The organism is Cryobacterium sp. TMT1-2-1 (assembly GCF_004403955.1).
GTDB classification, from domain to species: Bacteria; Actinomycetota; Actinomycetes; order Actinomycetales; family Microbacteriaceae; genus Cryobacterium; species Cryobacterium psychrotolerans.
Genome location: NZ_SOHC01000032.1, coordinates 1 through 45,563, shown reverse-complemented (window position 1 = coordinate 45,563; position 45,563 = coordinate 1). Strand labels below are relative to the sequence as shown.

Here is a 45,563-nt window from a genome sequence, read left to right as displayed (position 1 = left end):
GGCCGCAGACCAACGGGAAGATCGAGCGCTTCCACCGCACTCTCGCAGCCGAGTGGGCTTACGCCCGGCACTACAGCTCAGACCACGCCCGAGCCGACATCTACCAGGGCTGGATCCATAGCTACAATCACCACAGACCCCATACCGGCATCGGCGGCAAATCACCCATCGACCGCGTTCACAACGTCAGTGGGAACAACAGCTAGTGCAGTTGGATCGCCAGCGCCCCGTCGGGCCTGATCGTCACGCTCAGGGCCACCGTGAACGGCACGTCCTCATCCCGGGTGGTGAGTTCCCCATCGAAGAGGGATCGGACGTCGACGACGATGTGCGCCTGGCCGACGGTCGGCGGCATCTCGAACGTGTTCTGGCCGGCCGTCAGCGTGACCACCGGGAAGCTCGCGATCGACCACGCCGGCAGCCCCTGCACCTGGTCGTTGATTTCGATGCCGAACGGGCAGTTCGACGGCTGCAGCACCGTCTGCGTCGCGCACGCCTCGAGGAAATCGTTGAGTTCGGTCTGCACCTGTTTGATGAACCGCTTATTGGGCATCGCGTCGATCGTGACATCGGTTGCGCCGCCCGACGTGACGGGCAGCGCCTGCTTCGGGGCGGTGAGCAGGGTGGAATCGTGGGTGAAGCCGTACAGCGCCGGTGCGAACGCGAGGTAGGCGGCCTGGTTCGAGAACGTGACCGGCGCTTCCGGTGCCGCGTGGGCCCGCGTATCGAGGGTGAGCCCATTGACGGTGAACGTCGCCTCGTGGAGCACCGTCACCTGGAGTACGGCCAGTGGGCTGGTCGTGAAGCGCCAGCTGTCGAAGACCCCGGCGAAGGTGCCGGTGCGGGCCACCGCGAACTTCATCGTCGACTCGTTGCCGTCCAGCAGGAAGTCGTAGACCACGGTGTGGCGGCCGTTGGCGCCGCCGGTGTCGCTTCGCAGCTGGATGTCGCTGAGTTCACCCAGGACGGATCCGCGCAGCAGCGTCGAGGGGAGGTTCTGCGGCAGCCCGTCCTCTGTGAGCCTGGCGTTCGTGAGCTCCACGCCGGGCATGGCCAGCGCACCGGCCTGGTCGTGCCGGGCCAGGGCGTCGAGGTATTGGCGAACGAAGCCGCCGGCGCTGTAGACCTCCCGGTTCAGGGAACCGATGGCGGCAAACAGGGCACCGAGCAGCAGCGCTGCGATCACGCTCACGGCAATGATGGCGCGCCGTAGGCTTCGCCGGCTCTCGCCGTCCCCGATGGTCACGTCAACATCCTACGGGCGCAGGCTCGCCGCCCCCGAAACGGCCGGTGCCGCCACTGCCACGTGTCCTTGCCCCCAACCGCGTGAAGTCCCGGCGTTTGCCGGGTCGGGACGGTTACAGTGGAATGTTCCCCCCGCCCCCGCGCCCACCGAAAGTGCCCCCGTGTCCGAGATCCCGCTGTCCCGCGAGCAGGCCGAAGTCTTCGCCGCGATCGAAAGCACGCGCCAGAACGTTTTTGTCACCGGTCGCGCCGGCACGGGTAAGTCGACACTGCTGAACCACCTCTCCTGGCACACCAGCAAACAGATCGTCATTGCCGCGCCGACCGGAGTGGCCGCGCTGAACGTGGGCGGGCAGACCATCCACTCCCTGTTCCGGCTGCCGATCGGGGTGATCGCCGACCACGTGATCGACCAGTCCGACCAGGTGCGCAAGCTGCTCAACACCATCGACACGCTCGTCATCGACGAGGTCTCCATGGTCAACGCCGACCTGATGGATGCCATCGACCGCAGTCTGCGACAGGCGCGCCAGCGCCCACACGACACGTTCGGCGGCGTGCAGATCGTGCTCTTCGGCGACCCGTACCAGCTCGCACCGGTCCCGGGTGATTCCGACGAGCGCGCCTACTTCGCCGACACGTACCGGTCGATGTGGTTCTTCGACGCCAGGGTCTGGCAGCAAGCCGAACTGCGCATCTTCGAACTCACCGAGATCCACCGCCAGCACGACGCGGACTTCAAGCACATGCTCAACGCGGTGCGCCACGGCCAGGTCACCGCGGAGATCGGCGGCGCGCTGAACGCCGCCGGAGCCCGTCCGGCGCCCAGCGAAGGCGTCATCACGCTGGCAACCCGCAACGACGCGGTCAACCGCATCAACGCGGCCGCCCTGCAGCGACTCTCCGGCCGGCCGCTCACGGCCAAGGCCGAGATCACCGGCGACTTCGGCGGACGCACGTTCCCGGCCGACGAGGTGCTCGAGCTCAAGGTGGGCGCTCAGGTGATGTTCCTGCGCAACGACTCGAACCACCAGGACGGCGGGCAGCGCTGGGTGAACGGCAGCATCGGCACCGTCACGAAGGTCGACTCGACGGTGTACGTCGACATCGACGGCGACACCCACGAGGTCGAACCCACCGTGTGGGAGAAGTTCAAGTACAGCTACAACCCGCTCACGAAGAAGCTGAAGAAGGATGTCGTGGCCGAGTTCACGCAGTTCCCGCTGCGGCTGGCGTGGGCGGTCACGATCCACAAGTCGCAGGGGGCAACCTACGAGCGGGCCATCGTCGACCTCGGCTCGCGGGTCTTCAGCCCCGGCCAGACCTACGTGGCCCTCAGCCGGCTGACCAGTCTCGAGGGTCTCTACCTGGCCCGCCCGCTGCGTCCGAGCGACATCATCGTGGATGAGAACGTGCAGCGTTTCATGCAGGGCGAGCGGGCTGCCCTGGCCACCGAGGAGATCCCCCGGACTTAGTGGCCGGTGTCGTGGCCGGTGTGGCTTCCGCTGGGATTGTCGGTCCCCGGCGTCGAGTGCGAGCCATGCGGAACGGCGTACTCGCCGGCCCTCGTGGCGGCCAGGGCGCTCGTGGTCAGGCCCGAGAACAGCATGCCGCCAATCATCAGTGCGGCCAGGAAACTCCAGGCGGCCTGTGGCCGGGGTGGGGCGGCCGGGACGTCGGCCCGGGGCGAGGGGGCGGCATCCGTTGTCGCCCGCCGCGCGTTGCTGCGTCTGGACAGGGCGAGGGAGCAGGCGAGCGTGATGTCGAAGAGCGAGGCGACGGCCATCGGGTAGAAGGGTAGTCCCGTCGCGTCGGCCGTGACGCCCAGCCCGCTGCCGAGGATCGCCGTGGCGCCCCAGAGGAACACCGGGACGAGTGCGAGGGCGACGGTGGCATCCGGGGCCGTGACGCGGCCTCGGATGAGTGTCACGACACCCCAGCCGAGCTCGGCGAGGCCGAGCCCGACCAGGATGATTGCGAGCGGGAGAGGAGCGCCGGCTCCGACGGCGAGGTGTACCAGCGCTGCGCCGATGGCGGCGAAGGCAAGCCAGGTGCGGACGACGGGGTTCATGTTGTGCTCTTCTCCTGGGCGACGCTGTTCGGACGCGGTTACGCGGTGGCGGAGACGCGGGCGGACCGTTCGGCTCCGAGTCCGGCGCCGAGCAGCACGATGGCGCTGGCCAGGTGCAGGAAGTGGTCGGCCGTGTTCAGGGCCAGGATGTTCAGCGCCGAGCCGACGATGAAGAAGCCGACGATACCGAGGAGCAGGTAGACGGCTCCGACGGCCCCGTTCACGGCCTTGGCTGCGGACACGCTGGAGAGCGCGGCGATCAGCAGGGCGGCGCCGATCAGCAGGTGGGCCACGTTGTGCAGCGGGTTGACCGCGAAGATCCCGAGGAGCAGGCCGCCCTCGGTCGCGAGGAAGCCGATGCCGCCGGTGACGGCGAAGCCAAGCAAGCCGACGAGAATGTAGACCGCTCCGAAGACGGTGCCGAGCAGTCGGTTGGGGGATGTACGCATGTTGGTGCCTCTCTTAGGTGCCACGGTTATCCGGGCTCATCTGGTATTCGGAGATAGCCGTGAATCGGATTGGTGTTTGCTGCGAATGTGATCCGAGAACCCCTCGCCGCGGCGGCTTGGAATGGTGGAACGCCCGGGAACGACTCGGCCGACACCGGCGCGCGACCGAAGCGATCTGGGTACACTCCCCGGTACAAGGGCCATCAGTCAGCCTGGGGATGCCAATGGACAGTAGACCCGTTCCGAAACGCCGCTGGGCTGCGCTCGCGCTCGTTCTCGGAGCCGCCTTCGCCTTCTCCGGTTGCCTCAGCGAGGCTGGTCCGGCCCCCGACCTCACGGTTCCGGTGGGCTCTCGGTTGCCGGCCGGTGTGGCCGAGCGACTCGATGCCGCACTCGCAGACGGGCTCGCCCTGTCCGGAGCGTCCGGGGCGCTCGCCGGGGTCTGGGCGCCGTGGGCGGGAGACTGGGTGGCGACGCCCGGAACCACCACGATGGCCGGCGACAACCCGATGACCACCGACATGAAGTTCCGGATCGGAACCACCACCACCTCGATGACCTGCACGGTGCTCCTCCGGCTCGTGGAGGAAGGCCGGGTGAAGCTTGACGACCCCGTTTCACGCTACCTGAGCCGGAGCGCGGAGGTCGAGGGCATCACGCTCGGACAGCTCTGCCGAAACACCTCCGGCCTGGCGGACTATTACCCGGGGCTCGCGCCCCAGTTCGTGGACAACCCCACGCGGCAGTGGCCGCCCATGGAAATCCTCGCGAGCGGCCTGGCCGGCAAGCGCCTTGCGGCGCCGGGTGGCGCCTGGTCGTATTCCAGCACCGGCATCATCCTGCTCGGCATGGCGCTGCAGTCGGCGACCCACCAGGATTGGGGATCGCTCTACCGGCACTACATCTTCGACCCGCTGGGCCTCACCCAGACAACCTTTCCCGCCGGCGACGCCGTGCGGCTCCCCGACCCGCACCCGCACGGCTATGCGGCTGCGGTCGACGCAGCAGGGGTGCCGGCGTGCGACAAGGTGCGCGATGAAACCGAGCTGTCCAATTCCATGGGCTGGGTCGCCGCCGGGGTCGTGTCGACGCTCGCCGACCTGAGGACGTGGGCACGGGCCTTCGCCGAGGGCAGCGTGCTGTCCGAGGAATCGACGGAGGCGCTGTGGGCGACCGTGCCCCAGGGCGAAACGTCCCCGCAGTGGCAGCGTTACGGACTGGGAGGCCGCCAACTCGGCCCTCTGCGGGGGCAGGCCGGTGCGATCCCGGGTTTCCTCTCAGCGACCCTGGTCGACCCGGAGAGCGGCCTGACGATCGTCGTCATGCTGAACAACTCGACCGCGGGCCCCGGGTTCGTGCAGTCCCTCGCGCAACGCCTCGCCTCGATCGCGGCGAAGGCACCGCCGACGGATTCCGCCGAGGCTCCCGTGCTCAGGCTGCCGTGGTCCGAGGAACAGACGGCCGAGGCGATGCGCTCCGGCGCGGCCTGCCAGGCGGCGGACACAGCCGCTGGCTAGAATTCGGTCATGGCGATCACACCCGACACAAAAGACTGGACCTGGGTCCTCGAGCAGCCGTGCCCCGAGTGCGGCTTCGACGCCGCCGAGGTCGCCCTCGACGACATCCCGCGCCTGATTCGCGAGAACGCGGCCGGCTGGGGCCCCGTCCTCGCGCGCACCGACGCGGCCGTGCGCCCGAACGACCACACCTGGTCCCCCCTCGAATACGCCGCCCACGTGCGCGACGTTTTCCGCATCTTCTCGGTGCGGCTGGGGCTCATGCTCAGCGAAGACGACCCGCTGTTCGCGAATTGGGACCAGGATGCCACGGCGGTCGCCGAGCGGTACCACGAACAGGACCCGGCCGTGGTCGGCCGGGAGCTCGCCCTCGCCGCGGCATCCCTGGCCGATGCCTTCGCCGCCGTCCCGGTAACGGAGAGCACCCGCACCGGCCGCCGCAGCGACGGAGCCCGCTTCACCGTGACCACGCTCGCTCAATACGTGCTCCACGACCCCGTCCACCACCTGCACGACGTCCACCGCCCCCTCGCCGAACTGTGAGTTTGGCACCTTCCCGACCCCGGTGAAGGTGCCAAACTCACAGTTCGGCGAAGAGAGAGGGCGCGGTTAGCGCGGTCAGCGGGGGTGGGCGGGGTCGATGGACTCGAGGTGCTCCGGCACCCTCGCGTTCCAGTCGAGTTCGCGCTTGATTCGCACCCGCAGGGTGTCGGCGGAGGCCGGCTCCCCGTGCGTGAGGTAGGTCATCGCGGGCGGTCGCGGGGCGGCGCGCATCCACTCGATGACCCCGTCGGAGTCGGCGTGGGCCGACATGCTCCCCAGGGCGACGACCTCGGCCTTGATCGGCACGTCCCGGCCGTAGATCCGCAGGTGGTCCTCGCCGCGCAGGAGCGCGGCGCCGCGCGTTCCGCCGGCCTGGTAGCCGGTGAGGATGATGGCGTTGCGCCGGTCGGATCCATAGGCGATGACGTGGTGGAGGATGCGGCCGCCGGTGAGCATCCCGCTGGCGGAGATGATGATCATCGGCCCGCCGCGCAGGTTGAGCAGTTTCGATTCGTCGACGCTGTGCACGAGGGTGGCCAACCGGTACATGTCCCTGAATTCGTCCGGCGTCAGGCGGTGCTCTTCGGCGTGGCGCCGGTAGATCTCCGAGGCGTCGATGGCCATCGGGCTGTTGAGGTAGATCGGGATATCAGGGATCGAGCCTGCCGCACGCAGCCGAGAGAGGTGGAGGAGCACGGACTCCGAGCGCCCGACGGCGAACGCCGGGATCATCACGACTCCGCCGCGTTGGGCGACCCGCCGGATCACCGCGCCGAGCTCCTCCTCAGGGTCGGCCCCCGCGTGCTTCCGGTCCCCGTAGGTCGACTCGGCCACGAGCACGTCGACCGCCCCAAGTGCCCGTGGGGGCTTCATCAGAGGGTCGTCCGCCCGGCCGAGGTCGCCGGTGAAGTGCACCGCGCTCCCGGCCACGTCGAGCCGGACCTGGGCGGCGCCCAGGATGTGGCCCGCCGGGATGAAGGTTGCCCGGAGCGAGGGTCCGAGGTCCAGCTCCTGGTCGAAATCCCGCACCCGGAACGACTCGAGGGAGCGAACCGCATCCGCCGCCGTGTACAACGCCCGGGGATTCGCGTGCCGGGATGACCCGCGCTTCTTCGAGTAGGACGCTTCCTCCTCGAGCAGGTGACCGCTGTCGGGCAGGACCAGGCTGCACAATTCGGCGGTTCCGACCGTCGAGTAGATGGGGCCGGCGAAGCCGTCCCGCACGAGGGCTGGGAGGTATCCGCTGTGGTCGAGGTGCGCGTGGGTGAGGACGACGGCGTCGATGGATTCGGGCGGCACCGTAAAGGGGAGGCGGTTCCGGTCGCGCAGGAGCTTGTACCCCTGGAAGAGCCCGCATTCGATGAGCACCCGGCGGTCACCGGACTCGACGAGGTACCGCGACCCGGTGACGGTGTCGGCGGCTCCCAGGAAGCGAAGAGTCGAATCTGAGCCGTGCGCCACGGTGGCCTCCCCACGAAGTCGATGGAGTACCGGATGACCTGCACCGCGTCGCCGGTTCAGGCCCCAAGCTATTTTCGACTGACGGCTCCTGTCAAGGGCCTGCGCAAGCCGCCTTCTGGCTGAGATGCGGAGAAAGGACCTTCGATCTGAACGTGAAGGTTCCTTGTCCGCAACTCAACTGGAATGGGCGGCGGGGAGCGGCAGTATGGTCGGCGCATTCGGCCTGGGCACCCCTGTCCGTGACGGATGCGGGCCTCCGGGCTACCCTTGAAGCATGTGCCGGAACATCCACACGCTCCACAATTTTGAGCCCGCCGCCACTGACGACGAGGTACACGCAGCCGCGCTGCAGTACGTGCGCAAGATCAGCGGCGCGACCAGGCCGTCGAAGGCCAATGCCGAGGCGTTCGACCGGGCAGTCGCGGAAATCGCCCACATCTCGAGGCACTTGCTCGAGGACCTGGTCAGCGCCGCCCCGCCGAAGAACCGCGACATCGAGGCCGAAAAAGCGAAGGCGCGCTCGGCGAAGCGGTTCGCCGCGGCGTAGCCGCTACGCCCGGGCTTCGGCGCGGTAGCGGAGGTACACCATGCCGTTACCGAACCGGCGTTCATCGAGCAGGTCGAGCTTCAGGCGCACCCCGTCGGGGAGGAAGCGCGTGCCCCCCGCCCACCACGACGGGCGCCAGGAACATCCGGATCTCGTCGACCAGCCCGGCCGCGATCGCCTTGCCGGCCAGGTTGGCGCCGCCCACACCGATCTCACGCGCCGCCGTCGCCTTGAGACGGCGGACCGCTTCGGGGTCGAAGGACCGCTCGATTCGCGTGCGTGCAGTGGACGTCGTCTCCAGTGATGTCGAGAAGACGACCTTGTCGGCCGCCCGCCAGATCCCGGTGAAGTCCCGGATGACCGGCGGCGGGTCGGCGAGGGTGTGTGCGGTTTCCCAGAAGGTCATCACCTCGTACATCCGGCGCCCAAAGAGGTAAGTGCCGACCGGCCGCTCGAGGTCGTTGATGAACGCGTGCACCTCGTCATCCGGCACGGCCCAGTCGAAGTTGCCGTCGGCGTCGGCCAGGTAGCCGTCGAGGGACGTGATCCCGGTGTAGCTCAGTGTGGCCATGACGCGAACGGTACTACCACCGGCGTCCGGGGTGCGCTCAGCCCGCATGGCCCCACGCTTCGACGAGCCAGGCGAGGACTTGCTCGTCGATGTCCGCCACCGAGCGAAGTTCGAAATGATGGGTGAATCGCCCCGGTCTCGGTTCGACGACCTCTTTCCAACGCGGCGATTCGTCGCGGCGGTGCAGGTCGATCGTGAGGACGAGCGGGGCCACGTCGCCTCGCAGGTACTGGCCGGGCAGCCAGGTCCACGCGAACGCGACCCGACGCCGGAAGGCGACCTGGCTCCTCCTGACGCGCATCGTGGCCGGGCCGATCGACTCGATCGCCGAGCGAACACGGTCGAAGAGCTCGCGCGAGCGCAGGTCTCGGCCTGAAAAGTACTGTTCAAGCAGGATCCGTTCACCGCGGGCGCTCGTCATCCGTGCGCCGGGTCGGCGATCCTTTCCAGCGGAGCGCATTCCGTGGAGCGCAGTTCGAGTGTGACCAGGAGGGCCTGCACGAGGTGGATCCCGGCGGCGGCGGCCTCCCAGAGCTCCGGGGACAGGTGCACCGGCACACGGGCGTGTGCTCCCGGCTGCAGCGTCTCGGCCGGCTCGCTGCCCAGGTAGTGGAAGAACGTGCCGCGCGCGGCCGTGCCCGGCGGGTCTTCGGGCGACAAGAGGAACCCGGCGACGAAGAAGTCATCGGCCCCGGAAGGCGACCAGGGGGAATCCGACTCGTTCACAATGTCTATCCGCAGCGCGGAGGGCGACAGCGACGGGGTGTGACTGTCCGGCCAGCGCAAGGCGAGGCCCTTGCGACGCTGTGCCTTGACTGGCTGCGCCTCAAGGGCACGCGGCCGGTGGCGGTATGCCCAGTCGCCGTCCTGCACCCAGAGGTCGCTCGTCACCCACCGGCCGGTCAGGTCCGGGTGTGGTGCGGCGATCGTCAGCCGGGTCACTCCCTCGCTCTGAACGACCCGCCACCCTGTCTGCGGCCTCGTTTGAGACGGATCTGACTCGTCCCACTGCCCGGCACGAACGAGTCTCGTGAAGTCGGACAGCGGGCGGCCTTCGCCCGACAGGGATGATCGAGCCACCTCCATCGATCCCAGTTGGACGAGTGTCTCATCGTCATCCGCGCTTCTCATGCCGCGAGCATGGCACACGGCCGGGCCTGCCGCCCGTGCCCGATGCCGCACAATTGGGAGGTGGATGAGATCGGGCTGGACGGAGATGGTCCGAGGTGTCCGGCGTGCCGTGTCGAGATGACTGCCGATGGCGTGGACACCGCCGAGGGGCTCGAGTCCTGCCATCGGTGCCCGAGGTGCCGGTTGGTGCTCGTCGTTCCCGGCCTGTGGCCCGAGTGACCCTCGCCGCCTCCTGGCCTGGGGGCCGGTATGGCGGCGTCTTCCTGGCCGCTTCGTCGAGATCCTCTGCGGTCAGGAGCGGTTTCAGCTGCACGCTCACGGAGGCCCGTCGAAACGAAGAAGCCCCAGTCAGGCGGCTGGGGCTTCCTCGTTGCTACTTCGACGGAGTGTCCGTCAGCGACTTGTCAGAACCGGTTCCTCGAACTGGTTCATCGTGTTGTTCGTGCCACCGGCCTTCAGCGCGGCCTCGCCGGCGAAGTACTCCTTGTGGTTGTCACCGATGTCGGAGCCGGACATGTTCTGGTGCTTGACCGTGGCGATTCCCTCGCGGATCTCGCGCCGCTGCACGCCCTTCACGTAGGCGAGCATGCCCTGGTCGGCGAAGTAACCCTTGGCCAGATCGTCGGTGGACAGCGCGGCCGTGTGATAGGTCGGCAGGGTGATGAGGTGGTGGAAGATGCCGGCCTCGGCCGAGCCGTCGCGCTGGAAGGTGCGGATGCTCTCGTCGGCAATCCGGCCGAGCTCGGTCTCGTCATACGCGACGCTCATGAGCTTGGCACGGTCGTAGGCCGACACGTCCTTGCCCTCTGCGAGCAGGTTGTCGTACGCCTGCTGACGGAAGTTGAGCGTCCAGTTGAACGACGGGCTGTTGTTGTAGACCAGCTTGGCGTTCGGGATGACCTTGCGCACCTCGTTCATCATTCCGGCGATCTGGGCGACGTGCGGCTTCTCGGTCTCGATCCAGAGCAGGTCCGCGCCGTTCCGCAACGAGGTGATGCTGTCGAGCACGCAGCGGGCCTCGCCGGTTCCCGGACGGAACTGGAACAGGTTGCTGGCCAGGCGCTTCGGGCGCAGCAGCTTGCCATCGCGCTTGATCACGACATCCCCGTTGCCCAGCTCTGCCTCGGTGATCTCGTCGACGTCGAGGAAGGAGTTGTACTGGTCGCCCAGGTCTCCGGGCTGGTAGGTTACGGCGAGCTTCTGAGTCAGGCCGGCGCCGAGCGAGTCGGTGCGGGAGACGATGATGCCGTTGTCGATGCCGAGCTCGAGGAACGCGTAACGCACGGCGTTGATCTTCGCGATGAAGTCCTCGTGGGGCACGGTGACCTTGCCGTCCTGGTGGCCGCACTGCTTCTCGTCCGAGACCTGGTTCTCGATCTGGATGGCGCAGGCGCCGGCCTCGATCATCTTCTTGGCGAGGAGGTACGTCGCCTCGGGGTTGCCGAAACCGGCGTCGATGTCCGCGATGATCGGCACGACGTGGGTCTCGTAGTTGTCGATCTGGTCCTGGATCGCTGCGGCCTTGTCGTCGTTGCCGGCCGCGCGGGCCCCGTCCAGGGCGGTGAAGAGCAGGTCCAGCTCGCGGGCGTCGGCCTGGCGGAGGAAGGTGTAGAGCTCCTCGACCAGCGCGGGAACGGCCGTCTTCTCGTGCATGGACTGGTCAGGGAGCGGACCGAACTCGCTCCTGAGCGCGGCGACCATCCAGCCGGACAGGTACAGGTAGCGCTTGTTCGTCGTCTTCAGGTGCTTCTTGATTGAGATCATCTTCTGCTGGCCGATGAAGCCGTGCCAGACGCCCAGCGACTGGGTGTAGACGGAGGAGTCGGCGTCGTACTCCGCCATGTCCTTGCGCATGATGTCGGCGGTGTACTGGGCTATCTCCAGGCCGGTCTTGAAGCGGTTCTGGGCGCGCATACGGGCGACCGACTCCGGGTCGATCGCGTCCCAGCTGCTTCCGAACGCATGCTTCAGAGCTTCGATGGCCTCGGTATCGTCCTGATAGATGGTCATTTGCTTTCCTTCGACGTGGGAGTTGTGCTGTGCACTGGACGGCTGTTTCGGCGGCCCGGTATCGGCCGCTAAATGAAGACTGCGGCAAGAACAGCGGGTCTTCTTCAGGATTCCGGGCAGAACTTTTGCGATTCTTCTCCGGTTCAGAAGAAAGTCAGGGGCGCTGCGGGCTGGTTCCACGGGGTTGCCCTGGAACGTTGACCGAGTGAGGAGCGCCTGACACACTGACGCCATGCCGACGTCAGCGCCCTGGATCCCGTCCCGAGGGTGTCGTCGCGCTCGGGGCACTGCGGCCCTTCTGGTCATTGGCGCGATGTCGGCCCTGGTCGCCGGATGCGCGTCGGGCGGCGGCCCGGACGTAGTGCACGCGAAAGGACTCACTGCCGCGGTTTACGAGCCGGATGGATCCTCCTTCGACATTCTCGCCGAAGGTGTCATCGTCGATCTGGGAAGCGGATGCCTGGGCCTCGACAGGACCAGTGACCATCAGAAGCTCATCGTCGCTTTCCCTGTCGGGACCACCCTGTCCGGCCACGGAACGATTTCCGTCGAAGGTGGCGGCACTTTTGCGGTCGGCGACACGGTTCGGTAAACGGGCAGCGACGACAAACGCGACGCGCCGCCTCGTGTGCCTGTAGCGATTCCTGAGGGTTGCCCGAGCGACCTCGACATCTGGTACTTCCTGCCCCTCACGGAAAAGTAGGCCGGGAGACGGCTACGTCCGCCTCGGGGCTCGGCGCTTTCAGCGGATCCGGTTGAGGACTTTTTCCGGGCCATCAAAGACGCGCGCGCGGGCGACTTGCTCGGAGAGAACGGGGTCGCGCGCCAGTAGGGCCCGGACGAGTTCCTCATGACCCTCTATGGATACGCGCACCTCCTCGGACAGGAACCCTGCAATGCCTTCTAGGACTCCCTGGAGAGCTCTTCCAGCCGATGCATCAGGTCTGCGGTCGACGTGTACAGGTCGCGGTAGATGGCGTAGAGATCGTCGTAGTGGCCCGCATGCTCCGCCCTCGGCTCGACTACGTGCGAAATCGGATTCCACCCTTCGATCATGACCGACGTCGACGCGGAAGCCGCAAGGAACGCGGCGCCGAAGCTCGCGCCAATCGTCACGGAAGGAATTTCCTGGGCAATCCCGGTGATGTCACTCACGATTTGGGTCCACAGGCCGCCCTGAGTCCCCCCGCCCACCGCCACGGCGCGATCGATGCGGCCGCCTGCCATGCGCAGCGCCTCTATGTTGTGCCGTACGCCGAAGGCGGTCGCTTCGAGGGTCGCCCGATACAGGTCTCCTCTGGTGTGCTCCAGCGTGAGTCCAGCGATGATTCCCCGGGCGCGGGGGTCGGCAATCGGGGTTCGTTCGCCGGCGAAATAGGGGAGCATGAGCAACCCGCGGGCTCCGGCTCCCGCTGCGTCGGCTTCGGCGATCAATGTGGCGTAATCCGGCGAACCGACCAGTTCGCGCAACCACTGCGTGATCGCGCCCGACGTCGCCATCCCGCCGGCGAGGTTGCGCGTGCCGGGCAGCGCGCCGACTGTGCCCCACAGGGTGGCGGAACTGATCTGTTCCTCGACCGTATTGATCAGGAACATCGTGGTGCCGTACATCACCATCAAGTCGCCTGGATTTTGGGCTCCGACGCTGATCGCCTCAGACCAGGCATCAATGGTTCCTGCAATGACCGGCACCCCCTCGGGAATCGTCGTCACGGCGGAAGCCGCCGCTGACACGCGACCGACTACCTCCCCGGGCCAGACGAGTCGAGGAAGTTCGAGCCCGGGCGCTACGAGTCCAGCCCACGGTTCATACCAATCCTGGGCGACGGTGTCATACATCGGGGTGCACTGGCTCGCGGAGTGGTGGTCCAGTGTGTACGCGCCCGTGAGATGGAAGGCCAACCAGGAACTCGGCATGAACAGCAGCCTGGCCCGGTTGGTGACCGCCGGCTCATGCTCGGCGAGCCAAGCCAGTTTCGGGCCGACGGATTGCGTCGACAAGGCTGAACCGCAGCGATCCACGATGGCTGCCTGACCGAGTTGCATGGTGAGGCGCTCTATCTGCGCGACGGCCCGGGTGTCGACGCCGTAGAGAATTGCCGGGCGCACTGCATGTCCGTCGGCGTCGGCCAATGCAACGCACGGGCCCATCCCACTGACCCCGACACCGACGAGGGTAACGGGATGCCTTGCCAGCAGTTCCCGGGACAAGTCGGCGAATTCGCGCCACCAGAGATCGGCATCCATCTCCACCCGGCCAGGTCCCGGGCGGTCGACCTCATGCCCGCGGACAGCGATGCCGATAATGCTCCCGTCAAGTGAGACCAGGATCCCCTTGCTGCTCGACGTTCCGATATCGACGCCGAGAACGGCCGGCATCATGCGGAGGCGCTGAGATCGACGTCGCCGCAGAAGTGGACCTGCACACCCAGTGCGTCGAAGACCGCTGCCTTGGCAATCAGCGCCCGGTCCGCGGTTGCGGCATCGGGCGCGTAGGCGACCTGGGCGTGGTTGGCCTTGTGGCGCGCCATGAACTGGTTGCGGGAGATGCCGTGCAGGACGACGTGCATGATGGGCCATTCGGGGTTCGTCGCCTGCCAGCGGCGTTCGGTCTCCTCCGTGGGGAGCGCGATTGCCGACGCCCGGCCCATATCGACGTGCAGCCCGTCGGGGGCGACGTAGACGCGCGACCAGACAATCTCGCCGGGCTTCGACACGCCCTTGATGGTTCCGCCGCCAGCCGGAAAATAGACCGGGGACTGGCGCCAGCTGCTGGCGCCCGCGTAGCCACCCTCGAAATGGGAGGGAGGGACAGATCCCGAGATCTCGTACACCCACACGAATTCATCGCCGTAGTCTTCGCCCCAGCGCACGTCGTGCAGGGTTGTGGCCGGGTCAAGGTCCATTGCCGTCCACACCCGGTTGGTGATGAGCGCGTCGACCGCGACGCCTTCGTCGGCCTCATTGAAATGAGGAAGGGCTTCGCCGTCCCAGAGGATCCGGGAGCCATCCCGGCTGAGCACCGGCGGGCGATCCACATTGTTGAGCAGGCCCTCGGCGAGGTCGGAGGCGGGGGTGAGGTCCTTGAGGCCCTGTTGGTACTGGATACCAACGGCATCCAGCCCGAAATCGTCGCTGATGCGCAGGGCGGCGATATACATCTTGAACTGTTCGTGCAGTTGGGCGTCGGTGAGTTCGGTGGCATCGTCAGTGCCGGTTTTGAAGGTCATGCCCTTGGCGTCAAGCCACTCCCGAACCGCCCGTGCTTCCTCATCCGGAACCGTGAGCATCTCGGCGTAGAGAGCGCTCTGGGAGAGGCGCTCCTTGTAGATTCCGAGTTTGTTGAGTAGCTCGTCATCGATGATCGCGTTGTACATTCCCATGCAGCCCTCATCGAAAACACCAATGATGGCCTTGTCAGTCAGAAGCTGGTGCGCGATCGCTCCGCCGAGATCCCTCTCGGCACCGCCGGGGAGGTCGACGAGATCCTTGACGTGCGAGGCGTCATGGTCAATGCGGCCGGTCTCAATCCAGGACTTGATGCCCTCGACAAACCAATCGTCAGTGAAGTCTTCACTCCAGATCGTCGAGTAGGGCCTCCCCATCTTGGTCAGTCCCGCATTGAGCCCGAGCAGGCCGACAAGACCTGGCCAGTCGCCGGCGAAGTTAGCCAGGGTGAGAATGTCGCCACCATGGGTCCGAAGCCCGGCGAGAATGTGGTGGCTGTATTGCCAGACCGCCTCGGCCACAATGAGCGGCGCATCAGTGGGAATGTTCTTGAAAACCTCCAGGCCCATGCGCTGGCTGGAGATGAAACCGTGTCCGGTCTTCGGATCCACCGGATTGGCGCGCACGACAGTCCAGCCGAATCCCGTGAAAACGGCCGTCACTGCCTCCTCCAGGGCCGCCTGAGTCGGCCAGCCGGCGATGTTGGCCGAGTGGCGCAGGTCCCCGCTGGAGATGAGATAAGCGGTCTTGGCCTCGACGCGTCCGCGCGTGGTCGTGGTCGGCAGATGGTACTGGGTCATGGGGGACTCCTTCGTCGTCGCTCTACAAACAATTTCAGAAATCGATTACTCGGTCAAGTCTTGGCGCAAGAACGTTCGGTAATCGTTTCCCGATAGGATGCTGGAAATGGAAATCATCCAGCAGCGGACGACCGTGCCCGCGCGGACAGGGAGGTCAAATGCTCATCGGAGTGGATCCACTTCTGCGGGGTAGCCTCCTGGCCCGATTGGACGAGATGGGCCACGGCGACATGCTCGTCATTGCGGATGCCAATTTCCCTGCTCGCCGGCTCGGCCCCCCCGTCATCGACCTGCCAGGGGCAACCGCGATCGAGGCCATCAGGGCTATCGCTACGGTATTTCCCATCGATCCCGACGAGCCGATCAGCCTGATGTCGGCCCCGGCCGGCCCCCCGGACATTCACGCCGAGCTCGTCCGGGCCACCGGAAGAACAGGTGCCGTTCGTGCAGAGGCGATCACCCGCTTCGAGTTCTACGAGCGCGCGCAGGAATCCGTTCTCATTGTCGCGACTGGCGAACTGCGGCCGTATGGCAATGTGATTCTGCGAAAGGGCGTGGTGACTGATGGCGAAAATCAGTGATGTGGCACGCGAGGCAGGCGTTTCAGTCGCTACGGTTTCCCGAGCGCTCAACGACCATCCGAATGTGAACCCGGAGTACGCGGACAGGGTCCGAGCCGCCGCCGCGAAGCTGGGTTATCGTCCGAACGGTATCGCCAGAAGCTTGCGCCGTCAGTCCAGCGACGTGATTGCGCTGATCATCAGCGACGTGAGCAACCCGTTCTTCACCGCGATCACGCGGGGCGTTGAAGACGTGGCTCAACGCTCCGGTTACTCCGTGCTTCTCTGCAACGCTGATGAGGACTCGGCCAAGGAGGCAACCTACCTGCGCGTTGCCGAGCAGGAACAGGTCGCCGGCGTCATCCTGTCCCCGCACATGGCGGGCAGTGATGTGTCGCGCCTGCGCGGCGCCAACATCCCTCTGGTTGTCATCGACCGTCCCTTGAACGAACCGGTCGACTCCGTCATGGTGCACTCCAGGGAGGGAGCTGAGTCCGCGACCAACCACCTCCTCGACGCCGGGTGGACGCGGCCGGCCTGTATTACCGGACCAGAGGAGGCTGCGACGGCGCAGGAACGGCTGCAGGGCTACCTTGAGGCGGTGCGACAGCACGGCAACCTCGATGAGCTCTTCGTGCACGCACCGTTCCGGCAGCACGGCGGGGCTCGCGCCGCCAGTGAGCTGTTGGATGCGGAGGTCGCGCCGGACGCTTTGTTTGTCGCGAACGCCCAAATGACGCTGGGCGTCCTCGATGAGCTCAAACGACGCGGACTCCGCATCGGCCGTGACATCGGCATCATCACCTTCGACGACGCGCCGTGGGCCCCGTTCATCAGTCCGCCTATGTCTGTCGTCGCGCAACCTGCCTACGACATCGGGGCTCAGGCGGCACAGCTGCTCATGGAGCGGATCCGCGGTACGGCCCCGGCCGAAAGGCGCCAACTCACCCTCTCCACGACCCTTATCGTCCGGGAGAGTTCGCAACGGTCCTGGGGGATGCGATAGGTACGTCGGGCATGTCGCTTGACACCCACCGGTCCACCTATTAGGCTCCAGAAATCGATTACTTCAGTTCGTTGGAGTTTCCCGAGTAATCGATTACCAAGACCCGTCCACGACGCCCAGCGTCCGACAACTCGATGAGGAGTGGCTAAGAGCCCATGACGTCATACTCGCTCTGGATGCTGGAATACTCTCACTGCCTGGCCCAGCCCCTCGGTTGTGTCTTCTACGGTGAGTGGAACGCGGGCACCCGGCTCTTCGCCTACAGCTATGCCTACGTCGAGGGTGGCGGGCACCGGATTCTGATCGACATCGGGCACGATAACACCTCCGGCAACAAGGAGCTGAACGACTCAAACGACATCGTCGATTACCAGACGCCTGACGCTGTGCTGGCGAAGGTCGGGGTTCGTCCGGAAGACATTGACATCGTGATTCTGACTCACGCCCACTACGACCACGCCGGCGCCACGCGATGGTTTCCCAATGCCACTTTCTATATGCAGCGGCGCGAGTTGGAGACGTCCAGGGAAGCGCTCAACGCCTCGCCTCTGTATGACTCGATCATCGGCGCCCTCGACCCCGCCGACATCGATGTTCTTGAGGAACTGGCCAGGACCGGGAGGCTGAGGCTCCTGGACGGCGCGGTCGATGACTTCTTGCCCGGCCTCTCCATTCGTGCTGCCTGGGACACACACACCCAGGGTGGTCAGTATGTCGTCGTCACCGACCATGAGGGCCGCAACTGGGTCGTCACCGGTGACGCAATGTACAGCTACGAAAATGCCGAGGGCATCAACCAGTCCGGCGAGTACGTCAACATCGGCTTCGGCGGCGGCAGCGGCTGGGCCGGTTTGCGCCTGATTGACGAGATGGTGCGGCTCGCCGGTGATACCAACCGGCTCGTCATCGTGCACGAATCGGAGACGTTCAAGCGCCATCTGTCCCGTCGGTATGACGACAACCTCTCTGTGGCCGAACTCCTCCTTGCCCCAGGCGTCGAGTCCCGTATTCTCCCCCGCTCATAAACCCACGTCTTCTCCGAACTCACCACCGCTCCCCGCACCACCAAAACAACCCGTCACAGGACCTCTAGAAGGAGATCACAATGCGTAAGAACAAAGTCGTTTTTGCCGCGGCCATCGCCGCCGCCCTCATGGTCGGCACGGCTGCCTGCAGCACGCCGGCTGACGAGGCCACCCCTGCCGCATCCGGCGGCGACGTAAACAAGCTGCTCGGCATCGTCACCATTACCGCGAGCGACGCGAACAACGCCCGGGTCATCGCCGGTGCGACGGCTGCAGCCAAGGCCGCAGGATGGAAAGTGGAAGTCGTGGACGCGGCAGGCAACGCCGACACCGCCAACTCGGCCATCACGAACTTCGTCAGCAAAAAAGCTGGAATGATCTTCGACCTCGTCTTCCCGGTCACGTCACTCGGCGCTGGCATGAACGCCGCCAGGTCTGCAGGTATTCCGGTCGCCAGCTGGGGTGGCGGCCTCACCGATGGCGTCGTCATGACCACTGGAGACGGCGCGCCGTTTGCCAAGCCGGCCACCGAGCAGTTGCTGAGCGACATTGACAACGAAGGTGCGGTCCTCGCCCTCACCTACCGCACGGGTGAGGTCTGCCGGGCTCGAGAGACACTCTTCGATGAGATCGTCAGCAAGCAGCCAAACGTGACCGTTCAGAAAGAGGAAGTGACCATTCCCGGATTCCTTCAGGATGGAGCCCGTTACGCAACCGCCTGGCTGGCCGGTCACCCTGCGGGCGAAGGCAACCTGGCAATCTGGGGATGCTGGGAAGACCCGACGCTCGGTGCAATCTCCGCATTGAAGCAGGCCGGTCGTACCGATGTGCTGACCTACGGCATCAACGGATCGAGCACGGCCATTAAAGCGGTGCAGGATGGAAGTCTGACGGCGACGGTCTATGAAGACGGGGCTGGGGAAGGCAAGGCCATGTTCGATACCACCCTTGAGGCGATCGCGGCCGGCAAAAGCTGGAAGCAGAAGACGATCAATGTTGACGGCATTCTGGTCACGGCCGACAACGTTGACGCGTTCGTGAAGGACCACCCGGAAGCACTCAAGTAGCCCGACGCCTGCTTGGTGGCGGTCGCACAAGATAGAAGGAGTGAAAAGCCGATGGTGCTTGAGGACATCAGGCCACGCGGGCCGCAGGAGCTGCGGCCCCTGGTCAGAATCACCGATGTAAGCAAGTCCTTCGGCGGCGTCGCTGCGCTCAAGGAGGTGTCGTTCGACATCCGCGCGGGAGTCGTTCACGGTCTCATTGGTGCCAACGGCGCCGGCAAGTCGACCCTCATCAGGGCGCTGGCCGGAATCGGTCGGCCCGACAGCGGAACGATCGAAGTCGATGGACAGGCGGTGACGATCGCAACCCCTGACGATGCGGCATCGCTGGGTCTGGCTTTCATCCATCAGGAAATGAGTCTGATCCCCGGGTGGGATGTCCTGCGCAATATGGCGCTCGGCATCCCCCCCGCCACGAGGCTCGGCGTGATCGACTGGCGGCCCACCCGGACTCGAGCGAAACAGGTCGCTTCTCGACTGGGCATTCGATTCTCCCTCTCCACCAACGTCGACAGCCTCAGTACCGCGGACAAATGGTTGGTGCTCATCGGCAGGGCGCTCATGCGGGACGCGCGTCTGATCGCGATGGACGAGCCAACAGCGTCCCTCTCGGTCGAGGAGACGACGAGGCTCCACCAGATTGTGCGGGAATTGGTGTCGTCCGGCACCGCCGTCGTGTTCGTTTCCCATCGCCTCGACGAGGTGTCAGATCTGTGTGACGACATCACCGTTTTCAAGGACGGCGCCGTCACCAAGCGGGTGGTCGGAGACCGCACCACCAAAGCCGAACTGATTCGAGCGATCGTCGGCCGCGATCTGGTCATTCTTGAGCGCGGCCACGAGCCGCGAGACCACGGGCGCGCAATTCTTGAAGTTCGCGGAGTCTCCGACCCTGACCTGTTGCGAGACGTTTCGCTGACCGTGCACGCCGGAGAGATTCTGGGGCTGGGAGGCCTGGTCGGGTCCGGGCGCACCGAATTGGCCAAGATGATCTATGGGGCGCTTCCCAAGAGCGCGGGAGAGGTTGTTCTCGACGGCAAGAGAACCGCGTTCCGCCAACCCGCGGACGCGGTCGCAGCGGGCATCGGCCTGGTCCCGGAGGAGAGGCGCTCCGAGGCGCTCTTCCTGGAACGATCGATCGATTTCAACATCAACATCGCCAAACTGGATTCGCTGACGCCCTCCGCTCTCTTTCCGTTCCTCAGCCTCCGGCGCGCCCGTCAGCGGGCGCAAAAGGTCGCCGATCTCGTCACGGTGAAAGCCAGCGACGTCGAAGCGCTCGTCAGCTCTCTCTCCGGCGGCAACCAGCAGAAGGTCGTCATCGCACGGTGGCTGCTCGACAAACCCAGGCTCCTCATTCTCGACGAGCCGTCGCGAGGCGTCGACGTCGGGGCTCGCGCTGAAGTTCACCGGGTCATCCGGGAACTCGCGGACAGCGGGACAGCGATCCTGGCGATATCGAGCGACAACGAAGAGCTTGTGGCGCTGTGCGATCGCGTCGTCGTGCTGGCTGAAGGCAAGATCACCGGCGAACTGACCGGAACCGCAATCACGGAAGACCAAATAATTTCCCTGAGCTTTGCCAGGGATGAAGGAAAGGACTCGGCGGCGTGAGCACCGAAACTATCGCACTGAGGCCTGGGACCGGGCTACCCCGCCAAGGTAAGCCCCACGGAGGTCGCGGACGGCGTCTGGCGCTGACCATCGTCTCCAAATATGGCACCCTCATCGCCATGGCCGTGATGATTCTCATCTTCGGCCTCGGCGTCCCGAATGGCGCCTTCCTGAGCAGCAACAATCTTCTGGCCATCGTCAATCAGTCTGCCCTCACCGCAATCATCGCCAGCGGGTTAACCCTCGTCCTCGTGGTCGGCGAGATGGATCTGAGTATCGGCTACGCGGCGAGCCTGGCCGGGATCCTGGTCACCGGGCTCATGGCCAATCAGGGGCTTCCGTTGCCGATCGCCATTCTGGCCACCCTGTTGATCGGTGCACTCATCGGAACCGTCAACGGGCTGCTCGTCACCAAGGTAGGTGTCAATGCTGTCGTTGCGACACTCGGCGTCGGGACCGTGCTCATCGGCCTTGCCTACGGCTATACCGCCGGATCGCCGATCATCTCGGTGCCGACGGCCTTCACCAACATCACACTCGGCCGTTTCCTCACAATCCAGAACCCCATTTGGATCATGATCGCCATTCTGGCCGTGCTGTGGGTCATTCTGAACCGCACGCCGCCCGGCCAGCGCATGCAAGCGGTGGGCGCGAACAAGAACGCCGCCCACCTGGCTGGCCTGCGAACCGACCGCGCCAAGATCACGGCTTTCATTATCGCCGGTGTCTGCGCCGCCACAGCGGGAATACTCCTGGCCTCATTGCTGGGGAGCGGAACGGTGAGCGCCGGGGACGGTTACCTGTTGGACTCTTTCGCCGCAGTCTTCCTGGGCGCTGCCACGCTGCGTGACGGTGACTTTCACATCATCGGCACCCTCGTCGGCGTGCTGGTCGTCAACGTCGGATTCAACGGGCTGAGCCTGATGGGCACACCAACCTTTTGGCAGTTCGTCTTCAAGGGTGGAATTCTCGTTCTCGCCGTCGCCCTGTCGACCCTCGCCCGCAGATATTCGAAGGCTTGACCGAGGAGCGCAGTGAAGGCGGTGAAGATAGAGACGTAACCCCGAGCGCGACCGGGCTGGATGTGCGACATCACCCGGGGCGCGGCCCTTTCAGCGGATCCGGTTGAGGACTTTTTCCAGGCCATCAAAGACGCGCGCGCGGGCGACCTGCTCGGAGAGAACGGGGTCGCGCGCCAGTAGGGCCTGGACGAGTTCCTCATGACCCTCTATGGATACGCGCACCTCCTCGTCGGACAGGAACCCTGCGATGCGGTGGATGAAGTAGTACTGGCTATTGCGGTGAATCTGCTCGGCAAGCAACTGGTTGCATGCAGCGGCGATGATCGCTTCGTGGAAGGCGTCGTTGTGCTCCACCAAATGCCCACGACTTGAGCTTTGAATCGAGTCGATATAGCTCTGATGGATCGCCTCGATGGCTTTGAGTTCCGCATCAGTGGCCCTGTGGGCTGCCAGACCGGCGGCGAACCCTTCGAGTGCGGCGCGGATCTCGTAGACCTCTCGGATCTCCTCGGGAGAATGTTCGCGCACAACCCAACCGCGACGCTGGCTGACTATGAGGCCGTCGCCGGCAAGTCGCAGCATGGTCTCCCGCACCGGCGTGCGGCTCACCCCAAGCCTCTCGGCGAGGTCGCTCTCAATGAGGCGTTCGTTCGGCCTGATCGATCCCTCCACGATGGCCTGGCGCAGTTGCTCGTAGACCTCCGTGGTTCGATTGATGGGAGCCGGCGCCAAACGCTGGTCCGTTCGCCCAAGTGGGGGCATCGGGTCATCTCCTTCAGTATCGTCCCTCGTGAGGGCGACTTCCGTGGCACTGACTGTTGTCGGTGGCTTGCCGTGCAATTCAGCATGCGTGCATGCATACAAGATCCTATCCGCGCGTGCCCTGATCGGGCCGTTTGGCAATGACGACATTTTTGGCATCAAAAAGAGATAACAAATTGCTTGACCGGCACCACACCAGCATGCATACTTCGATGCATGCAAAGTTTCATACCGGATAATCTACCGGCCCACGGTCTCCTGATCGGTGAGCGATGGGAGGCCGGCAACGGCGAGCACATGCTGGAGGTGCGGGCTCCTTTCGGCGGCCACCTGCTGGCGACGCTCCGAGAATCCACGCCTGCCGAGGTTGATGCAGCGGTGGCGCAGGCGGCCGCGACGTTCGCCGCGCAGGAACTCAGCCCTTTCGAGCGGGCGACGATCCTTCGACGGGCCTCGGAGCTGATCGCGGAACGAGCCGAGGACTTTGCCCGGTCGATTGTCGCTGAGGCCGGGAAGTCTATTCGTGACTCCCGCGCCGAGGTTGCCCGTGCGGTACTGACCTTCGAGCTGTGCGCCCAGGAGGCTACGCGCCTCACCGGCGAGGTTGTTCCGGTCAACGCCACTCCCGGTTCGGAAAACCGCCGTGCGTTCACGATGAGTCGACCCGCCGGAGTCGTGTGTGCCATCACTCCGTTTAACGGCCCGGTGAATCAGCTGTCCCACAAGGTGCCGACCGCGATCGCGGCGGGGTGCACTGTCGTGGTCAAGCCCGCGGAGGTCACGCCCTTGTCGGCGATCATGTTGGTGCAAACGCTTCTTGACGCCGGGCTGCCGCCCGGCCACGTCACCATGGTCCAGGGCAGGGGAGAGACGGTCGGCCAGCAGCTCCTTGAGGATCCCCGGTTCGCTGTGTACACCTTCACCGGCAGCACTGCGGTGGGAACCCACATTCGGCGAACGGTCGGCCTGCGCAAGACCCTGTTGGAGCTCGGTAGCAATTCCGCCAATATCGTTCACACGGACGCAGACCTGGGCCTGGCTGCCAAGGCGCTGGCACGGTCATTGTCGATCTACGCGGGCCAGGTCTGCATCAGCGCACAGCGCATCCTTGTTCAGGAAAGCATCTTCGATCAATTCACTGCACAGCTCGCCGATCATGTCCAGGCCCTGGTCGTGGGTGACCCGTCGGAGGAATCGACCGACGTGGGTCCAATGATTTCCCTCGAGGCAGCGACGCGCGCCGAGGAGTGGATAGCGGAGGCTGTTGCCGACGGCGCCGAATTGGTGTGCGGTGGCACGCGTGACGGTCAGTTCCTGACCCCGGCCGTGCTGACGAGGCCGTCCCTGCAGTCGAGCCTGGCCTGTCGTGAAGCGTTTGCTCCCGTTGCGGTGCTGATTCCCTACGCCACCCTGGGCGAAGCGCTCCACATCGCGAACAACACCGAGTACGGCCTGCAGGCGGGCATCTTCACCGCCAGCCTGGATGTCGCGCTGGCCGCGGCCCAGAGGCTGGACGTTGGCGGGGTCATCGTCAACGACGCGTCGTCATATCGCGTGGACTCCATGCCTTATGGAGGCGTGAAGCAAAGCGGTACCGGCCGGGAGGGCGTGCGCTACGCCGTGGAGGAGATGACGGACTCCCGACTGGTCGTCCTGAATCTTCAGGAACCGCAGGGCGAAGGCCTGTAGTTCCACCCGCCTCACCCCTCCCACTTCGATTTCTCCCTGACGCACCGCAACCCTACAGAATGGAAGGCTCCACAATGATGAAATCCCCGTTCGCTCGCCCAGGGCGGCGCGCGCGCCGAGCTTTGGCACTTGCCCTGGCGGTCGCCACAGTGGCCTCCCTGGCCGCATGCGGAACCTCGAACAACTCGGCAAGTGGGGGTGAGGTTGAGTTGCGTTTCCTCTTTCCGGAGTACAGCGCGAAAACCACACCGCTGATGAAAACCATGGTTGATGACTTCAACACGGCCAACAAGGGCGAGATCAAGGTCAACCTCGAAACCGCGCCATGGGACAAGATGCACGACAAACTGGCCGTGAGCATGGGCTCTGACCAGGCGCCGGACGTCTTCGGCTACGCGACGCGATGGATCTCAGAGTTCGCAGGGCTGAAGCAGCTCGCGCCGCTGGACGATCTTCTGACGGCGGACTTCCGGGAGGGCTTCAACCAGAAAGTCCTCGACGCCGGCGTTTACGAGGACAAGACCTACGGCCTTCCGGTAGCGGTTTCGGCCCGGCTGCTCTTCTACCGCACCGACGTACTTGAGGACGCGGGCCTGTCCGCACCAGAGACGTGGGACGACCTGATGGAGGCGGCCACCAAGTCGGCCAATCCGCCGGAGCTCTACGGCCTGGGCGTGCCCGCCAGCGGGATCGAGGTGGACACCTTCTTCAACTACTTCTTGTACAACAACGGGGGCGACATCCTCGATGCAGACGGGAAGTCGATGCTGAGCGAGCCTGAGAGCGTCGAAGCGCTGGAGTTCCTGACCGATCTGGTCAAGAGCGGTGGCAGCCAGCCCGAGCCCAGCGGATTCACTCGGGAGCAGGTCATTGAGAACTTCAAGGCCGGCCAGTTGGCGATGTACCCGACCGGGCCGTGGCTGACAGCCATGATCAAGGCGGACAACCCGTCCATGAAATTTGCCGCAGTGCCGTTCCCGACGAACGATGGCAAGGAACAGCAGACGGTCTCGGTCACGGATTCCCTCGGGATGTCGGCAAATGGCGCGCATCAGGCGGAGGCCTGGAAATTCATCGAATTCATGTACCAGCCCAAGTACCGTCAGGTCTTTGACGAAACCGAAGGCATGCTGCCTGAGCTCAACGCCGTGGCGGAGTCGGCTTACTACCAGACCCCTGAGTACAAGCCTTTCATCGACGCACTGGCGACAGCCAAATTCCAGCCCCAGCACCCCAAGTTCGAGCAGATTCAGCAGATCGAAACTGTGGCCATCCAGAAGGCCTTGAGCGGGCTGGCCAGCCCGCAGGAAGCCCTGGACGAGGCAACCGCGAAGATCGACAAGCTGTGACCGTGGGCGGGTTACCGGTGATCCCCGCTGGTAACCCGCGGCACAACGAATGAGATACGCGGGTTGCCAGCGCCCGTCGCTGGTGACCCGCGTACCTCCAAATGAAGGACGGAATGGATATGGCTGTATTAGAGGCAGAAGGCGTGCGGACCGGCAGGCCAGCGCGAAGGCGGCTGCGCATGCCGCGCTCGGAGCCGCTGGTAGGGCTGCTCTTCATCCTGCCCACCGTCGTCCTCGTGGGCGTGATCGTCTTCTACCCCATTGTGGAGACGGCGCTCATGTCGTTCAGCAACGTCAACTCGCTGGCCCAGCGGGAGGGATTCGCTGGACTGGCGAATTACCAGGCGCTACTCTCCGACACGGTGTTCCTGCGCGTTCTTGCTCAGACCGTTTTTTGGACCGTAGCAGTCGTGGGAATCACGACGGTTGTGTCAATCCCGGTGGCGTTGGCCCTCAACCTCAACTTCCACGGTCGTCGATTGGCGAGGGCGTTACTGATCGTTCCCTGGGCGGCATCACTGATGATCAACGCGATCATCTGGCGCTGGATCCTGGACGGCCAGCACAGCATCATCAACGGCACGCTGATGAGGCTGCACCTCATCGACCAGCCGATCATCTGGCTGGGCTCCGAGGGAACAGCCTGGGCGGCAATCATCCTTGTCGGGATCCTGGTGTCCATCCCGTTCACCTCGTTTTCGTTGCTCGCGGGGCTGCAGTCGGTCCCGAGCGAACTCTACGAGGCGGCGATGGTCGATGGCGCGGGCTTCTGGGCCAGTTTCTGGCACATCACCCTGCCATTGATGCGGCCGGTTCTCATCGTGACCACGTTGCTCAACGTGATCTACGTTTTCAACTCCTTCCCCATTCCTTGGGTGCTTACTCAAGGTTCCCCGGCATACCGGACGGACATTCTGGTGACCTATATCTATAAGCGTGCCTTTGCTGAGGGTCAGTTCGGCCCGGCCGCAGCCATGGCGATGCTGATCTTCGTGCTGCTGCTGGCCTTCAGCCTCACTTTCTCTCACATCACGAAAGAGCGGGCCAAGGTGGGCATCAAATGAAGCGGCATGAGCGCGGGTTGTCCTGGTGGCTCCTGCTGGCTTTTCTCGCCGTGGTCGTGGCCGTATCGATCTTCCCTTTCGCATTTGCCCTGTCGACTTCGCTGCGTCCACGCGCGGAACTGTTCAGCTTCCCGCCGACCTGGTTCCCGAAGACGTGGGCTTGGGAGAACTTCGTCACTGTGTGGACGGCAGTGCCGTTATTGCGCTACGTGCTCAACAGCGTTGTCGTGTCTGTGCTGGCCACATTGCTGAACATGGCTTTCGCGATACCCGCGGGCTACGCCCTGGCGCGGCTGAACTTTCCGGGCAAGCGCCTGTTCCGCCAGGCCCTGCTGGTTACGCAGATGTTCTCGCCGGTTGTGCTCCTGATCGGCCTGTTCCGCTTCATGAACCAGGTCCACTTGCTGGACAACAACGCGTCACTGGTCATCACGTATGCCGCATTGAGCCTGGCCTTTTCGGTCTGGTTCCTCGCCGGATACTTCGAGTCGATTCCCATTGAGATCGAGGAAGCAGCCATGATGGATGGCTGCACCAGGGTGGGCGCGCTTGTCCGCGTCGTGCTGCCGATGTCCAAGCCCGCTCTTGTGGCTTCAGGGGTCTTTGCCTTCATCTGGGCGTGGAACGAGTTCATGATCGCGCTCACCTTCATCTCGACCCCCGACAACCGCACGCTTCCTCTGGGCATCTACTCCTTCCTGGGGCAGTACTCGGTCGAGTGGAACTACCTCATGGCAGCGGCACTGATCGCCATCGTGCCGGTTCTCATCCTGTTCCTGTTGATCGAGAAGAATCTGGTGAAGGGTCTGACGGCCGGTGCGGTCAAGTGAGCCGGGCAACCGACGCCATCGCTGACATCGACCTGCTCATTCGCGGCGGCCGCGTGGTGGACGGGACCGGTAACTCCTGGCGCTACGCGGATGTGCTTGTGCGGGGGGACCGCATCGTTGATGTGGTCGCGCCGGGCCAGTTCCTGGGAACGGCCGGCGAGGTCCTGGACGCTACAGGCCATGTCGTGGCGCCTGGTTTCGTCGACATGCACTCCCACTCGGATCTTGCACTGATAGCAGAGCCGGGCGCTCATCAGAAGCTGCGTCAGGGGGTTACGACCGAGATCGTGGGCAACTGCGGTATTTCCGTGGTCCCGATAACCGAACAGTTCAGAGCGGAATCCCGCCAGTACGCCACGCCAGTGCTTGGCTTCGGGGAGCTCGACTGGGACTGGTCCGATGTGGACGGCTACCTGGCCCGCGTTACTGCGGCCCGGCCGGCCGTGAACGTGGCCACTTTTGTCGGTCTCGGTTCCCTCCGCTCGGCCGTCAGCGGTTTCGACGCGGGAATCCCCTCGCCGCAACAGCGCCGCGCCATGGTGGACCTCGCCGCAGCGGCCTTGCGGCAGGGGGCTGTCGGCCTCAGCAGCGGTTTGGTTTATGCACCCGGGTCCTATTCCTCACACGAGGAGATCTGCGAGCTCGTTGGCGAGGCTGCCCGCGCCGGAGCACTGTATTCCAGCCACATGCGGGATCAGGGCGATGGTTTTCTGGACTCCGTTGCCGAGACCCTTGACGTCGGCCGACGCACCGGCGCGGCCGTGCAGATCGCCCATCACAAGGTCGTCGGCGGGCGGAACTGGGGGAAAGTCAGCCAGTCCCTGGCCATGCTTCGTCAGGCACGCGCCGAGGGGATCGACGCCGGATCGGATGTCTACCCCTATCTGGCGGGCAGCACGACGATGACCGCGCTCCTGCCGGACTGGGCCTTGGCCGGCGGGCTATCGGCGATGCTCCTGCGCCTCGCGGACCCGGCCGAGAGGGCAAGAATCAAGGCCGACTGGATCAACGGACGACCCCAATGGGACAACCGCGTTGCGAGCATCGGCTGGGAGAACATCTACATCAGCCATGTCTTGACGGTGGGCAACCAGGATCTCGTCGGTCTCAGCGTGGCTGCGGCATCCGCCTCCCGTTCCGAGTCGGCGGATCCCGGGGATTTCCTGCTGGATCTCCTGATTGCCGAGGATGGTGCCGTCAGTAACATTCAGGTGGCCTGCTCGGAAGAAGACCTGCGGCAGGTCATGCAGGAGCCAAGCACGTGCTTCGGCAGCGACGGCCTTCTTGCGGGGGGCCGACCGCATCCACGCCTGCACGGCACTTTCCCGCGGATCCTGGGTGAGTACGTCCGTGATACCGACATCCTCACCCTGGAGGACGCGGTGCGGAAGATGACTTCGCAGCCGGCCCGTCGACTCGGGTTGACCGGTATCGGTCTCGTTGAGCCCGGTTACCACGCGGACCTGGTCGTCTTCGATCCCGCAGAAGTGGCGGGCCCGGCAACCTATGACGATCCGACGCAAGACCCCGTGGGCATCCGCGACGTCCTGGTGTCCGGACGGTTCGCCGTCCGCGACGGCCAGCCCACCGGCATCCGTGCCGGCCGCACACTGCGACGACACCAGCCCAACCTCGATCAGCGCCCGACGGCGCTGGAAACCTGAACGAAGGAGCACCGTGAGCATCATTAACCCCCTGGAGCTGCGCCAACTCGGCAATACGCACATGAAGGTCACCGCAGTCAGCCTTGGCGGCGCGGGTTTGGGCGGAATTTTCGGGCCGGTCGGAGACGCGGACGGCGTCGCCGCAGTTGAAAAGGCCCTCGAACTTGGCATGAACTACCTGGACACGTCCCCCAAGTACGGCGAGGCCGAACGCCGGATGGGGCTGGCGCTTCGCGGGGTTCCCCGTGACAGCTACTACATCTCCAGCAAGGTCGGTACCCACCCGCAGAAGCCGGGTGACTACTCCGCAGAAGCGGCGCGATGGACCGTCGCCCGCAGCCTGGAGGTCCTCGGCGTGGACTATCTCGATCTTTGTCACATTCATGAGCCCGAGCCTGACCAGCTGGCTGCCGCGTTGGCGCCGGGGGGCGCGATGGAGGCGCTTGTGGCGCTCAAGGCGGAAGGCGTCATCCGCTCCATTGGCATTGGCGTGCAGGACCATGATCTGCACCGCCAGGCGGTGGACAGCGGCCATCTTGACGTCTGCATGATGGTCAATGACTACACTTTGCTGCGTCAGAATGCGGACGACATCTTCGCTCTGGCAGAGGCGCGTGGGCTGGGCCTGGTGAACGGTGCGGCCCTGGCCATGGGTCTTCTCTCCGGTCGCGACCCGGAAAGCGTCGGCACCGAGCGGTGGACCCCGCCGGCGGCGGAGGTTCAGGCGGCCAAACAGGTCCACGCGTGGTGTGACGAACGCGGCGTACCAGTCCTCGCCCTCGCCCTCCAATTCAGCCTGCAGCAGCCTCGCTTCGACTGCACGCTCGTTGGCGCGGCCACCGCATCGGAGGTCGTGGGCTGCTGGGAGGCGCTCAACTTCGAGATTCCCGACAAGGTCTGGGTGGAACTCCCTGCGCTCCTGGACGCCGTGCGCGTTCTCTAAGCAACCCGAATCCCATCCAAACCCGCACCAGCGCCGCAAACGCGGCAGCAGTGCCCCACTTAGGCAGACAACTATGACGACCACCACGCATCTCGCTCACCCAGAGGAACTGCTGGCGCTCGATCCGCAAGCGCAGCTGCCTCTCGACCTCGAGAGTGAATTGCTCGATACGCCCGCGCTCCTCGTCGACCTGCACGTGTTGGAAAGAAACATCGCGTCCATGGCTGACTTTGCGACACGTCGGGGCATGGCCTTGCGTCCCCACGCCAAAAGCCACAAGAGTACGTTCATCGCAGACCTGCAGCTGGCCGCCGGTGCGACGGGACTGTGCCTGGCGACGGTCGGCGAGGCAGAGGTCATGTGGCGGCATGGCGTCCGGGACCTGCTGCTGGCCTACCCGGTCTTCGGAGAGGCCAAGCTCCGCCGTCTCGCGCCGCTCGTGGACGCGGGGGCGCTGACGGTCGTTGCTGATTCGATCGATGTCGCGAGGGGATACAGCAGGATCGCCACTTCGGTCGGTCGTGAGCTTCCGGTGCTCATTGAAATCGACTCCGGTATGCATCGGGCCGGGGTCCTGCCCGAACTCGCTGGCGCCCTGGCCGCCGAAGTCGACAGGCTCCCGGGCCTGCGCGTGCGGGGCATCCTCACCCACGCCGGGCAAGCGCACCAGGCGGTGGACCAGCAGGGCATCGAGCAGGTGGCTCGTGATGAGGTACGTGCCATGCAGCGCGCCCGGGAAGGGCTCGAGGCCCACGGGCTCCAGGTTGATGTCGTCAGCGCGGGCTCCACCGTGACGACGCCGTATCTGTCCGCTGACGACGGAATCACCGAGGTTCGGCCCGGGACATACGTCTTCAATGACCTGCGCACGCTGGGACGGTACGCGTGCACGCCAGATCAGCTCGCACTCAGCATGCTGGCCACTGTGGTCAGCCGTGCTCCGGGGCGTGCCACCTTGAATGCCGGCAGCAAGAGCATTACGACGGCGCGCACGGACCAGCACGGACACGGGCACTTGGTGAACCGGCCGGGCAGCGGGTTTCGTCAGGTTTCAGAAGAACACGCCGTACTCGGTCTTGCCGCCGAGGATGAGGATCTGCGATTGGGGGAACGCGTCAGGATCCTGCCCATTCACAGCTGCGTGTGGATGGACCTGCAACGCGAGGTGTACGGCACCCGCAACGGCCAGATCGTGCAGCGGATCCGAGTTGATGCCATGCGGCGCAGCCTGTGATGTCCGCCGCGACCCACCCCCGCCCTGTGACACCTACCGACGCTAATTGGAGAACTATGTCCGGCACCGAACCCATCCTGATGCTTGATCGCGAGGAAGTCCGCAGCCTGCTGACCTGGCCTGAACTGATTGATGCGACGCAGCGCGCCCTGATCGATCTGGCCGAGGGCGACGTTCTCCCGAGCATCTCCAGTCAGCTGGTTGTGCCAGGGGCGTCCCTGCACCTCAAGTCCGGGGCCCTCACAGAACCGCCCATAATCTCGGTCAAAGCAAACCTTCGGCCCGAGGCTGGAAGCACCTCCGGGGCGATCCTGGTTTTCGACTACGAGAAACAGCGCCTGCAAGCCGTTATGGCCAGTGGTGACCTCACGGCTATGCGCACCGCGGCCATCGCGGCCGTCGCAGCCCGGGCCCTGGTGGGCCCGGGGCCGGTCCGAGTCGCGCTCGTTGGTGCGGGTCCCGTGGCGCAAAGAATAGACGAAGCGCTGGAGTACCTCGGCATCGCGGGTGACGTGCGCATCTGGAGCCGCACGCACGAGCATGCGATTGATCTGGCGGCCGCGTACCAGGGGCGGGTGGAGCACCGCGCCTGCCGAACCATTTCGGATACGGTGATCGGTGCTGACCTCGTCATCACGTGCACCCCCTCACAATCGCCGCTCGTCTCCGTGGAGGACCTGCTCCCGGACGCCGTGATACTGGCGATGGGAGCTGACAGCGCTGGGAAGCGCGAACTGGCACCCGGCGTCCTCGACTCCGCTGAGGTCTACGCGGACGTCCGCTCAGATGCGTTGGCGGTTGGTGAATGTGCTTACCTGGGCGAGGACTCTATGGTGCGGGTTTCAAGCATTGGGACCGTGCTCCAAGCAGGAATCGGGTCGCGGAGGAGTGGCCGCAGGATTGTCTTCGACTCCGTCGGCTCGTCTGCAGTGGACGCGGCCGTCGTCGGGCTCGTGATGCGCCAGGCGGCACAACGAAATCTCGGACGACGCTTCGACCTCGATGGCGGAGCCCCCGGCGAGCTCCTCAGATGATTTCGCCCGTCGTGCTCCAGCCTCCATCTGCCGGATGCCGGAAGCACGTCGGGAGCGATCCTGGTATTCGAAGTGAAGTGCAATAGCGACTACAACGTGGAGGCATGCGTGGACTGGACGTGGTGGGCGGGTCAGGCCCTGGGTTTCGTCGGCATCGCCGTCATCCTCTGGTCGCACTGGTCGAGGCAACGCCGCACCACCGTCGTCCGGAATGCGGTGGCCTCCGTCATCCTCACTGCCTCGTACTTGTTCCTGGGCATGCCCGGGACCGCCGCGATACCCGCGATCGCCGCTGTCCGCGGCTGGATCATTGCCCGCTCTGACGACCATGCGTGGGCGCGGAGCCTCTGGTGGACCCCGGCGTTCATCTCCGCTATCTGGATTGCCTACCTGGGGCTCAACGGAATACCGACCTGGTGGGCCGCGTGGCTACCGATTCTCGGTTCGGGGCTCGTCATCGCCGCGCTGTCGCTTCGCGACGTGCTGCACGTCAAAGCCGTGATGTTCTTCGGCGTGGCCACCTGGGTCACCTATGAGATCGCCTTCGGCCTGTGGGGCGTCCTCGGCGGAGAGGTCATCGGACTGGGCCTGATTGGAACTGCATTCGTGATGATCCTGCGACAGCGTCGAGCTTTCCCCGAAGCCGCGGGTCAATCCGGGGCCGTAGCAGTGACCTATGGATTGTCGGAAGCGAACACCCCGAGGACCTGATGACCGCCCGGACAGGCATGGGTGGAGCACTGTGGCCGGCAGACGCACCAGCCTTCGAAACCGACTAGCCGACGGATGAGATCGGCCCGGTCGGCGATCGCCTGACGCGGGTGTTCATCCCGCGTTTAGCTAGCATTTGCTGCCAGTCAGGGTGCGGACGCGAAGCTGGCGTGGGGGTGCGAAAGTCACTCAGCGCCCGCTTTGCACGTCGATGAAAGGCAGTCGCATGTCCAGCACAGGTTTTTCCCGGCGTCGGTTTCTGAGCACTGCGGCAGCCGCTGCGGCAGTCGGGACCGCGAGTTCTCTTCTCCCTCCCTCCGTGCAGGCGGCGATGGCGCAGCCGATTCGCCCCGGCGGGCTGAAGGCCATCAAGCACGTCATTGTGCTGATGCAGGAAAACAGGTCCTTCGACCACTACTTCGGGTCCCTGCGCGGAGTCCGCGGCTTCGCGGATCAGGCGGCGCTGCGCTTGCCCAGCGGCAAACCCGTTTTCGAACAAGCCTCGGCCAGCGGCGAGACCGTATTGCCGTTCTCGTTGCGGAAAGCTGCCGAACTGGCCGGTCGCCCGGCCTCTGATATCCAGTATCTGGGCGCGTTGGATCACTCCTGGGCCGGGACGACCGCGGCCTGGGGCAACGGGTGGTGCGACAAGTGGATCCCCTCCAAGAGCCCGTCGACCATGACGTACTACGAACGTGCGGACATCCCGTTGCAGTACGAGCTGGCGGATACCTTCACCATCTGCGATGCCTATCACTGCTCAATCAACGGATCCACGAACCCCAACCGCAACTATCTCTGGTCCGGAACGGTGGGTAATGAGCCGGGTTCCGCCTCCCGCGCCGTCACCAACGCCGCCTACAACTATGACCATGCCGGCTACGACTGGACCACGTACCCGGAACGGTTACAGGAGGCCGGGGTGTCCTGGCGGATTTACCAGGACTGGGACAACTTCACCGACAATGCTGTGGAGTACTTCCAGACCTTCAAGAAGATCGGCCACAAGATGCTGGCCGCCGTGGACGGTCACCTGCGCACCACAGAAGAGTTCTACGACAGCCTGGCCGCGCAGGCCCCCGCCGAGCAGCAGCGGCTGTTGGCCCAACTCAGCCAGGGCCGTGAGCTGCTCAGCGAGGCGGAGAAATCGCTCTTCGACAAGGCAATGTGGCGCGGCAATCCGGATACTCTGCTCGATCGGATGCGCACTGATATTGCCGCGAACGAGCTCCCCGAGGTCAGCTGGATCGTCCCTTCGGCCGCGGACTCGGAGCATCCCGGAGCCTCCACCCCGGTAGGCAGCGCGAACTTCGTCTACCGGCTGCTTGACACCATCGCGAGCGACCCGGAGACCTGGGCGACGACGGCCCTCTTCATGAACTTTGATGAAAACGACGGCTACTTCGACCACGTCCCCCCACCCGTTGCGCCACGACCGGAGTCTGGCAGCGGCGATGACTGGTTTGGCGGCTCGCCCATCGGCCTGGGCCCGCGGGTGCCGATGACCGTCGTCTCCCCGTGGACTATTGGCGGCTATGTCAGCTCAGAAGTCTTCGACCACACGTCCGTGATCCGCTTCCTGGAACGGTGGACGGGGGTTCGGGAACCGAATATTTCCGCGTGGCGGCGCACCGTCTGCGGCGATCTGACCAGTGTCTTTGACTTCACCAGGGCGGGCACGCAACCCGAGGTGGATCACCCCGGCCCGGTTCCCGCCGCCATCGCCCGCTGGCATCCCACCCCGCCGACGGCCCAGGCCTCACCAATCCAGGAATCCGGAACCCGTCCGGCTCGCCCGTTGCCCTACCGCCCGAAGGTTGCCGCCCAGGCGCACCCGGCCGGCAACGTGACGCTGGCGCTGATGAACACCGGTCCACGGTCCACGCACTTCGCGCTCTACGGCTATGCGGGCGAGTATGCCGTGCCGCAGCACTTCGACGTGCTGAAGAACCTCAGCGTGGACGTTCCAGTGAAGAACGGGAAGTACGACCTCGCCGTCTCGGGGCCGAACGGCTTCCAGTACGAGCTGGCGGGCACATCCGCAGGGGCCGCTGTGGGCGTGGATGCCAGCATTACGGAGAATCGGGAGGCAAGCGACGTGGAACTCGCAGTCAGCAACACCGGATCCGTTGCCGTCACGCTGACGTTCACGTCCCTGCAGTACGTCAGCCACGCCCACACGCAGGTCCTGCGGCCCGGACAGCGGAAGAAGCTCAGCTGGCCGGCACTCAACGGCTGGTACGACGTTGAAATCAGTACTACGGAGGACGCCAGCTTCCGCCGCCGCCTGACCGGTCGGGTCGAGGATGGTGGCGCCGGCATCAGGTGAGCGGATGACGGGAATCGAACCCGCGCTATCAGCTTGGGAAGCTGAAGTTCTACCATTGAACTACATCCGCGTATCGGCGTTGTCGCTGCCGGAACCGTGCCAGCTTATCAAGTACGCGCCGGTAGGCTGGCATCGTGCTTCTCTCGGACCGCGACATCAAGGCAGAACTCGGCGCTGGACGCATCCGTCTGGACCCCTACCAGCCGGAGATGATCCAGCCCTCGAGCATCGACGTGCGACTGGACCGGTACTTCCGGTTGTTCGACAACCATAAGTATCCGTACATCGACCCCGCCGAGGATCAGCCGGATCTGACCCGCCTGATCGAGACTCAGCCGGACGAACCTTTCATCCTGCACCCCGGTGAGTTCGTTCTCGGCTCCACCTACGAGCTCATCAGCCTGCCCGACGACGTGGCCGCCCGACTCGAGGGCAAGAGTTCGCTCGGCCGGCTGGGCTTGCTCACTCATTCCACGGCCGGCTTCATCGACCCCGGCTTCTCCGGCCACGTCACGCTCGAGCTGAGCAACGTCGCGACGCTCCCGATCAAGCTCTGGCCGGGAATGAAGATCGGCCAGCTGTGCTTCTTCCAGCTGAGCTCGCCCGCCGAGCGACCCTATGGATCGGGCGAGTACAGCTCCCGCTACCAGGGCCAGCGCGGGCCGACCGCCTCGCGTTCATTCCAGGGTTTCCACCGCACGGATGTGCGTGCGAGCGACGCCGGCAGCACCGGCGAGTAGCCGGCACCACAGCAAGAAACCGCAGACAAAAAACCCGCCGGCGCACCGAGAGTATCGGTGCGCCGGCGGTTTTTTGCGGGCCGTGCGGCCGGGGCGTTACGCCTTGCGGCGGTTGAAGACTGCGCTGTAGACCAGCAGCACGATGATCGAACCACCGATGGCCAGGAGCCAGGTGGAGATCGAGAAGAAGTCGTTCAGCGGCACGTTGAACAGGAGCGATCCGAGCCATCCGCCGAGGAACGCGCCGATGACGCCCAGGAGGAGCGTGATGAGCCATCCGCCGCCCTGGCGACCCGGCAGGATAGCCTTTGCGATCGCGCCGGCAATGAGTCCGAGGATGAGGAATGCGATGAAGCCCATGTGGGTGTCCTTTGTTCGATAGTGATGTGTGTTCGATAGTGATGTGATTGTGCGGGTCGCGGGGCCCGAATCCCCCAGGGAAACCCGGGCACCGCCGGAAGACGTCTACTTTTTGAAGGCGTCCTTGACGTTTTCGCCGGCCTTCTTCAGGTTGGCACCGGCCTGGTCGGCCTTGCCCTCGGCGACGGTTGCGTCGTCGTCGGTTGCCTTGCCGAAGCCCTCTTTGGCCTTGCCTTTGAGGTCATCGGCTTCGTTGTTGATCTTTTCTGATGCGCCCATGAGGGGCCTCTCTTTCTCTCGGGGTCGTGCACAGCCGACATGGCCGTGCCGTGGAAGTGGGCGGGGGCAGTTATTTGCGCGAGATGGCGCGGGCGAGAATGCCCGCGACGATGCCGACCGAGGCGAGGCCGACCGCAACGAGACCCACAAGGCGAACGGGATCCTCGCGGTAGCGCGAACGCACCCGGGTCAGGATGGTGCCGGCCAGCGCCGCCGCCTGGGGAGCGCTGCTCTGCCGCACAGTGACACGGCCGATGGTCGAACCGATGAGGTCGCCGGACTCCTGGCGGATCTGCTCCTGCACCCGATCGATCATTGTGGCGGCCGGGATGGGCGCGCTCACCGTGAGTTCGATCCGGCCGTCGGGCCGGGCGAGGGTGACACCGACCGTGTCCGGCGCCAGATTGAGATGCGAGGCGGCCACGGCGGCGGCGACGCGCGTGACTGCGCGCGCGCTGATCCGGGTGGTGCCCCGATCCGTTTCTTGCTCGATCACCTGTTTACGCTCCGACCTGTGTGTTCGCGCTGCCGGTGGTGTCGTCGTCGGAGACCAGGTGCACGTCTTTGACGGTCACGTTGACCTCGGTGACCTGCAGTTCGACGAGGGACTCGACGGCCGCGATGACCGCGGCGCGCACATCGGCGGCGACCTTGTGCAGCGGAACCGGGTACTCGGCGACCAGGGAGATGTCAACGGCGACCTGCGAGTCCGCGACAGTGATGCTCACGCCTTGGTCGAGGTCGGCGCCGCTGATGGCGTCGCGGATGGCGCCGAGGGGGCCCGCGCCGTTGGCCAGCGTGTGCACGCCGGATACCTCGCGCGCCGTGATGCCGACGATCTTGGCGATGACGCTGTCGGTGATGACCGTTGTGCCGGCAATCGCGCCGCTCGTTTCGAGTGTGGGTGCGGTGTCAACCATTGTGTTCAACTCCTTGCAAGAATAGGGACCAGTCAGTTCGGGCAACCGAATCGCATGGTCACTAGTAGGACGCAACTCGACGCGCATTCGTCACGGAAGCGCACGAAAAAGTTTGACAAGGGGGTTTCCGATGACGCAGTCACACAACAATCTGCGCCTGGTCGAGGCACCCGACGCTGTGCTCGCGGGCCGCGCCGTGGACGGGGACGTGCGCTCCTTCGAGGTGCTGGTTCGCCGCCACGGGCCGCTGATGCGGGCCTATGCGACCCGCGTGCTCGGGTCGACGAGTGAGAGCGACGACGTCGTCCAGGAGGCCTTCATCACCGCCTGGGACCAGCTGCCGACCCTGAAAGACCTGAGCGCGGTCAAGTCGTGGTTGATGCGGATCACGAGCCACAAGGCCATCGACCGGATTCGAGCGCGCCGCGATCACGCGCCGCTCGAGGATTGGGACGTGGAGGCGCCCGACTCCGACACTCCGCACCATCGCGTCGAGGCCGACTCGCAATGGGACAAGATCTCAGACGTCCTCGGTAGGCTCAGCGAGACGCAGCGTCAGTGCTGGCTGCTGCGCGAAATGGGTGGTTACAGTTACGACGACATTGCGGAAGAACTCAAGATTCCTCCCTCCACCGTGCGCGGACACCTGGCTCGGGCGCGACGGAAACTAGTGGAAGAAATGGAGGAATGGCGATGACAACACCGAACACTGAGGCGCATGACCAGTCGGAAGACATCATTGCCGACCTCAGCGAATACCTGGACCGGGGCGAAAGGCCCCCGCAGGAGCTGCTGGACCGTTCGCCCGCGCATCAGCTCGCGCTCGAATCGCTGCTCCGGTTCCGCGCCGTGGCCGGCGGCCTGCTCCAGGCCGACGCCGACGCCGAGCCGGCCAGGGACGACAGCTGGGTCTCGCGCATCCTGACCAATATCCACATCGAGGCGCGCGCCGGGAGATCCATTCCGCTCACGTCGCCGAGCCCGAACGCCGAGTTCAGCATCACGGAAGGGGCCGTGCGCGGGCTCATCCGTGCGGCCGGAGATTCCGTACCCGGCGCGCTGATCGGCCGCTGCCGGCTCGACGGCGATGTCACGGTGCCCGGCGCCCCGATCACCGTCGCGGTGGAGGCCGGCGTCTACTGGGGCGAACCCATTCCGGCGGCCGCGCAGCGCATCCGCGAGGACATCGCCGGTGCGCTCCGCCGGCACACGGAGCTGACCCTCGCCGCCATCGATGTGACCGTTACCGATGTCACCGTCGCCCGCGACGGGCAGGAGCCGGACCAATGACGACAACAGAGCTGCATGAGCAACTGACCGGACTGGTGAAGTCGATCGACGGGGTGGTGCAGGTCTACGACGCGCGCCCGACCGCCCTCGCCGCGGCCGCGGACCTCGTGGCGACGCTCATCGGGCAACCGTCCGGGGAACCGATCGCGGTCAGGAACTCCGGCGGCGGGATCAGCGTCGCGGTGAGCGTCGCAATCTCTGACGCGAGCCCGGCCGCCGAAGTGTGCGAGCGCATCCTCGAAGCCATTTCCGGTCACCTCGGCTCGGATGCCGACGGCCCGGCCGTCGACCGGGTGACGATCCAGGTCAGCCGGATCAGCTCGGGCGAGGACGGCGGCGAGCCCGGCGCGTAGCTTGTTCACACGGACGCAGCATGGGCCGGGCTAAAATCGGGGTATGACCTCCGCTTCCGTGCCCGACTTCGCCCATGCGCTCATCGCGCCGGGACCAACGCCGGAGTACCCCGGCCGGATGCGCCGGTTCGGCCAGCTCGTTGGCTCCTGGTCGACGAAGAGTTCCCGACTGGACGAGGAAAGCGGCCAGTGGAGTGAACGCGAGTTCACCTGGATTGTCCAGTTCATCCTGGACGGCCGCGCCGTGCAGGACGTCGAGGTCGTTGCCAGCGCCACGCATCCGTCCGGATTCGAAACCGTGGCCACTGCCGTCCGGGTGTACGACCCGAACGCCGGCGCGTGGAGGGTGAGCTTCTTCTCGCCGGTCCTGGGGGAGTACTGCCACCTCGTCGCTACTCCGCATCGCAACGGACTGCGCCAGGACGGCACCGGCACCGACGGGCGCCTGATCCGCTGGAACTTCACGTCGATCACGGCCGAGGCCTACACCTGGGAGGGCTGGGTCTCGAACGACGAGGGGGCCAGCTGGCTCCTGGTCGCGCGCAACCAGGCCACCCGCATCCACTGACCGTCGGGGAGCGAACCCGCGCCGCGTTCGCCCGGGAAGGGGCCTCGCGGGCTACTCGGGTCGGAGACGCAGGTTCTGCATGCCGCCGTCGACTTCGAGCGAGACGCCGGTCGTCGAGCCGGATCGCGGGCTGGCCAGGTAGGCAACCGCGTCGGCGACCTCATCCGCGGCGACCAGTCGCCCGTGCGGCTGGCGGGCGCTGAGTGCGGCACGTTCGGCGACGGGGTCGTCGGCCTTCTCGAGGAGACGGCCGATCCACGGAGTGTCCGCGGTGCCGGGGCTCACGCTGTTGACCCGGATGCCCTCGCCCAGGTGGTCGGCGGCCATCGCCCGGGTGAGCGCGAGCACGGCGCCCTTCGACGCGCTGTAGAGGGCGCGCGCGGGCAGGCCGGCCGTCGCCGCGATCGAGCCGGTGTTGACGATGGCGGCGGAGGGCGACTGGCGCAGCCACGGAAGCGCGGCGCGAGAGACCCGCGCGATCCCGACGACGTTGATGCTCAGAACGCGGGCCCATTCGTCGTCGTCGTTGTCGGCCACCGTGCCCTGCGCGCCGATTCCCGCGTTGTTTACCACGATGTCGATTCGCCCGAATTCGGCGGCCACGGCGGCGATGGCCGCACGCACCGACGCATCGTCGGCGACGTTGGCCCGCACGGCGAAGTGTGCGGCATCCGCGCCCTCCGGCTGGAGGTCGAGCACGGCGACGGACGCACCGCCCTCCCGCAGCCGACGGGCGATCGCGGCTCCGATGCCGGACGCACCCCCGGTGACGACGGCGACGAGGTTCTCGAACTCATTCATGGTGCTGCCTTTCGTTGGTGGCATCGATGAACTCCTGGCGCTGACGTCCGAGGCCCTCGATCTCGATCTCGCAGACGTCGCCGGCCGCGAGGTAGGGGAACCGACCGGACAGGGCAACTCCCTCCGGCGTACCGGTCAACACGAGGTCTCCGGGCTCGAGCGCCAGGTACTGGCTCAGGTGCCAGACCACGAAGTCCACCGGGAAGATCTGGTCGGCCGTGGTCGAATCCTGCCTGGCCTCGCCGTTGACCCAGCTCCGCAGAGCCAGGTTCTGATAGTCGACCTCATCGGGGGTCACGAGCCACGGTCCGGTGGGGTTGAAGCCAGGAGCGCACTTGCCCTTCGACCACTGGCCGCCGGAGACGGCCATCTGGAAGTCCCGTTCGGAGAGATCGTTTGCCGTGACGAATCCGGCGATGTGGTCGATGCTCTCCGCCGGCGACGCGAGGTAGGACGTGCGCTTGCCGATCACGATGCCCAGTTCCACCTCCCAGTCGGTCTTCGTGCTGTTCCGGGGGATCTCCACCGCGTCGTTGGGCCCGACCACGGTGTTGGGGGTCTTCAGGAAGATGATCGGCACATCGGGCGGGGTGGACCCTGACTCGGCCGCGTGCGCCGCGTAGTTCATGCCGATGCAGACGACGGCGCTCGGGCGGGCGATCGGCGCGCCGATGCGCAGCGATCCCGCTCCGGCGACCGGCGCCAGGGAGCCGGCCCGGAGCGCCTCACGCACGCGCTCCACCCCGCCGGACGAGAGGAAGTCTCCGTCGATGTCGCGCGCGATCGGCGAGAGGTCGAAGTACCGGCCGTCAACGAGCACGGCGGGCAACTCGCGGCCGATCGGGCCGAGGCGGGCGAATTTCATGAGTCAACTTTCCTTTGGCGACTGGTGTGATCGAACATCTGAACTCTCCGGCCGCGATTTCGGCAGGGACGGATGAACGTGGCCGCACATCGCCAATTGACATTCTATACATCCGATGTTTAGGCTCGGGGTGCCGATCAAGGAGAAACATCTGTGAGTACCGTTATCGCGCTGGAGACCAGCGACGTGCGCTTCCCGACCTCGACCTCGCTGGACGGGTCGGACGCCATGAATCCCGACCCCGACTACTCGGCCGCGTACCTGCGCATCGTCACCGACGCGGATGACGACCTGGAGGGCCACGGCTTCGTCTTCACGATCGGTCGCGGCAACGAGGTGCAGGTGGCCGGCATCCGTGCGCTCGCCGACCACCTCGTTGGCCGAAATGTCGAAGACCTTTTGGGCAACATGGGGGAAACCTGGCGCGGCTTCGTCTGGGATTCGCAGCTGCGTTGGCTCGGCCCGGAGAAGGGCGTCATGCACATGGCCATCGGCGCGGTCGTGAACGCGCTCTGGGACCTCAAAGCCAAACGCGCCGGCCTTCCGCTCTGGCAGCTCCTGTCCCGCATGACACCGGAGCAGCTCGTCGAGCTGATCGACTTCCGGTACCTCACCGATGCCCTCACCCCGGAGGACGCCCTCGGTATTCTCCGTGCGGCGGCGCCCGGCCGGGCGGCGCGGGAAACCGAGCTGCTGGCATCCGGTTATCCCGCATACACGACGACGCCCGGCTGGCTGGGCTACAGCGACGAGAAGCTGGCGCGGCTGGCCGGGGAAGCGGTCGCGGACGGTTTCTCGATGATCAAGCTCAAGGTGGGCGCCAACGTCGACGACGACATCCGCCGGATGCGCATCGCCCGGGAAACGGTCGGCCCGGACATCCGCATCGGCACCGACGCCAACCAGCGCTGGGGCGTCGACGAGGCGATCGAGTGGATGGCACGCCTGGCCGAATTCGACGTCGCCTGGATCGAGGAGCCCACCAGCCCCGACGACATCCTCGCCCACGCAGCGATCGCCCGCGGTGTCGCGCCCATTCCGGTCGCGACGGGGGAACACATGGCCAACCGGATCATGTTCAAACAGTTCCTTCAGGCCGACGCCCTCCAGGTGCTGCAGATCGACGCCACCCGGGTCGGCGGGGTGAACGAGAACATCGCCATCCTGCTGCTCGCGGCAAAATTCGGCGTTCCCGTCTGCCCGCACGCCGGCGGTGTCGGCCTGTGCGAGGCGGTGCAGCACCTCTCCATGTTCGATTTCGTTGCCGTCTCCGGCACGACCGAGCAACGAGTCATCGAATACGTCGACCACCTGCACGAACACTTCGTGACGCCCGCGATGGTGCGGCGGGGCGCCTACCGGGCGCCGGTGGCGCCCGGCGCCGGCACCGAGATGCACGCGTCCAGTCGCGCCGAGTACGCTTTCCCCGGACATGACTGATCTGGCACTCCCGCGCCTGGGCTACGGCGCCGCCAATGTGGGCAACCTCTACCGGGCGCTGACGGATGACGAGGCCTGGGCGGTTCTGCAGGCAGCCTGGGATGAGGGAATCCGGTATTTCGACACGGCCCCGCACTACGGGCTGGGCCTGTCGGAGCGCCGCCTCGGCGCTTTCCTGGCGAGCAAGCCGCGGGGCGAATACCTGGTGTCGACCAAGGTGGGGCGCCTGCTGCGGCCGAACCCGGAGGGGGCCGGCACGCTGGACCTGGCGCATGACTTCGCGGTGCCGGCCGACACCCGGCGGGTCTGGGACTTCTCGGCCGCCGGCATCCGGCAGAGCGTCGAGGAATCGCTGGCGCGCACGGGGCTCGACCGGTTCGATGTGCTGTTCCTGCACGACCCGGAGCGCCACAGCCTGCGGGAGGGGCTCGAGTCCGCCCTGCCGGCGCTGGCCGGGCTGCGCGAGCACGGGCTCGTCGACGCCATCGGGGTGGGGTCGATGGACACGAACGCACTACTGGCTTCGGTGGAGACCGATCTGCTCGACCTCCTCATGGTGGCCGGTCGCTTCACGCTCGCCGAACAGCCTGCGCTGGCCGAGGTGATCCCGGCCTGCCGGGCGCACGGCGTCGGCATTGTCAACGCCTCCGTTTTCAACTCCGGGATGCTCGCGACCGACAACCCCGGGGCGGGGGCGCGGTACGACTACGGGCAGGCGCCGGCCGAGGTGCTCGCCCGGGTGCAGGCGATCGCTGCCGTCTGCCGGGACTTCGGGGTCTCGCTCCCCGCTGCCGCACTGCAGTACACCCTGCGCGACGACACGGTACGCACCATCGTGGTCGGCGGGAGCCGCCCCGAGCAGCTGCATCAGAACGCCGAGCACATGCGGGTGAGTATCCCCGAGCAGCTGTGGCAGGCGCTCGCCCGGAAGAAACTCATCCCCGCATGAGCGCCGAGCCGCGCCGCATCGACGCCCACCTGCACCTCTGGGACCTGGCGGTGAGCGACTACGCCTGGCTCGGCCCGGAAATGGGCGTCCTGCACGCCAGCTGGTCGCCGGAAGAGGCGGCTGCCGAACTGGAGGCGGCCGGCATGGCGGGCGCCGTGCTCGTGCAGGCGGAAGATACCGAGGTCGACACCCAGTACCTGCTCGACGTCGCCTCCGCCCACCCGTGGGCGCTCGGCGTGGTGGGCTGGATCCGGCTCGACGATCCCCTCGCCGCCGGCCGGGACCTCGATCGGTGGCTGCAGCATCCCGCGTTCTGCGGCGTGCGTCACTTGATCAACGACGACCCGCGGGCGGATTTCCTCGACCGTTCGCGCGTGCGCTCCTCCCTCGCGGAACTGGCGCGACGCGGTCTCCCGTTCGATGTGCACGACGCCTGGCCGCGCCACCTCGGCCAGACCGAGCGGCTTGCCCGCGACCTGCCTGTCCTCACGCTGGTGATCGACCACCTGGGCAAACCGCCGCGCGGCCGGGACGGCATGGAGGCGTGGAGGACGGCCGTGGCCGGGGTGGCCGCGAACCCGAACACCGTCGCCAAACTCTCCGGGCTCCACGTCACGGATGCCCCGTTCACGGCCGATGCCCTCCGGCAGGTCTGGGACACAGCACTCGAGTTGTTCGGCCCGGGGCGCCTCATGTACGGCGGCGACTGGCCGCTGACCGTGCCCGTTGGCGGCTACCAGCCCACCTGGCAGGTCGCTTCGGAACTGATCGGAGAGCTGGCCCCGGCCGAACAGGAGAACATCCTGTCCGGCACGGCCACTCGCGTCTACGGGCTCCCCGATGCGCCGCCGCCTCGCCCCTGACCACGCCGAACGACCACACGAAAGGAAGCCGCCATGCTGCAGGGAATCAACCCGCTCCTGACCGGAGAGCTGCTCAAGCACCTCGACGAGATGGGGCACTCGGACACCGCCTTGATCGTCGACGCCCACTTCCCTGCTTCGCGCCTGGCCCGACGCCTCGTCTCCATGCCGGGCACATCATCGCCCGACGTGCTCGAGGCGGTGCGCAGCGTGCTTCCGCTCGATGACACCCCCGCCGTCGACCTAATGACTTCGGCCGATGGATCGCTGCTCGAGGTGCAAGAGCAGCTCCTGACCGCCGCCGGCGTCACTGCCCAGGGGAGCCGTTTCCTCGACCGGTATGCCTTCTACGATGCCGCCGACAGCGCCTACGTCATCATCCGCACCGGCGAAACGCGCACCTACGGCTGCGTGATCGTGCGGAAGGGACTCGTCGGGCACGCCTCCGCTGCCTAGGAGGTGCCCGTGCTAGTGCTGGGCGATGGACTCGACGCCGTGCAGCCGCCCGCGAATGAACCTGTTGGCGTGGGCGGCCAGGTCGCACAGATCACAACAGCGCGTCAAACGGACGCGCATAACACTGCAGCACAGAAGGAGCAATCATGAAGGTACTTATCACCGGAGCCCACGGTAAGGTCGGCCGTGCCGCCACCCAGGCCCTG

48 protein-coding genes and 1 tRNA gene are annotated in these 45,563 nt (G+C 65.7%); 31 read left to right on the top strand and 18 right to left on the bottom strand.

Annotated features, from left to right (window positions below):
* Nucleotides 1–206 (top strand): integrase core domain-containing protein (locus tag E3T33_RS06490; protein ID WP_134574978.1); only part of this gene is annotated, 206 nt, incomplete at its 5' end.
* Here the strand turns inward: E3T33_RS06490 and E3T33_RS06485 are convergent.
* Nucleotides 203–1,246, bottom strand: coding sequence for a hypothetical protein (locus tag E3T33_RS06485; RefSeq protein ID WP_092324816.1), 1,044 nt, complete (start codon nt 1,244–1,246; stop codon nt 203–205). The two genes, E3T33_RS06490 and E3T33_RS06485, sit on opposite strands and share 4 nt — an antisense overlap.
* Before the next feature lie 160 nt (nt 1,247–1,406).
* Between E3T33_RS06485 and E3T33_RS06480 the strand changes: the two genes are divergently transcribed.
* Nucleotides 1,407–2,720: an AAA family ATPase gene (locus tag E3T33_RS06480; protein WP_174775379.1), complete on the top strand. Its 1,314-nt coding sequence runs from the start codon at nt 1,407–1,409 to the stop codon at nt 2,718–2,720.
* Here E3T33_RS06480 and E3T33_RS06475 read toward each other — a convergent pair.
* Nucleotides 2,717–3,316, bottom strand: a complete 600-nt coding sequence (locus E3T33_RS06475; protein ID WP_092324812.1) for a hypothetical protein — start codon at nt 3,314–3,316, stop codon at nt 2,717–2,719. The genes E3T33_RS06480 and E3T33_RS06475 overlap by 4 nt on opposite strands.
* 38 nt (nt 3,317–3,354) lie before the next feature.
* Nucleotides 3,355–3,765, bottom strand: a complete 411-nt coding sequence (locus E3T33_RS06470; RefSeq protein ID WP_092324810.1) for a DUF4383 domain-containing protein — start codon at nt 3,763–3,765, stop codon at nt 3,355–3,357.
* A gap of 224 nt (nt 3,766–3,989) precedes the next feature.
* Between E3T33_RS06470 and E3T33_RS06465 the strand changes: the two genes are divergently transcribed.
* Together E3T33_RS06465 and E3T33_RS06460 are read left to right on the top strand one after the other, a co-directional pair.
* Nucleotides 3,990–5,282, top strand: coding sequence for a serine hydrolase domain-containing protein (locus tag E3T33_RS06465; protein ID WP_166784422.1), 1,293 nt, complete (start codon nt 3,990–3,992; stop codon nt 5,280–5,282).
* A gap of 9 nt (nt 5,283–5,291) precedes the next feature.
* Nucleotides 5,292–5,825: a methyltransferase type 12 gene (locus E3T33_RS06460; protein WP_092324806.1), complete on the top strand. Its 534-nt coding sequence runs from the start codon at nt 5,292–5,294 to the stop codon at nt 5,823–5,825.
* A 75-nt stretch (nt 5,826–5,900) separates the two neighbouring features.
* On the opposite strand, the gene E3T33_RS06455 is transcribed toward E3T33_RS06460, so the two are convergent.
* Nucleotides 5,901–7,286, bottom strand: a complete 1,386-nt coding sequence (locus E3T33_RS06455) for an MBL fold metallo-hydrolase (RefSeq protein WP_134574977.1) — start codon at nt 7,284–7,286, stop codon at nt 5,901–5,903.
* Between the two features lie 274 nt (nt 7,287–7,560).
* On the opposite strand from E3T33_RS06455, the gene E3T33_RS06450 reads away from it, so the two are divergent.
* Nucleotides 7,561–7,833, top strand: a complete 273-nt coding sequence (locus E3T33_RS06450) for a DUF2277 domain-containing protein (protein WP_092324802.1) — start codon at nt 7,561–7,563, stop codon at nt 7,831–7,833.
* Between the two features lie 61 nt (nt 7,834–7,894).
* On the opposite strand, the gene E3T33_RS06445 is transcribed toward E3T33_RS06450, so the two are convergent.
* The 4 genes from E3T33_RS06445 to E3T33_RS06425 all read right to left on the bottom strand — a co-directional run bounded on the left by E3T33_RS06445 (nt 7,895) and on the right by E3T33_RS06425 (nt 11,545).
* On the bottom strand, nt 7,895–8,404 hold the full coding sequence (locus E3T33_RS06445) for a dihydrofolate reductase family protein (protein WP_338419124.1): 510 nt from the start codon (nt 8,402–8,404) through the stop codon (nt 7,895–7,897).
* Nucleotides 8,405–8,441: 37 nt separating this feature from the next.
* A complete protein-coding gene (locus tag E3T33_RS06440) occupies nt 8,442–8,825 on the bottom strand; it encodes a DUF5655 domain-containing protein (RefSeq protein WP_134574976.1) in 384 nt (127 codons plus the stop codon).
* Nucleotides 8,822–9,346 carry a hypothetical protein gene (locus E3T33_RS06435; RefSeq protein ID WP_092324798.1) on the bottom strand — a complete coding sequence of 175 codons (525 nt, stop codon included), beginning with the start codon at nt 9,344–9,346 and terminating at the stop codon, nt 8,822–8,824. Before E3T33_RS06435 ends, E3T33_RS06440 begins: the two co-directional genes overlap by 4 nt.
* A gap of 582 nt (nt 9,347–9,928) precedes the next feature.
* Nucleotides 9,929–11,545 carry an isocitrate lyase gene (locus E3T33_RS06425; protein WP_134574975.1) on the bottom strand — a complete coding sequence of 539 codons (1,617 nt, stop codon included), beginning with the start codon at nt 11,543–11,545 and terminating at the stop codon, nt 9,929–9,931.
* A gap of 232 nt (nt 11,546–11,777) precedes the next feature.
* Between E3T33_RS06425 and E3T33_RS06420 the strand changes: the two genes are divergently transcribed.
* Nucleotides 11,778–12,137 (top strand): hypothetical protein, encoded by a 360-nt coding sequence (locus tag E3T33_RS06420; protein WP_135109408.1) that lies wholly within the window; start codon nt 11,778–11,780, stop codon nt 12,135–12,137.
* A 311-nt stretch (nt 12,138–12,448) separates the two neighbouring features.
* Here E3T33_RS06420 and E3T33_RS06415 read toward each other — a convergent pair whose 3' ends face one another.
* The gene (locus E3T33_RS06415) at nt 12,449–13,927 is read right to left on the bottom strand and encodes an FGGY family carbohydrate kinase (RefSeq protein ID WP_338419125.1); all 1,479 of its coding nucleotides are present in this window, start codon (nt 13,925–13,927) and stop codon (nt 12,449–12,451) included.
* On the bottom strand, nt 13,924–15,573 hold the full coding sequence (locus E3T33_RS06410) for a fucose isomerase (RefSeq protein WP_092324792.1): 1,650 nt from the start codon (nt 15,571–15,573) through the stop codon (nt 13,924–13,926). Before E3T33_RS06410 ends, E3T33_RS06415 begins: the two co-directional genes overlap by 4 nt.
* Nucleotides 15,574–15,731: 158 nt before the next feature.
* Between E3T33_RS06410 and E3T33_RS06405 the strand changes: the two genes are divergently transcribed.
* From E3T33_RS06405 to E3T33_RS06380, 6 genes are all read left to right on the top strand, one after another.
* Nucleotides 15,732–16,154 carry an RbsD/FucU domain-containing protein gene (locus E3T33_RS06405; protein WP_092324791.1) on the top strand — a complete coding sequence of 141 codons (423 nt, stop codon included), beginning with the start codon at nt 15,732–15,734 and terminating at the stop codon, nt 16,152–16,154.
* Nucleotides 16,138–17,139, top strand: coding sequence for a LacI family DNA-binding transcriptional regulator (locus E3T33_RS06400; protein WP_092324789.1), 1,002 nt, complete (start codon nt 16,138–16,140; stop codon nt 17,137–17,139). Before E3T33_RS06405 ends, E3T33_RS06400 begins: the two co-directional genes overlap by 17 nt.
* Nucleotides 17,140–17,315: 176 nt before the next feature.
* A complete protein-coding gene (locus tag E3T33_RS06395) occupies nt 17,316–18,164 on the top strand; it encodes an MBL fold metallo-hydrolase (protein ID WP_166784421.1) in 849 nt (282 codons plus the stop codon).
* A gap of 80 nt (nt 18,165–18,244) precedes the next feature.
* Entirely contained in the window at nt 18,245–19,231 is a 987-nt protein-coding gene (locus E3T33_RS06390; RefSeq protein WP_092324786.1) for a sugar ABC transporter substrate-binding protein, read from the top strand.
* 51 nt (nt 19,232–19,282) lie between these two features.
* Complete coding sequence (locus E3T33_RS06385; protein WP_134574973.1) at nt 19,283–20,842, top strand: sugar ABC transporter ATP-binding protein; 1,560 nt, start codon at nt 19,283–19,285, stop codon at nt 20,840–20,842.
* Nucleotides 20,839–21,864, top strand: a complete 1,026-nt coding sequence (locus tag E3T33_RS06380; protein ID WP_198417110.1) for an ABC transporter permease — start codon at nt 20,839–20,841, stop codon at nt 21,862–21,864. The genes E3T33_RS06385 and E3T33_RS06380 overlap by 4 nt, the downstream gene beginning before the upstream one ends.
* Before the next feature lie 90 nt (nt 21,865–21,954).
* Here the strand turns inward: E3T33_RS06380 and E3T33_RS06375 are convergent, their stop codons facing one another.
* The gene (locus E3T33_RS06375; protein ID WP_166784420.1) at nt 21,955–22,626 is read right to left on the bottom strand and encodes a GntR family transcriptional regulator; all 672 of its coding nucleotides are present in this window, start codon (nt 22,624–22,626) and stop codon (nt 21,955–21,957) included.
* A 216-nt stretch (nt 22,627–22,842) separates the two neighbouring features.
* Between E3T33_RS06375 and E3T33_RS06370 the strand changes: the two genes are divergently transcribed.
* The 10 genes from E3T33_RS06370 to E3T33_RS06325 all read left to right on the top strand — a co-directional run bounded on the left by E3T33_RS06370 (nt 22,843) and on the right by E3T33_RS06325 (nt 35,473).
* A complete protein-coding gene (locus tag E3T33_RS06370) occupies nt 22,843–24,315 on the top strand; it encodes an aldehyde dehydrogenase family protein (protein ID WP_092324779.1) in 1,473 nt (490 codons plus the stop codon).
* 74 nt (nt 24,316–24,389) lie between these two features.
* A complete protein-coding gene (locus tag E3T33_RS06365; RefSeq protein ID WP_166784419.1) occupies nt 24,390–25,664 on the top strand; it encodes a sugar ABC transporter substrate-binding protein in 1,275 nt (424 codons plus the stop codon).
* Nucleotides 25,665–25,777: 113 nt separating this feature from the next.
* A complete protein-coding gene (locus tag E3T33_RS06360; RefSeq protein WP_198414404.1) occupies nt 25,778–26,728 on the top strand; it encodes a sugar ABC transporter permease in 951 nt (316 codons plus the stop codon).
* Complete coding sequence (locus tag E3T33_RS06355; RefSeq protein WP_092324776.1) at nt 26,725–27,558, top strand: carbohydrate ABC transporter permease; 834 nt, start codon at nt 26,725–26,727, stop codon at nt 27,556–27,558. The genes E3T33_RS06360 and E3T33_RS06355 overlap by 4 nt, the downstream gene beginning before the upstream one ends.
* Nucleotides 27,555–29,222, top strand: coding sequence for a D-aminoacylase (locus E3T33_RS06350; RefSeq protein WP_166784418.1), 1,668 nt, complete (start codon nt 27,555–27,557; stop codon nt 29,220–29,222). The genes E3T33_RS06355 and E3T33_RS06350 overlap by 4 nt, the downstream gene beginning before the upstream one ends.
* Nucleotides 29,223–29,235: 13 nt before the next feature.
* Complete coding sequence (locus tag E3T33_RS06345; protein ID WP_166784417.1) at nt 29,236–30,165, top strand: aldo/keto reductase; 930 nt, start codon at nt 29,236–29,238, stop codon at nt 30,163–30,165.
* Nucleotides 30,166–30,238: 73 nt separating this feature from the next.
* The gene (locus E3T33_RS06340) at nt 30,239–31,399 is read left to right on the top strand and encodes a D-TA family PLP-dependent enzyme (RefSeq protein ID WP_092324770.1); all 1,161 of its coding nucleotides are present in this window, start codon (nt 30,239–30,241) and stop codon (nt 31,397–31,399) included.
* A gap of 56 nt (nt 31,400–31,455) precedes the next feature.
* Nucleotides 31,456–32,433 carry a hypothetical protein gene (locus tag E3T33_RS06335; RefSeq protein WP_166784416.1) on the top strand — a complete coding sequence of 326 codons (978 nt, stop codon included), beginning with the start codon at nt 31,456–31,458 and terminating at the stop codon, nt 32,431–32,433.
* 108 nt (nt 32,434–32,541) lie between these two features.
* Nucleotides 32,542–33,144, top strand: coding sequence for a YgjV family protein (locus E3T33_RS06330; RefSeq protein WP_166784415.1), 603 nt, complete (start codon nt 32,542–32,544; stop codon nt 33,142–33,144).
* A gap of 211 nt (nt 33,145–33,355) precedes the next feature.
* The gene (locus tag E3T33_RS06325) at nt 33,356–35,473 is read left to right on the top strand and encodes a phospholipase C, phosphocholine-specific (RefSeq protein ID WP_092324764.1); all 2,118 of its coding nucleotides are present in this window, start codon (nt 33,356–33,358) and stop codon (nt 35,471–35,473) included.
* On the opposite strand, the gene E3T33_RS06320 is transcribed toward E3T33_RS06325, so the two are convergent.
* Nucleotides 35,473–35,543 (bottom strand) — tRNA-Gly (locus E3T33_RS06320). The two genes, E3T33_RS06325 and E3T33_RS06320, sit on opposite strands and share 1 nt — an antisense overlap.
* 64 nt (nt 35,544–35,607) lie before the next feature.
* Between E3T33_RS06320 and dcd the strand changes: the two genes are divergently transcribed.
* Nucleotides 35,608–36,213: a dCTP deaminase gene (gene dcd, locus E3T33_RS06315; RefSeq protein WP_092324762.1), complete on the top strand. Its 606-nt coding sequence runs from the start codon at nt 35,608–35,610 to the stop codon at nt 36,211–36,213.
* A 96-nt stretch (nt 36,214–36,309) separates the two neighbouring features.
* Here the strand turns inward: dcd and E3T33_RS06310 are convergent, their stop codons facing one another.
* The 4 genes from E3T33_RS06310 to E3T33_RS06295 form a co-directional block, all read right to left on the bottom strand.
* Nucleotides 36,310–36,573 (bottom strand): GlsB/YeaQ/YmgE family stress response membrane protein, encoded by a 264-nt coding sequence (locus tag E3T33_RS06310; RefSeq protein WP_092324760.1) that lies wholly within the window; start codon nt 36,571–36,573, stop codon nt 36,310–36,312.
* 105 nt (nt 36,574–36,678) lie between these two features.
* Nucleotides 36,679–36,852: a CsbD family protein gene (locus E3T33_RS06305; protein WP_092324758.1), complete on the bottom strand. Its 174-nt coding sequence runs from the start codon at nt 36,850–36,852 to the stop codon at nt 36,679–36,681.
* Nucleotides 36,853–36,922: 70 nt separating this feature from the next.
* The gene (locus E3T33_RS06300) at nt 36,923–37,348 is read right to left on the bottom strand and encodes a hypothetical protein (RefSeq protein WP_092324756.1); all 426 of its coding nucleotides are present in this window, start codon (nt 37,346–37,348) and stop codon (nt 36,923–36,925) included.
* Nucleotides 37,349–37,352: 4 nt separating this feature from the next.
* The gene (locus tag E3T33_RS06295) at nt 37,353–37,772 is read right to left on the bottom strand and encodes an Asp23/Gls24 family envelope stress response protein (protein ID WP_092324754.1); all 420 of its coding nucleotides are present in this window, start codon (nt 37,770–37,772) and stop codon (nt 37,353–37,355) included.
* 130 nt (nt 37,773–37,902) lie between these two features.
* Here E3T33_RS06295 and E3T33_RS06290 point away from each other — a divergent pair, with 130 nt between their 5' ends.
* Genes E3T33_RS06290 through E3T33_RS06275 form a run of 4 tightly spaced genes read left to right on the top strand, consistent with a single transcriptional unit; the run spans nt 37,903 to nt 39,983 of the window.
* On the top strand, nt 37,903–38,469 hold the full coding sequence (locus E3T33_RS06290; protein WP_092324752.1) for an RNA polymerase sigma factor: 567 nt from the start codon (nt 37,903–37,905) through the stop codon (nt 38,467–38,469).
* Nucleotides 38,466–39,062 (top strand): hypothetical protein, encoded by a 597-nt coding sequence (locus E3T33_RS06285; protein ID WP_092324818.1) that lies wholly within the window; start codon nt 38,466–38,468, stop codon nt 39,060–39,062. The genes E3T33_RS06290 and E3T33_RS06285 overlap by 4 nt, the downstream gene beginning before the upstream one ends.
* Nucleotides 39,059–39,415, top strand: a complete 357-nt coding sequence (locus E3T33_RS06280) for a hypothetical protein (RefSeq protein ID WP_092324750.1) — start codon at nt 39,059–39,061, stop codon at nt 39,413–39,415. The genes E3T33_RS06285 and E3T33_RS06280 overlap by 4 nt, the downstream gene beginning before the upstream one ends.
* 43 nt (nt 39,416–39,458) lie before the next feature.
* Entirely contained in the window at nt 39,459–39,983 is a 525-nt protein-coding gene (locus tag E3T33_RS06275; protein WP_092324748.1) for a hypothetical protein, read from the top strand.
* Nucleotides 39,984–40,034: 51 nt separating this feature from the next.
* Here E3T33_RS06275 and E3T33_RS06270 read toward each other — a convergent pair whose 3' ends face one another.
* Nucleotides 40,035–40,784 (bottom strand): SDR family oxidoreductase, encoded by a 750-nt coding sequence (locus tag E3T33_RS06270; protein ID WP_092324746.1) that lies wholly within the window; start codon nt 40,782–40,784, stop codon nt 40,035–40,037.
* Nucleotides 40,777–41,649: a fumarylacetoacetate hydrolase family protein gene (locus E3T33_RS06265; protein WP_092324744.1), complete on the bottom strand. Its 873-nt coding sequence runs from the start codon at nt 41,647–41,649 to the stop codon at nt 40,777–40,779. Before E3T33_RS06265 ends, E3T33_RS06270 begins: the two co-directional genes overlap by 8 nt.
* A 153-nt stretch (nt 41,650–41,802) precedes the next feature.
* Here E3T33_RS06265 and E3T33_RS06260 point away from each other — a divergent pair, with 153 nt between their 5' ends.
* Genes E3T33_RS06260 through E3T33_RS06245 form a run of 4 tightly spaced genes read left to right on the top strand, consistent with a single transcriptional unit; the run spans nt 41,803 to nt 45,357 of the window.
* Nucleotides 41,803–43,089 (top strand): enolase C-terminal domain-like protein, encoded by a 1,287-nt coding sequence (locus E3T33_RS06260; RefSeq protein ID WP_092324742.1) that lies wholly within the window; start codon nt 41,803–41,805, stop codon nt 43,087–43,089.
* Nucleotides 43,082–44,038 (top strand): aldo/keto reductase, encoded by a 957-nt coding sequence (locus E3T33_RS06255; protein WP_092324740.1) that lies wholly within the window; start codon nt 43,082–43,084, stop codon nt 44,036–44,038. The genes E3T33_RS06260 and E3T33_RS06255 overlap by 8 nt, the downstream gene beginning before the upstream one ends.
* Nucleotides 44,035–44,901, top strand: a complete 867-nt coding sequence (locus E3T33_RS06250; protein WP_134574972.1) for an amidohydrolase family protein — start codon at nt 44,035–44,037, stop codon at nt 44,899–44,901. Before E3T33_RS06255 ends, E3T33_RS06250 begins: the two co-directional genes overlap by 4 nt.
* A 33-nt stretch (nt 44,902–44,934) precedes the next feature.
* Entirely contained in the window at nt 44,935–45,357 is a 423-nt protein-coding gene (locus E3T33_RS06245) for an RbsD/FucU domain-containing protein (RefSeq protein ID WP_092324737.1), read from the top strand.
* The last annotated feature ends 206 nt before the right edge of the window (nt 45,358–45,563 follow it).

Coding starts and splice junctions, on each gene's coding strand:
- E3T33_RS06475 (WP_092324812.1), bottom strand. CDS start 3,316: ATGAACCCCGTCGTCCGCACCTGGCTTGCCTTCGCCGCCATCGGCGCA.
- E3T33_RS06470 (WP_092324810.1), bottom strand. CDS start 3,765: ATGCGTACATCCCCCAACCGACTGCTCGGCACCGTCTTCGGAGCGGTC.
- E3T33_RS06465 (WP_166784422.1), top strand. CDS start 3,990: ATGGACAGTAGACCCGTTCCGAAACGCCGCTGGGCTGCGCTCGCGCTC.
- E3T33_RS06460 (WP_092324806.1), top strand. CDS start 5,292: ATGGCGATCACACCCGACACAAAAGACTGGACCTGGGTCCTCGAGCAG.
- E3T33_RS06450 (WP_092324802.1), top strand. CDS start 7,561: ATGTGCCGGAACATCCACACGCTCCACAATTTTGAGCCCGCCGCCACT.
- E3T33_RS06445 (WP_338419124.1), bottom strand. CDS start 8,404: ATGGCCACACTGAGCTACACCGGGATCACGTCCCTCGACGGCTACCTG.
- E3T33_RS06440 (WP_134574976.1), bottom strand. CDS start 8,825: ATGACGAGCGCCCGCGGTGAACGGATCCTGCTTGAACAGTACTTTTCA.
- E3T33_RS06425 (WP_134574975.1), bottom strand. CDS start 11,545: ATGACCATCTATCAGGACGATACCGAGGCCATCGAAGCTCTGAAGCAT.
- E3T33_RS06420 (WP_135109408.1), top strand. CDS start 11,778: ATGCCGACGTCAGCGCCCTGGATCCCGTCCCGAGGGTGTCGTCGCGCT.
- E3T33_RS06415 (WP_338419125.1), bottom strand. CDS start 13,927: ATGATGCCGGCCGTTCTCGGCGTCGATATCGGAACGTCGAGCAGCAAG.
- E3T33_RS06410 (WP_092324792.1), bottom strand. CDS start 15,573: ATGACCCAGTACCATCTGCCGACCACGACCACGCGCGGACGCGTCGAG.
- E3T33_RS06405 (WP_092324791.1), top strand. CDS start 15,732: ATGCTCATCGGAGTGGATCCACTTCTGCGGGGTAGCCTCCTGGCCCGA.
- E3T33_RS06400 (WP_092324789.1), top strand. CDS start 16,138: ATGGCGAAAATCAGTGATGTGGCACGCGAGGCAGGCGTTTCAGTCGCT.
- E3T33_RS06395 (WP_166784421.1), top strand. CDS start 17,316: ATGCTGGAATACTCTCACTGCCTGGCCCAGCCCCTCGGTTGTGTCTTC.
- E3T33_RS06390 (WP_092324786.1), top strand. CDS start 18,245: ATGCGTAAGAACAAAGTCGTTTTTGCCGCGGCCATCGCCGCCGCCCTC.
- E3T33_RS06385 (WP_134574973.1), top strand. CDS start 19,283: ATGGTGCTTGAGGACATCAGGCCACGCGGGCCGCAGGAGCTGCGGCCC.
- E3T33_RS06375 (WP_166784420.1), bottom strand. CDS start 22,626: ATGCCCCCACTTGGGCGAACGGACCAGCGTTTGGCGCCGGCTCCCATC.
- E3T33_RS06370 (WP_092324779.1), top strand. CDS start 22,843: ATGCAAAGTTTCATACCGGATAATCTACCGGCCCACGGTCTCCTGATC.
- E3T33_RS06365 (WP_166784419.1), top strand. CDS start 24,390: ATGATGAAATCCCCGTTCGCTCGCCCAGGGCGGCGCGCGCGCCGAGCT.
- E3T33_RS06360 (WP_198414404.1), top strand. CDS start 25,778: ATGGATATGGCTGTATTAGAGGCAGAAGGCGTGCGGACCGGCAGGCCA.
- E3T33_RS06355 (WP_092324776.1), top strand. CDS start 26,725: ATGAAGCGGCATGAGCGCGGGTTGTCCTGGTGGCTCCTGCTGGCTTTT.
- E3T33_RS06340 (WP_092324770.1), top strand. CDS start 30,239: ATGACGACCACCACGCATCTCGCTCACCCAGAGGAACTGCTGGCGCTC.
- E3T33_RS06335 (WP_166784416.1), top strand. CDS start 31,456: ATGTCCGGCACCGAACCCATCCTGATGCTTGATCGCGAGGAAGTCCGC.
- E3T33_RS06325 (WP_092324764.1), top strand. CDS start 33,356: ATGAAAGGCAGTCGCATGTCCAGCACAGGTTTTTCCCGGCGTCGGTTT.
- E3T33_RS06310 (WP_092324760.1), bottom strand. CDS start 36,573: ATGGGCTTCATCGCATTCCTCATCCTCGGACTCATTGCCGGCGCGATC.
- E3T33_RS06305 (WP_092324758.1), bottom strand. CDS start 36,852: ATGGGCGCATCAGAAAAGATCAACAACGAAGCCGATGACCTCAAAGGC.
- E3T33_RS06295 (WP_092324754.1), bottom strand. CDS start 37,772: ATGGTTGACACCGCACCCACACTCGAAACGAGCGGCGCGATTGCCGGC.
- E3T33_RS06290 (WP_092324752.1), top strand. CDS start 37,903: ATGACGCAGTCACACAACAATCTGCGCCTGGTCGAGGCACCCGACGCT.
- E3T33_RS06285 (WP_092324818.1), top strand. CDS start 38,466: ATGACAACACCGAACACTGAGGCGCATGACCAGTCGGAAGACATCATT.
- E3T33_RS06280 (WP_092324750.1), top strand. CDS start 39,059: ATGACGACAACAGAGCTGCATGAGCAACTGACCGGACTGGTGAAGTCG.
- E3T33_RS06275 (WP_092324748.1), top strand. CDS start 39,459: ATGACCTCCGCTTCCGTGCCCGACTTCGCCCATGCGCTCATCGCGCCG.
- E3T33_RS06270 (WP_092324746.1), bottom strand. CDS start 40,784: ATGAATGAGTTCGAGAACCTCGTCGCCGTCGTCACCGGGGGTGCGTCC.
- E3T33_RS06265 (WP_092324744.1), bottom strand. CDS start 41,649: ATGAAATTCGCCCGCCTCGGCCCGATCGGCCGCGAGTTGCCCGCCGTG.
- E3T33_RS06255 (WP_092324740.1), top strand. CDS start 43,082: ATGACTGATCTGGCACTCCCGCGCCTGGGCTACGGCGCCGCCAATGTG.
- E3T33_RS06250 (WP_134574972.1), top strand. CDS start 44,035: ATGAGCGCCGAGCCGCGCCGCATCGACGCCCACCTGCACCTCTGGGAC.
- E3T33_RS06245 (WP_092324737.1), top strand. CDS start 44,935: ATGCTGCAGGGAATCAACCCGCTCCTGACCGGAGAGCTGCTCAAGCAC.